The sequence below is a fragment of the Novosphingobium sp. B 225 genome (assembly GCF_002198665.1).
Classification (GTDB): Bacteria; Pseudomonadota; Alphaproteobacteria; order Sphingomonadales; family Sphingomonadaceae; genus Novosphingobium.
The window spans coordinates 1-55826 of record NZ_MWLM01000052.1; the positions used below are offsets into that span (position 1 = coordinate 1).

Sequence of the window (55826 nt, forward strand, 5' to 3'; positions counted from 1 at the left end):
GCGCTGCCACCTCCCCCAGAGGGGGAGGATTTCAATGAATCGCAAAACAGGCTAACCGCCCGCCATGACCCAGACCAAGACTCTCCACGCCGCCTTTGCCGGGCATGTCGCTGCTGCGCTTGATGCGCTGGAGGCGGCGGGCACTCTGCCGTCCGGCCTCAGCCGCGCCGCCGTTGCAGTGGAGCCGCCGCGCGATTCGAGCCACGGCGATCTTTCAACCAATGCCGCGATGGTCCTGGCCAAGCCTGCGGCGATGAACCCGCGCGCGCTGGCCGAAGCTCTGGTGGCAGAGCTGGCCAAAGTTGCACAAGTAACCAGCGCCGAGATTGCCGGACCCGGCTTTATCAACCTGCGACTGGCAGACAGCGCCTGGCTGACCGAACTCGGCGCGATTGCCGCGCTGGGCGATGATTATGGCCGTTCGGCGGTGGGCGGGGGATCGACCGTCAACGTCGAATACGTCTCCGCCAACCCGACCGGGCCGATGCACATGGGCCATTGCCGCGGCGCCGTGGTGGGCGATGCCCTGGCGGCGCTGCTGGAGTTTTCCGGACACACGGTGATCCGCGAATACTACGTCAACGATGCCGGCGGGCAGGTCGATGTGCTCGCGCGTTCGGTCCATCTGCGTTACCGCGAGGCGCTGGGTGAGGACGTGGGCGAGATCCCCGAAGGGCTCTATCCCGGCGATTATCTGGTCCCCACCGGGCACCGGCTGGCGACCCATTACGGCAGCAAATTCGTTTCCGCCCCCGAAAGCGAATGGCTCGCGCTGTTCCGTCAGGAAGCGGTCAGCGACATGCTGGTGATGATCAAGGCGGACCTTGCCCTGCTGGGCATCCACCACGATCTGTTCAGTTCCGAAGCCGAACTGCAGGCCGCGGGCAAGCCCGAAGAGGCCGAGGCGTGGCTGCGCGCGCACGATCTGGTCTATGACGGGCAGCTTGAAGCGCCCAAGGGCAAGACGCTGGACGATTGGGAGCCGGTCGAACTGCCGCTGTTCCGCTCGACCAAATTCGGTGACGATCAGGACCGCCCGATCAGGAAGAGCGACGGCAACTGGACCTATTTCGGCGCCGACCTCGCCTATCACTTCCAGAAGGCCGCCAGCGCCGATGCACTGGTCGACATCTGGGGCGCGGACCATGCCGGGACCGTGAAGCGGATCAAGGCCGCCGTCGCCGCGATGACCGGGGCCGAAGGCAAAGCCACTCCGTTCGAAGTCAAGCTGGTGCAGATGGTGCAGCTGCTGCGCGATGGTGAACCGGTCAAAATGTCCAAGCGTAGCGGCAACTTCGTGACTTTGGCCGATGTGGTGCGCGAAGTGGGCAAGGATGTGGTCCGCTTCACCATGCTCAGCCGCAAGCCCGAAGCGCAGATGGACTTTGACTTCGCCAAAGTGGTTGAAGCGTCAAAGGACAATCCGGTGTTCTATGTGCAGTACGCCCATGCCCGGATCCGTTCGACCCTGCGCAAGGCCGCAGGCGAAGGCTTTCTGCCCGCTGACACCGACCTGAATCTGCTGGGCGAGGAAGAGCTGGCGCTGGTCAAGCTGGCCGCACAGTTCCCCCGTCTGGTCGAAGCCGCCGCCAGCGCGCGCGAACCGCACCGGGTCGCGTTTTTCCTCAACGATCTGGCCGCCGCGTTCCATGGTTACTGGAATCTGGGCAATGACAAGCCGGAAAAGCGGTTCATCGTGGCACAGGATGGTAAACTTACCGGCGCAAGGCTTTATCTTGTCACGCAAATGGGGCAACTTGTCCGCAATGGCCTCGCGCTGCTCGGCGTTGAGGCGGTGGAGGAAATGTGACCATGACGGGCGATGAGAAAGACAGCTGGCAGGACCACGCTGAAGAGCTCGGCGGCGAACCGCTGGAAACGCAGCAGCTTGACCTGTCTGATGAGGAAGAACGGCTGCCCTGGCTGGAAAGCTCGGAAGACGAAGACTGGGGCGAATACGAAGGAACCAACACCGGGCGCCTGCTAGGGCTGGTGGTGATGGGTCTGGTCGCGCTGGCGGCGATTGTTGGCGGAATCTGGTGGGCTACCCATCGCACGCCCGATCCGGCGCTGGTGGCCGATGGCAGCACGATCGAGGCGCCCGGTGCCCCCTACAAGGAAGCACCCAAGGATCCCGGCGGCAAGACTTTTGACGGAACCGGGGATTCAAGCTTCGCCGTGTCCGAAGGGCAGAACCGCCCGGCCCAGCTGGGCGGCGCGCCTGCGGTTCCGGCATCGGCAGCCCCTGCTGCTGCGCCGGCCGGGGCCAAGGCCGGTGCTGCGCCCGCCGCAGCGCCCGCTGCGGGCGGTGTCGGGGTGCAGGTTGGCGCTTTCTCCTCGCAATCGACTGCCGAAGCTGGCTGGAGCAAGCTGGTCGGCCAGGCCGGCGGCGCACTGTCCGGCGTGCCGCACCGCGTGGTGGCGGGCAGCGCCGATATCGGCACAGTCTATCGCCTTCAGGCGGTCGCTCCCGATAGCAGCGCAGCCAATGCACTGTGCAGCCGGCTGAAAAGCGCGGGAATTTCCTGCCAGGTTAAGTAAGCGCGGCCGCTCCGGGGTAATCCACACCCCGGGGCCTGCTTACCCTTGCCGAATCTGCCCGCACCTGCGAGCCTTTGCCGCATGACTCCTGCGATTTTCGGCCTGTCCGGGCTGACCCTGACTGACGATGAACGCGCCTTTTTCCGCGATGCGGATCCGGCGGGCTACATCCTGTTCGGCCGCAACGTGCAGGACCGGGCGCAGCTGCGCGCGCTGACCGATAGCTTGCGGGACATCCATGGCCGCGCACGCCTGCTGATCACCATTGACCAGGAAGGCGGCCGGGTCGCTCGGATGAAGGCGCCTGAATGGACGGCCTATCCCGCTGGTGAAGCGTTTGACCGGCTTTATGACCTTGCCCCCGCCTCAGCGATTGAGGCCGCGCGCGCCAATGCCGAGGCGCTGGGGCATGATCTGGCCGAAGTGGGGATTACCTGCACCCACGCCCCGGTGCTCGATGTGCGCCAGCCCGGCGCGCACGATGTGATCGGCGACCGCGCCTATGGCAGCGAGCCCATGCGGGTCGCCGCGATCGGCCGCGCGGTGCTGGACGGGCTGGAACGCGCCGGGATCTGCGGCACGATCAAGCACATGCCGGGCCATGGCCGATCGCTGGTCGATACTCACAAGGAACTGCCGACCGTAACCGCCAGCGACGCAGAACTGGAACTGGACCTTGCCCCGTTCAAGGCACTGGCCGACGCACCGATGGCGATGACCGGGCATCTGGTATTCACCGCCTGGGACGGGGATCATCCGGCTACCCAGTCGCCCTTTGTGATCGAACGGATCATTCGCCAACGGATCGGGTTCGGCGGACTGCTGCTGACCGATGACCTGGATATGGAGGCGCTGTCCGGCTCTGTGCCGGAACGCGCCGAAGCGTCAGTCGCGGCGGGCTGCGACATTGCGCTCAATTGCTGGGGGCGGATGCCCGACATGGTCGGGATCGCCAGCCGCTTGCCGGTGATGGGGCCGGAAACCGCCGTGCGGCTGGAACGTGCGCTGGCGGTAACGCGGGTCGATGGCGCGGCGGGGCGGCAGGCCGAACTGCTGGCCAAGCGCGATACGCTGCTGGAGCTGGCTGCATGAGCGACCTGGATGACACCCCCGCGCTGACTCTGCCCGAGGATGATTGGCAGGGAGTGGCCAGCGCCGCGCCGGATGATGCGGCGCTCTATCTGGAACTTGATGGCTGGGAAGGGCCGCTGGACCTGCTGCTTGATCTGGCGCGGCGGCAGAAGGTGGACCTGCGGCGGATTTCGATCCTGGAACTGGTCGATCAGTATCTGACCTATATCGAACGCGCCGAAGCGCTGCGGCTGGAACTGGCGGCGGACTATCTGGTGATGGCGGCCTGGCTCGCCTACCTCAAATCGGCACTGCTGCTGCCGCGTGACGAGCAAGTCGATCCCAGTCCCGAAGAACTGGCGATGCGTCTGCAACTGCGGTTGCAGCGGCTGGCGGCGATGCGCGATGCGGCGGGGCGGCTGCTGGGGCGTGACCGGCTGGGCCGCGACACTTTCCGGCGCGGCGCACCCGAAGGACTGCGGGTGGATCGCAAGCACCTGTGGCAGTGCGATTGGTTCGCGCTGGTTCAGGCCTATGGCCAGGTCAAGGCGCGCACCCAGCCGGTGGTCCACATGGTGCGTGACCGCATGGTGATGACGCTGGACAGCGCCCTGTCGCGCGTGTCCGCGATGCTGGGCGTGAATATCGACTGGATGGAGTTGCGCAGCTTTCTGCCGCCGCATGCCGATCCCCGGCTCAAACGGTCCGCCCTGGCCAGCAGCTTTGTCGCCGCGCTGGAACTGGCGCGGCTGGGCAAGGCGGAATTGCAGCAGGAGGACACCTTTGGCCCACTGTTGCTGCGGGGAATCAAGGCATGACCCGGCCCGCCCTTCGACAAGCTCAGGGTGATCGGCCCGACGATCTGGTCCGCGCGGTGGAAGCGACGCTGTTCGCAGCGGAAGAACCGATGAGCGCTGAGGCGATTTCCACCCACCTGGGTGGGGCAGAGGTGAAGGCGGCGCTGGCGGAATTGCAGGCGTTCTATCACGGGCGCGGGATCGAACTGGTTGAGCGTGGCAAGCGCTGGCACTTTCAGAGCGCGGCAGACCTTGCCCATCTGCTCCGGCGTGAGCGTGAGGAAGTGCGCCGCCTGTCCCGCGCGGCCACCGAAGTGCTGGCTATTGTCGCCTATCACGAACCGGTCAGCCGCGCCGAGATTGAAGCGATCCGCGGCGTGCAGACCGCCAAGGGCACACTGGACGTGCTGATGGAGGCCGGCTGGGTGCGGATTGTTGGTCGCCGCGAAGTGCCGGGACGTCCGGTGATCTTTGCCACCACGCCCGATTTTCTGACCCATTTCGGCCTTGAAAGCCGCCGCGACCTGCCGGGAATCGACGAATTGCGCGCCGCCGGGCTGCTCGATCCGGTGGAGGATGCGCTGGCGGCGGCGATGGACGTGCCGGGCCAGGAAGACGCGCCCGATACCGGTCCGGATGAGGTCGAAGCGGAGTCCTAAGCCCGGGCGGTCCGGCGAAGATCAATGTTCGCGATCTGTCGACAGTGACTCGCAAATCACGCATACATGGCTTACATGGGGCCAACCGGACGGGCGATGCGCTGCCTTGGTCCAATCAGGAGTAAATCGATGGGTCTTTCACTTCCGCACCTGGTCATTCTGGCGCTGGTGGTGCTGGTGCTGTTCGGCCGTGGCCGCATTTCCGAAATGATGGGTGATTTCGGCAAAGGTATCAAAAGCTTCAAGGAAGGCATGAACGAAGAGGCCAAGCCGACCCCGCCTTCGGCCCAGATCCCGCCGCCGGCTGCAACCGTCGTCGAACCGGCGACCGACCAGAACCAGACTCCGCAGCAGTAAGCCCGTCCCTTTCGGGCGGAGTGCGCCATGTTTGATATTGGTTGGGATGAAATGCTGCTTACGGCGATCGTGGCGATCGTCGTTATCGGCCCCAAGGACCTGCCCCGCGCGCTGCGCACGGCCGGGCGCTGGATCGGCAAGGTCCGGCGGGTTTCGGGGCATTTCCGGTCCGGCATCGAATCCATGATCCGCGAGGCGGAGCTGGAGGAAATGGAAAAGCAGTGGCGCGAACAGAACGCCGCGATCATGGCGCAAAATCCCGCTGCGGCGGACCCCGATCCGGCGCACCCCAACCCGGCCAGCGCGGAAGCGGCTCTGGTCGGGCAGGATCCGGGCACTGGCACGCCGCCCGCTGCGCCGCAGGATGTGGCAGCTGCTGCCGATCCCGCAGCCGCACCCGCCGCGCCAAAGGTCTGACCCGATGGTATTCCAGGTTCACGACATCGATGAAAGCCAGGCCCCGCTGCTCGACCACCTGATCGAACTGCGCTCGCGGTTGCTGCGCGCGATCCTTGCACTGGCGCTGGCCTTTTGCATCTGCCTTTATTTCGCCAACCAGATCCTGGCCTTTCTGGTCCAGCCGCTGATCAGGGCCGGTCAGAACGAACTGATCTATACCAAGCTTTACGAAGCCTTCTTCGTGGAACTGAAAGTGGCGCTGTTCGGGGCCTTTTGCCTGTCGTTCCCGGTGATCGCCAACCAGATCTGGGCCTTTGTCGCCCCGGGGCTCTATGCCAAGGAAAAGAAGGCGTTCCTGCCGTTCCTGATCATGACTCCGGTGCTGTTCACCATGGGTGCGGCGCTGGCCTATTACGTGGTCATGCCCACCGCGTTCGAATGGATGCTGGGGTTTGAAGGCAACAAGGGCGGGCTTGAATTGAAAGCCATGCCGGCCACCGGCGATTACCTGGGGCTGGTGATGCAGTTCATCCTGGCTTTCGGGATCAGCTTTCTGCTGCCGGTCCTGCTGCTGCTGCTCAACCGCGCCGGGATCGTCAGCCGGGTGCAGCTGGCGGGGATGCGGCGCTATGTGATTGTCGCGATTACCGCCGTCGCGGCGGTGATTACGCCCCCCGACGTGGTGTCGCAGCTGATGCTGCTGGTGCCGATGCTACTGCTGTTCGAAGGATCACTGATCGTGATGTGGCTGGGCGAACGCAAGGAAGCGAAAGCGGTGGAAGGTACTGCGCAGATCGATTCCCCCTCCTCTTCAGAGGAGGGGTAGGGGTGGTGGCGCGGCCTTGGCCGCGCTCGCGCAGCGACATTTGCGTAACGCCCAGCACCACCCCCAACCCCCTCCTCTAAAGAGGAAGGGGCCTTTCGGTGCCTACTTCGCCGTAGCACTATCCCAGGCCAGCCGTCCGTTTACCCAGCTTTGCAGCACCTTGGTTTCGCGCAAGTCGCCGGGTGCGGCCAGCATCGGATCGCGGTCCACCAACAGGAAGTCCGCCCGTTCGCCGCGCACCAGCCGGCCAAACCGGCCTTCGGCAAACCCGGCATAGGCACCGTTCACGGTATAGGCTGCCAGCGCTTCTTCGCGCGTCACGCGTTCTTGCGGCTGCCAGCCGCCGAATGGCTGTCCATCCGGGCCTTGCCGCGTGATCGCCGCCGCCAGCCCGGCAAAGGGATCGGGCAGCTCGACCGGCGCGTCTGATCCAAAAGCCAGTTTTGCGCCGCCTGCCTGAATGCCTTTCCAGGCATAGGCCCCGGCCAGCCGTGCCGGGCCCAGCCGCGCTTCGGCCATAGTGCGGTCGCTGGTCTGGTGGACCGGCTGCATCGATGCGATCACGCCCAGCTTGCCGAACCGGGCAATGTCCGCCGGATCGACCACTTGCGCATGTTCGATCCGCCAGCGCCGGTCACCTTTGTAGGTCAGCGCCAGATCCTCGATCGCGTTCAGCACTGCGGCGTTCGCCTCGTCCCCGATGGCGTGGACCGCGACCTGGAAGTGATCGAGCGCGGCGCGGCTCATCATGTTCTTGAGCGCGGTATCGGCGGTGATCCGCAAGCCTTTGGTGGCGGGTGCATCGGCATAGGGTGCCTTCAGGCTAGCCCCGCGCGATCCCAGCGCGCCATCGCCGTAAAGCTTGACCCCGTTCAGCCGCAGCCGGTCGTCATAAAGCCAGGGTGAGGGGCCCGGCCCGCCGATCAGTTCCATCGCCTCGGTCCCGCCGGCATAGGCCATGATCCGGATCCGCAGCGCGCCATTATCGCCCGCGCGGCGATAGCTTTGCCAGTCCTCGATCGAAGTGCCCATATCGGCAGCGGAGGTTACCCCGCGCGCCAGCAGCAGGTCTTGCGCCTTGGCCAGCGCCAGATCGCGGTCTTCGGGGCGCGGTTCGGGCACTTTGCGATCGATCAGCGCCATGGCGGTATCCACCAGCACGCCCGCCGGTTTTCCGCCCGGAAGCACACGATCGATCTTGCCGCCTGCAGGGTCCTTGGTCAGCGCCGTGATCCCGGCCGCCGCCAGCGCGCGGCTGTTGGCCCAGCCAGCATGGCCATCGACGCGCTCCAGCCAGACCGGCTTGTCCGGGACCAAGGCGTCGAGTTCGGCAGCGGTGGGGAACCGGCCCAGCTGCCACAACTCCTGGTTCCAGCCGCGCCCCAGAATCCATGGGCGGTCCGGGTGCTGTTTGGCATAGGCGGCAATCTTTGCCTGTGCTTCGGCCAAGGACTTCGTTTCCGAAAGATCCAGCGTCAGGGCACCAAACCCGATCCCCATCACATGGAGGTGACTGTCAATCAGCCCGGGCATCAGGTAGCGGCCCTTGCCATCGACCAGATAGTCAACCTTGCCCGGCCGCTTGTCACCGCGGCGCAGCACTTGCACGATCCGGCCATCATCGCCCACCAGCAGGCCGGTGAAATGGTCGATCCCACCGGTCGCGTCGAGGGTTACGCCATCGACATTATCGACCAGCGTATCAGCGAGCACCGGGGCGGGCAGGGCGAGGGCAAGGGCGGCCAAAATCCTCCCCCTGTGGGGAAGGATTTTCATGCGCCTCACTTCTTCACCCGCCGGGGCAGGCGGCGCACCAGCGCGCTGGTATCCTGCCGTCCGCCACCAAGCGCCTGCACTTCGGCATAGAACTGGTCGATCAGCCCGGTGACCGGCAATGATACACCAATCGAGCGGCCTTCTTCCAGCGTCAGGCCCAGATCCTTGCGCATCCAGTCCACCGCAAAGCCGAAATCGAATTCGTCCTTGGCCATGGTGTGCCAGCGGTTGTCCATTTGCCAGCTTTGCGAGGCACCGCCCGAAATCGCTTCGTACACCTTGTCGAGATCGAGGTGCGAGGCTTCGGCAAAGCGCAGGGCTTCGGACAGGGTGGCGATGATCCCGCTGAAGGCGATCTGGTTGACCATCTTGGTCGATTGCCCGGCCCCGGCCTTGCCCACGTGGACAATCCGTTTGGCATAGGCCTGCATGATCGGGGTGGCCGCCGCGATTGCATCGGCGCGGCCGCCGCACATGATCGAAAGCTGGCCGTTCTCTGCGCCCGCTTGTCCGCCGGTGACCGGGGCATCAACGCAGTGCACCTCAAGATCGCGCGCTTCAACCGCGATCTGGCGGGCGATCCGGGCGCTGACGGTGGTGTGGTCGATAAAGGTCGCGCCGCGCTTCAGCGTGGTGAACACGCCGGTCGGGCCAAGCACCACATCGGCAAGGTCATCATCGTTGCCAACACAGGTCAGCACCACGTCCGCACCTTCGGCGGCTTCGGCCGGGCTGCCGGCCAGCCGCACGTCCAACCCGGGGTTAGCCTCGCGCCAGCGTTCAGCCCGCGCCGGGGTGCGGTTGTACAGGGTCAGCCGGTGTCCGGCATTGCCGATGTGCCGGGCAATCGCCCCGCCCATCACGCCAAGACCCAGGAAGGATACGTTTTTGGGTTCACTCATTCGCCAAGCTCTATCGGCTTGGCGGGGCACCCTCAATAGTATTCGAGGTTGACGCTGAATTGCCCGGTGTAGACGCCCGGCGCCTGATTGGGATTGATGTTCAGCCGCGCACCCAGCTTTACCACCGTACTGCCCCCGCTGATCCGCACGACCGTTCCCGATCCGCCGGGAAACTGCGGTTCGGCCAGGATCGGAGCGCCCGGACCGGTCAGCTGGAATGTGGGATCAAAAGTTACCTGCACGTCGGCATCGCTGCCGGTGAGTTCCAGCTGCGATGGCGCAAAGCTGCCCGCGCAGACCAGCGCCGTATCGCAGGACCGGCCGGTCGACGAAGGATCGATCAGTACCACGCCGCCATTGGCGTTGTCGCGCAGCGCGACGTGGCCGAAATTCATGTCGAGCAGCACTGCGAACTGGATCGTATCGAGCACCTGGGCGGTGGCGGTATTGGTCTGGACGGCTTCGGCCTGCGCCGCGCCAGGCAGGGCGGCAACAAGCACGGCTGCGGCGATCGGCGCCGGTCGGATCGGCATTTTCTTCATCCCGCAAGTCCCCCGTGAAGCGCAAGTTCCGCTCCGTTGAACATCTCTTTAGACCGCAACAGGTTCGGGAAAGGCGAAGCGACGTGGTTAAATCGGGGTAACCACACGGCGGGCTGCGCGGGTTTGCATGGGGCGCTGCTTTCCGTTAGGGCGCGCGGGACATGAACACCGCCACGAACCCCGCCGCGCAAGACACGGCCTCGCTGCTGACCCTGGACGACGTGCGTGCGGCGGCGGGCCGGATTGAAGGCGCAGTGGTCCGCACGGCGATGGATTACAGCCGCACCCTGTCGCAAATCACCGGGGCAGACATCTGGCTGAAGTTCGAAAACCTCCAGTTTACGGCAGCTTACAAGGAACGCGGTGCGCTCAACGCGATGCTGCTGTTGGGGGGAGAGCAGGCCAACCGCGGGGTAATCGCGGCATCGGCGGGCAACCATGCCCAGGGCCTGGCCTATCACGGCGCGCGGCTGGGGATCCCGGTAACCATCGTCATGCCGCGCACCACGCCGACCGTGAAAGTGCAGCAGACCGAAGTGCTGGGCGGCAAAGTGGTGCTGTTCGGCGAAACCTTTGACGAAGCATCGGCCCATGCCCGCCAGCTGGAGGATGAGCTGGGGCTGACTTTCGTTCACCCGTTCGACGATCCGCATGTTGCCGCGGGGCAGGGCACCGTGGCGCTGGAAATGCTGGAACAGGTGCCGGAACTCGACATGCTGGTCCTGCCGGTTGGTGGCGGCGGGCTTGCCTCGGGCATGGGCACGGCGGCGCGGGCGATCAAGCCCGACATCGCGCTGATCGGGGTAGAGGCAGAACTGTTCCCTTCGATGTACAACCGGCTGAAGCACAACGATCTGCCCTGCGGCGGCGATACCCTGGCCGAAGGGATCGCGGTGAAAGAACCGGGGGCGTTCACATCACAGGTGCTGCGCCGCCTGCTCGACGATGTGGTGCTGGTCAGCGAATCTGCGCTGGAACGGGCCGTGTCGCTGTTGCTCCAGATCGAAAAGACCGTGGCCGAAGGCGCGGGCGCGGCGGGGCTGGCGGCGGTGCTGGCGCATCCGGCGCGGTTCAAGGGGCGCAAGATCGGCATCCCGATCACCGGCGGCAATATTGACACCCGGCTGCTCGCCAACGTGCTGCTGCGCGATCTCGCCCGCTCTGGCCGCCTCGCCCGCCTCCGCCTCACCCTGCAAGACCGCCCCGGCGCGCTGTTCAAGGTGATGCGCGAATTTGACGCGCATAATGTCAACATCATCGAGATCTACCACCAGCGGATTTTCACCCATCTGCCGGCCAAGGGTCTGATCACCGACATCGAATGCGAAGCCCGCGACCGCGAGCAGCTGGAAGCCCTGATCGAGAGCCTGCGCGAAAAGGGTTACGCGGTCGATTCCGTCGAGCTTAACTAAGCCCGCCCCACCTGTACCGTTTTGCGCACCGCTTTGGCGGGAATACGTGCGCCTGTGCAAATTCACCCTTTGCCAACCATGTTTCGTGGTTAAAGTTCTTTCAACGCGCCCCCCGCATGGGCATAAGGTGCGGGTAGTCCGAAATTAAGGATATGGCGTTTCCGTGACGGCCCCCGTTCGCTTCCCCCGGTTCTTCGTCACGAGCCCCGCGCCGTGCCCGTATCTGCCGGGCAAAAGCGAACGCAAGGTGTTCACGGAGCTCAAAGGTCCGCATTCGGACGAGCTGAACGACGCGCTGGGCCGGATCGGGTTCCGCCGCAGCCAGACCGTCGCCTATCGCCCCAGCTGTGCGGATTGCAACGCCTGCGTTTCGGTGCGGGTCGTGGCGAAGGAGTTCCGTCCCTCTGCCACCCAGCGCAAAAGCCTGCGCCGCCATTCAGACCTGATCGCTACTATGTGTCGTCCCTGGTCCACCGCTGAACAGTTTGAACTGCTGCAACGCTACCTTGGCGTGCGCCATCCCGGCGGCGGCATGGCCAACATGGACGAGGTCGACTTTGCCGACATGGTGGAGCACACCCCGGTTGACAGCTATGTCATCGAATACCGCGAACCGCGCGCCGATGGCACGCCCGGCCGGCTGGTCGGCGCCTGCCTGACTGACCGGCAGGGCGATGGCCTGTCGATGATCTACAGCTTTTACGAACCCGATCAGGAAGGCCGCAGCGGCCTTGGCAACTATATCATCCTTGATCACATCCGCCGCGCGACGGAACTGGGCTTGCCCTACGTTTACCTCGGCTACTGGGTCGATGGTTCGGCGCGGATGCAGTACAAAGTGCGTTACCGCCCGCTTGAACGCCTGACCCGCGAAGGCTGGAGCCGCTTCAGCGACGAGGCGCAGGACGCCCTGATCGCCCGGGCAGCCACGATCCGCCGCGAATTGGCCCCGCCGATCGACGGCAGCACCAAGGACGGCGCCCACGGCGGGCAGGACCAGTACCGCTACGCCTGATCCGCGCCCTTGGTCAGGCCAGCGGTAGACACCCAAGAGGGGGCGAAGTGGTGTGACCTTCCAGTGCGAAGTTTCGGCTAAAACTAATTGAATTTCAGGCAAAATTATCCGGTTAAATGGTGCAGAAAAGCCGCCCGGATCTGTGACCTTCCAGTTTCCCGCCAGCGCGCCGCCCGCCACCAGCACATCACCGCGCAGCCAAACCCTGCGCCCGAATTCCGCATCGACAATGTCAAAGACAACCCCAGGCAGATTCGCCAGAGCCAGTCGCAGAGTGACAGCGCGGCGGCGTGTAGGAAAATGGTTTGTGTGGGGGGAGGGGGCATGAAGGGCAAAGTCGCCGCCGCTATTGTCCGCAATCCCAGTGGCGCAATTATCCAATGCCGGGGTGGCCAGGTTGGCTATCATGCACTGTGCGGAAGATCTGCACAGCTGCGTGAACTGGATTGAGATGATCGGAAAATACGCCTTGCTGTGGCTGGTTGCAGGCACCGCCCTCTTCACCTTGCCGGCCAGTGCGCAAACCGCGCAACAGCGCGCGGAAATGAAAACGAACGAGCTTGCAGCGAAAGGGCGGGACTATTTCGATCGCGGCGAAGCTGCCGAAGCGGATGGTAACAATACCGCTGCCTGTTCGTTGTTCAAAGGAGCAGCGGCGGCTTGGCAAAATGCCAATTGGGCCAACATCGGCATGCTGACTGAAATTGGCCAGAACGGCCAGTATGACAAGGATGTGGTTCTCGCCAATGGACGGGCGCTGGGCAGAAATTCCCAGGTTGCGGATGCACGCGCAAGGGCAGTGTGCGGCAAGCCGGATAAAGTTGGCCAATCCCGGGCCTATTCATCCAGCAGCTCTTCTGCCGCTGGTGTGTCACCCCGTTACGTGCGGCCTGATATGTCCGCGCAAGTGGCGGCATTGCAGACGACGATCAATGCTGGCTATGGCTTCGCGCAAGCGGCGGTGGTTCGCTATGGCGCGCGCGACACGGCGGGAAGCTGTGCCAATGCCAACAATGCGGCGGCCAGGTACAAGCAGGCCCAAAGCGATGCCCGGGCGATCCTCAAGGCAGCGGGCAGCTATGCCGATGTCGCAGAACTTGATCTGCGCGCTATCGATGCCAATGCCGCGAAGGCTGCGGTTGAGGCGCAGAGTTTCTATTGCAAGCCGGCCGTGATCGCACCCGGGTTTGCCGCTGAAATTGCCGCTTTCATGACCATGAAATCAGAACTTCATCTGGAACGCGGGGCACCCACCCCTTTGAGCAGCGCGCGCGCACTTGCCGGGCGCAAGGTCTGCACCACCGACCGGCTGTTCGCGGCAATCGAGGCAGGTTCGGAAATGGCCACTGCGATCAACGACGGCTGCCAAGCCTTTGTATTCATGTACAACATGAACCGCCCCAGCAATGCCTGCAGCGCACTGGCGGACGCGGGGGCTTCGCTTGGCAGGGCCGATCCGGTCTATGCGGTGCAGGCCAAGCCCTTTCGGCAGAGTCTGGACGAGGTGAGCCGTGCCTTCAAATGCCCTGCGCCAAGGGCCGCAACGAGCGCTTCCCCTGCCTTCGAAGGGCCGTCTGATCTGAAAGAGATTGCGCCGGACCTGCCGCCGCAAAAGCTTATCACCAAACCCTATCCAGCACGTCCTGCCTTGCCCGTGCGGTAAGGACAGAATGGGAATCGTCAGTGCAGCGCTGCACTTCAGTCTGGTCGGGAGAAACGCCATGTCCCCGTTTTATCGATCGTGCCGGCGAAAGATGACAATCCCGAAATCCCGCCACCGATGCCTCTGCGCGTTTGGGTCGCGTCATCGCTTATGCGGTCGATTTTCTTGGCGTATTCCGTTGCATTGACGGCACAGATGGTGATTGTTGCCCATGTGCTTGGTTGGGTGTGACAAATGCTGCCCGGACTGTTCAGGCAGAATGGTTCGAAACGCTCGCGTGATCAGGCCCAGTTAGCAAAGGTGAGGTCATGATGGTCGATCGTCCCGCGAAGCAGCCTGCTCTGTTCCAGACCCGCTTGATGGCCCTGTCTGCAGCGCTGCTGCTGTTGGCGGGGGCGGCCCAGGCCAAGCCTGCAAATTCGGCAGCTGCAGAGCCGCGCGCCACTGTGATCGAACATGTATATGTGCTGCCGATGACACCGGACGGCGCGATCATCAGCGATGCCACCGTGGTGATCCAGAATGGCCGGATTGCATCGCTGAATGGACCCGCCCCGGCCAAGGCCGTGCGGATCAATGGCAAGGGGAAATGGCTGATCCCCGGCCTGGCGGACATGCACGTGCACTTGCCTTCGGACGGCATGTCGCGCGCGCCAAAATATCCCACCGAAGCGCCCAACATGCTGTTTGACACCCAGGATGCGATGACACCCTATATCGCCAATGGCGTGACCCAGGTGCTCAATCTGGATGCTGTCCCGGCATCGATCGGACAAAGGAATGAAATCGCGCGGGGCCAGGTGCTGGGGCCGCACATGGCTCTGGCTGCGGTCATCAATGGCGGCGAAGGACGCGGCCGCATTGTCAATACGCCCGCTGACGGCCGTCAGGCTGTCCGCAGCGTCAAGGCGGAAGGCTATGACTTCGTAAAAGTCTATTCGGACCTGAATGTTGAGACTTTTCAGGCGATTGTCGATGAAGCCAACAAGCTGGGCATGAAAGCGGTGGGGCACATTCCGGAAAGCTTTGAAGGCAAGCTGGAAAGCGCCTTTCTGCCCGGTTTTTCGCTGGTGGCGCATGCTGAGGAGTTTTCCAAGCAGTCGCCCAATTTTACCGATGAAGATGCCGTTCGGTTCGCGAAGCTGGCCAGGAAGAATGGCACCTGGGTCACGCCCACTCTGGTCGTCATGCGCTGGATCGCCAGCGAAACGCGCTCTCTGGATGAAATGAAGGCGAATACCGATCTGCAATATGTGCACCCGATCCTGCAAAGCAAATGGCTCACCGCCAATCGCTATCACAGGAATTCAACGCCCAAGCTGACAGCATACTTCGACCGGATGGTTGAATTCCATCGCCGCCTGGTTCGGGCTCTGAAGGCAGAAGGGGTCCCGATGGTCGCGGGGTCGGATGCCCTGACATCAGGCGTGGTCGGCGGGTTTTCGCTCCACGAAGAACTCGAACTGCTGGTGGGGGCCGGTCTGACCAACGCCGAAGCGCTCGCATCGGCCACGCGCTTGCCCGCCGAATGGTTGGGGGTGGATCGTGATCGCGGCACCGTCGAGGTAGGCAAACGGGCTGATCTGGTACTGCTTGATGCCAATCCGCTTGTCGATGTGGCGAACACGCGCAAGATTGCCGGGGTCGTGCTCGATGGCCGGTGGCTGAGCGGGGCCAAACTGGCGGGCATGCTCGCGGATCTGGCAAAGCGGAACACCGCAGACCGGGACAAGTATGATTGGCTCAGCTTGACGCGGCAATAGGACGGGATCGCTGAAAATCCGGCGACAGGCCGCAGTTCCCGCCGCTTGCCAAGTTCAAAAACAAAACCCCTCCCCGCACCGGGCGGGAAGGGGTTCTGCTTAGATCAGCAAACGAAGGATCAGGCTGGCAGGCCCGAAATCGCTTTCATTTCCATGAAGTCCTTAAGGCCGGCCAGACCGCCTTCGCGGCCGTTGCCGCTCTGCTTGTAGCCGCCGAACGGGGCGCCGGGGGTGGGGCCCCAGTTGTTGATCGCAACCATGCCGGCCCGCAGCTTGGTAGCGACAGGAGCGGCCTTGGCCGGATCGCCACTGATCGCGGCGGAAAGGCCGTATTCGGTGTCGTTGGCCATGTCGATCGCCTGATCGAGGCTGTCATAGGCCATCAGGGTCACCACCGGACCGAAGATTTCCTCTTGCGCGATGCGCATGTCGGCGGTCACGTCGGTGAACACGGTCGGCTGGATGTAGAAGCCACGGTTGACGTTGCTGGGCAGATCAGGGCCGCCGGTGACCAGCGTTGCGCCCTCGTCAATCGCCGACTGGATCAGCCCGCGCACCTTGTCGAACTGCGCCTTGTTGACCAGCGGGCCAAGATGCTGGCCTTCGGTCATCGGATCGCCGACCGGGGTGGCCGAATACATTGCCTTGGCGAATTCCGCTGCTTCACCCATGCGCTCGCGCGGGACCAGCACCTTGGTCGGGCTGATGCACGACTGGCCGGTGTTGACCAGCGGGCCCATCAGGGTGGCGGGCAGGTGCGCGGCGAAATCGGCGTCGGGCAGGACCAGGTTGGGGCTCTTGCCGCCCAGTTCCTGATGGACGCGCTTGACCGTCGGCGCGGCGGCGATCGCCACTGCGATGCCCGCGCGGGTCGAGCCGGTGAAGCTGACCATTTCGACGTCAGGGTGGCTGGAAATGGCGTTGCCGGTGGTCGGCCCGTCACCCTGCACCAGGTTGAACACGCCCGGCGGCACGCCCGCAGCGTCCAGGATTTCGGCAAAGATCGCCGCGTTGGTCGGGCATTCTTCCGAAGGCTTGAGCACCATGGTGTTGCCACCAGCAAGGGCAGGCGCAACCTTGAGCGCGATCTGGTTGAGCGGCCAGTTCCACGGGGTGATCATGCCGACCACGCCGATCGGCTCATAAGCCACCTTGTAGCCCGGTCCGTCTTCGAGGAAGTTGAAGTCCTTGAGCGCGGCCATGGTGCCCATGAAGCCGCCGATCCCGGCGCCGACCTGTGCGGTGGCAGCGAACGAGACGGGCGCGCCCATTTCCTCAGCCATGGCCTGGGCCAGGTCAGGGGTGCGCTTCTTGTATTCTTCAACGATCCGGCCCAGCACGGCGAGGCGTTCCTCACGCGTGGTCTGGCTCCAGCTTTTGAAGGCACGGCGGGCGGCGGCAACCGCCTTGTCAACATCGGCCTTGGTGCCGACGGTGATGACCGCGCAGGCTTCTTCCGTGGCGGGGTTGATCACTTCGCGGCGCACGCCGCCTTCGCTGTCCACCCATTTGCCGTCGATATAATGTTGCAGCCGCTCGCGCATCGCGAATCTCCCTTTAATGGTGCGATTAACCCGGCGAATGTCGGGGCTGGCGGGGTCAATTGCAAGATGCAATCGGTCTGTATGCCAGACAGATCCGTTCAGTTTGCGCCGCAGCGGGGCAGGGCGGGGGCGAGCGGCTGCCGGTTTGGGTCAGCCGCTTGAATAGAGCTCCGCTTCCGCCATGCGGCGGCGGACCAGGCCGGGCAGGCGTTTGCCCCCGGCATGGACCCATTTGCCGAATTCGGCCGCCGCGCCGGCGTGATCCCCCGCCTTGTGCCGCTTCGTCAGGGTCGCCTTGGCGATGGCGCCGGTGTTGTAGTGAAAGCTGACCAGCGCATCGAACTGGCTCTGGGTGGTGGGGGCGCTGCCGATGGCGCGGGCCACGTCGCGGGCAAACCGCTCCAGATCGCGCGCCAGCCGATCATCACATTCAGCGCGGGTCCAGACCGTGCCGGGGCCGATCCCCCGCCCGGTCGCGCCCCAGCCGATCGTCCAGGGCGCTCCGCCTGTGCCGGGGTCGGGATAGGCTTCATAGCGCCCGTCGCTGCGGGCCCGGGCGCAGCCTTCGAAACGCTGGATCAGCGCCAGCCCGGCCGGGCTGATCGGTGGCTCGACCGGGGCCGGGTGGGGCGGCGCGGGTGGCGGCGGCAGGGCATCGTCCTGCGCCTTCATCCGGCGCAGCGCGGCAAAGAAATCGAATTCCATGTTCATGGGCAAGCCTCCTCGAATCGAGAGGCCGGAACATTAAGCACGGAGCAGGGATGTAGGAAAATCGTTTCTGCGCGGGCGATGCAGCGGGTGTAAACCGTCTCCACTTTGGCAAATCATCCTTAACCATCTGCAACTAAGGGCGAAAGGATGGGGCAATGGGACCGAACAAGGCGCCGGCTGGTCCGGCTGGCCATGACCGAAGTGGGGGAAGGCAAACTTGCCGTCACCCTGCTGCTGTCGCTGCTTGCCTTTTCCGTGCTGCTGGCGCTGGGCTTCCGATCGTCTACCGCCTTTGTCGACAAGCTTGACCGGACCCACGAGCAACAGCTGGTAGTGAACTTTCTGGATCGCCAGGCCGAGGCCGGGGCGGGGCAGATCAAGGTCCAGGTGACTTGGGACGAAGCCTTTGACAAGATCGGATCGGGTCAGCTCGATCCTGCCTGGGCGGATACCTATATCGGCGATTTCCTGTGGTCGAACTTTGGGTATGACCGGCTCTATGTGGTCAGTCCGCGCGGGGACATGCTGCGGGCCTGGCGCGATGGCCGGGCCGAACCGGCTGCTGCCGGCGGCGCTGACTTTGCCCAGCTGGGTGCGCAAGTGCAGCGCCAGCTGGCAGCGATGGGCAGCAATCGCGCGGTGTTCGGCCAAACCGCCAAGCTGCGACAGCTGCAGGATACCGCCTGGCCGTTTAGCGCACAGGGCAAGCCGCTGACCCGCTGGGGCCATGCACTGATCCAAATCAATGGCCAGCCTGCGATGCTGAGCGTGGTGCCGGTGCTGCCCGACGCCCGGTTTGACCGGCTGCGCGCCAGCCCCAATCACCTGGTTGCTGTGCAATTCTTCGACCCTGCCTTTCTGGGCGGCATGGGGCGGCAATTGCTGCTCAAGGACATGCAGCAGGCCCGCGCTGCGCCAGTGAACGACGAACTCAATTCACTGCCGCTGATCAGCCAGGACGGGGTGCAGGTTGGCCAGCTGACCTGGCACGCGGAACTGCGCAGCGCGATGGTGCGGGGCAAGACACGGCCGTTCTTTGCTGCCTACCTGCTATTCCTGGTTGCGATCATGCTGGGCGGACTGAGCGTGATCAAGATGTTGCGCAATGCCATGGCCCGATTGCGCCAGCGCGAGGCACAGGCTACCCACGCCGCTCGGCATGACGAGATGACCGGCCTGCCCAACCGGATGCATTTCATCGAACGGCTCGAAGCGCAGCTGTCAGTCCTGTCGGTCAAACAGGATCGGGGCCTGGCGGTAGCCTTCCTCGATCTCGACCATTTCAAATACATCAACGACACGCTTGGCCACCCGGCCGGCGATGCGCTGGTCCGGCAAGTGGCCGCGCGCGCGCGCAAGTGTCTGCCCGCCAGTGATCTGATCGCACGGCTGGGCGGGGACGAATTCGTGGTGATGCGCACTGCTCCGCGCGACCACGGCGGGATCCGGCAGCTGGGGGCAGACCTGATGGCGCTGTTCGCCGCGCCGTTCAATATCGATGGGCGGGTGATCGATGTCACTGCCTCATGCGGGATCAGCTGGGCTCCGGATCAGGGGCTGACCGGCGAAGATTTGCTGCGCAATGCCGATATTGCGCTGTTCCGCGCCAAGCAGCGCGGCCGTGCCCGGTGGCGGGCATTCGACCGCGAAATGGAAGGCACGGTGCGCCGCCGCCTGCTGCTGGAACTGGAACTGCGCAAGGCCTTGCAGGGCAATGGCCTGTCGCTGGCCTATCAGCCGATTGTCGATGCAGAGACCGGCGCGGTGGCCGGGGCCGAGGCATTGCTGCGCTGGAACCATCAGGAACTGGGGGCGCTCAGTCCGGCGCTGTTCGTGCCGGTGGCTGAGCAGGCGGGCATGATGCCGCTGCTGGGCTGGTGGGTAGTCGGGCGGGTGTTTGAACAGTGCCGCGAATGGCCCGGGGTCAACATTTCGATCAACCTTTCCCCCTTGCAACTGACCGCGCGCGGGTTCCTGGAGGATCTGGCGGTTCTGACACAGGAATTCGCGGTCGATCCGGCGCGGATCACTTTCGAAGTGACCGAAGGCGTGCTGATGGAACGCGGCACCGGGGCCTTTGCCGTGCTGGAAGGGCTGAAACAGCTGGGCTTTGCCGTGGCGCTGGACGATTTCGGAACCGGCTATTCCAGCCTCAGCTATCTGCGCGGGTTTGATTTTGACCGGATCAAGATTGATCGCAGCTTCGTCCATGACATCGAAAGCGATTGCAACGCGCATTCGATCCTGAAAGCGATCGTGGCATTGGGCCACAGCCTGAACACCCGCACCGTGGCCGAAGGGGTGGAAACCCCGCTGCAGCGCGATCTGGTGCGCGCTGCCGGGTGCGAACTGATTCAGGGCTACCTGTTCCACCGCCCGATGCCGGCCGAAGACTTTTCGTTGCTGCTTAAAGGACGCCGTCAGAGCGATACCGTGCTGCGCCACCGGAGCGCTGCGGCCTGATAACTGCAGCAAAAAGGGCGCCCGGATTGCTCCGGACGCCCCATTGCACAGTCCTGACCGGGTCTTGATCAGGCGCTGTAATACATGTCGAATTCGACCGCCGACGGCGTGGTTTCCCAACGCAGAACTTCGGGCCACTTCAGTTCGATGTAGCTTTCGATCTGGTCCTTGGTGAACACGCCGCCCTTGAGCAGGAATTCATGGTCGGCTTCGAGGCATTCCAGCGCTTCACGCAGCGAACCGCAGACGGTCGGCACTTCGGCCAGTTCGGCCGGGGGCAGATCGTACAGGTTCTTGTCCATCGCTTCGCCCGGGTGGATCTTGTTCTGGATCCCGTCGAGCCCGGCCATGAACAGCGCGGCATAGCACAGATAGGGGTTGGCCATCGCATCGGGGAAACGGAATTCCACGCGCTTTGCCTTGTCACCCGCGCCATAGGGGATGCGGCACGAAGCCGAACGGTTGCGGGCCGAATAGGCCAGCAGCACCGGGGCTTCGTAACCCGGGACCAGCCGCTTGTAGCTGTTGGTGGTCGGGTTGGTGAAGGCGTTCAGCGCCTTGGCATGCTTGATCACACCGCCGATGAAGTACAGGCACATGTCCGACAGACCGGCATAACCGTTACCGGCGAACAGCGGCTTGCCTTCCTTCCAGATCGAGATGTGGGTGTGCATCCCCGATCCGTTGTCCTTCATGATCGGCTTGGGCATGAACGTAGCGGTCTTGCCATAGGCCTGGGCGACCTGATGGACGACGTACTTGTAGACCTGCATGCGGTCAGCGGTTTCCACCAGCGTACCGAAAGTCAGGCCCAGTTCGTGCTGTGCCGATGCCACTTCGTGGTGGTGCTTATCGCAGGGCAGGCCCATTTCAAGCATGGTGGTGACCATTTCACCGCGCACGTCGACCATCGAGTCAACCGGAGCGACCGGGAAATAGCCGCCCTTGGCGCGCGGACGGTGGGCCAGATTGCCGGCTTCGTACTTGGTGTTCGAATTGGTCGGCAGTTCGATGTCATCGATCTTGAAGCCATTGCCATCGTAACCGTCATAGAAGCGTACATCGTCGAACACGAAGAATTCGGCTTCGGGGCCGACATAGACGGTGTCACCGATGCCGGTGCTTTTCAGGTAGGCTTCGGCGCGCTTGGCACACGAGCGCGGATCGCGGCCATAGAGGTCACCTGTCGACGGTTCGACGATGTCGCAGTTGATGATCATCATCGGGGTGGCGCTGAACGGATCGATATAGACCGAATCCAGATCCGGCTTGAGGATCATGTCGGATTCGTTGATCGCCTTCCAGCCTTCGATCGACGAACCGTCGAACATCAGGCCGTCTTCCAGCTCGTCTTCGCCCATCACGCCCGAAACCATGGTCAGGTGCTGCCACTTGCCCTTGGGATCGGTGAAGCGCAGGTCAACCCACTCGATTTCCTCGTCCTTGATGCGCTTGATGATGTCCTTGGCCTTGCTCATTTTTCGTCCTTCTGTGCTGCCCCGGCCGCGCAGCGGAAGGGGTTCTTCAGTTCCCCTCCCGCCCCGCAAGAGGGGCTAGAGGAGGGCATGTTCAGGTGGGATCGGGCGTTTGGCCCTTTCCCGGCCCCTCCCGCAGACAGGAGGGGGGGATCAAAGAACTTCGCGGGTTCTAGATCGCGTCGTCGTCACGTTCTCCGGTGCGGATGCGCAGCGCGCTTTCTACGGGCATGACAAAGATCTTGCCGTCGCCGATCCGCCCGGTCTGCGCCGCGCCGGCAATCGCTTCGACGGTGCGTTCGGCCAGAGCATCGGGAACCACGACTTCCAGCTTCACCTTGGGCAGGAAATCGACGACATATTCAGCGCCGCGATAGAGCTCGGTATGGCCCTTCTGACGGCCGAAACCCTTGGCTTCGGTTACGGTGATGCCGGACACGCCAACTTCGTGCAGCGCTTCTTTCACTTCGTCGAGCTTGAACGGCTTGATGATCGCTTCGATCTTTTTCACGTGCCTTGTATCCCCTGCGCATTGAACCGGAACCGCGACGGACGCGGCCCGGTGATCCAGATGCCACGTTTAGACTCTATCAAGAATCGTGCCAGTGGCCTGGATCCAGCCCTAGGCGATTGCACGCAGGCCGAAAAGGGCGGAATCGCAACATTCGGTGCGGATTACGCGCGCTGATACTAAGAATTGTTCGCGCCGTGCAGGGCAGGCTTGCCTGATTTTTCAGCAACAGGTGCCCAAAAATTAGGCAGCTAGCTACGTGCAGGGTGCCTTACAGCGACAGTCCCGCCGTTTCCGGCAGTCCCGCCATCAGGTTCAGGCTTTGCACCGCCGCCCCGCTCGCGCCCTTGCCCAGGTTGTCGAGCCGCGCCACGAGCCGCGCCTGGGTGCCATCGCGGGCGCCATAGACGAACAGTTCCAACCGGTCGCTGGGTGCCATCGAAGCGCGCAGCAGCAGTTCATCCGGCAGTTCCTGATTGACCGAGACCACCGCGCTGCCGGCATAGAAATCACCCAGGCAATCACGCAGGCCATCGACCGGCGCGGCGCGTTCCATCAGGCTGAGGTGCAGCGGCACTTCCACCACCATGCCGCGGTGCGCCGCGATCACCGCTGGGGCGAACAGCGGTTGGTGGGCCAGCCCGGCATATTCGCGCATTTCGGGGACGTGCTTGTGGCCAAGGGTCATGGCATAATCGCGATAGGCGATGTCCTGATCTTCCTCGAACCGCGCGATCAGCGCCTTGCCACCGCCCGAATAACCCGAGACCGCGTGGCAGGTATAGGGCCAGTCAGCAGGCAGCAGCCCGTTGCGGATCAGCGGGGCAAGCAGGGCGATGAAACCGGTGGGATAGCAGCCGGGGTTCGAAACCCGCGTCGCCGCAGCCACCTTGTCCCGCCCGACAACTTCGGGAAAGCCATAGGTCCAGCCCGGCGCGACGCGATGCGCGCTGCTGGCATCGATGATCCGCACCTTGCTGCCTTCAGCCAGGGCGACCGCTTCGATCGCGGCGTCATCGGGCAGGCACAGCACGGCGAAATCGGCGGCTTGATAAGCATCGCGGCGTGCATCGGCGCTTTTGCGCTGGGCTTCGTCCAGCACGATCAGTTCGAATTCGGCGCGCGGGGCCAGCCGATCGAGGATTTCAAGTCCGGTGGTTCCGGCGGCGCCATCGATGAATACGGTGTGGGTCATTTGACGAGGTCCGTTCGTGTCGAGCCCTTCGGCTTGCAGCCTAGCAGCCGCTGCTCAGGAAAAACCTCATCCTGCGGATGAAGTCGAGCCACCTGCGCGCCTGTGTCTCGACTTCGCTCGACACGAACGGAGGTGGGGGATTTGGTAGCGGCTTAGCTTCGTCGTTCTTCCAGCGCCTCGACCGGCAGGTAGCCGACGAAACCGTCGTCGCCAACCTGGCCCCAGGCCCAGCCGCCGGTCAGATCGAGCACGTTGAACAAAGTGCCCCCGGCCAGAGCCTCACGTAGTTCGGCATCCGGCTTGTTCGCTGCCAACAGGTTCGCGCCACCGGCCACCACCGCGCGTTCCATCGGTACGGCATAATGCGGCACGAACACCTTGCCTGCCAAACGAACATGCGCCAGGTCCCCGCGCACCGGCCAGTGCGCGGCATCCAGCTTGACGCTGGGCCCCGACAGGGAAAGCTGCCCGGTGGGAATGGCGCTGGCGGTCAAGTCTGCGTGCCCCTCGAATGCGAAGATCGGGCGATTAGCGCCGCTTGGCCCGGCTATCAAGCCATCCATGCGTGCTGTCCCCTGACGGCACGGTGATAGAGCAGCGCGGACAGGCCCCACAGGCCGCCGATGCCCAGGGTCAGCATGGCAGCCCCAGGCAGCCCGGCACCAGCCAGACCCGCCGCGAGCAGCACCTGATATGTCGCCGCCACGGTCATCACTTTGGCCATTCCGCGCGGCTGGAACCTGGCCCAAATGGCGCCACCAGCGCCCAGCAGCAGGACCGGGAAGAATACCAGATTGGCGCGGTTGTCCTCGGCCCCGATGATCCCGACGGCCAGGTTGATCCACACCACCAGAAATGCGCCGAGCAGCCCCAGACCGGCAGCAAAGCGCGGCGCATGGCCGATGAGACTGCGCGTGGCGAGTTCGAAGCCCAGACAGACCATGCCAAGGATCGCTGCCGCAGCGGCGAAATCGAACCCGGTCCAGTTGAATCCTGCAACCGTCCGGCTGGCAGCCGCTGCGGCAAGCAGGATCGCCCCCGCAGTGCCCCACACGGCAATGCGCCAGACTTTCGCCGCATCAACCATACCGGCCCTTCAGCAGCCCCCAGGCCGCGCGCAGGCCCAGCGCGTCTCCGCCCTTGGGGCGGCCCGGCTTGGCGGCGGGGCGCCAGGCGAACGTATCGAAATGGGCCCAGTCCGTGCCCTCGGGCACAAACCGGTCAAGGAACAGCGCGGCGACCGAGGCTCCGGCGAAACCGTTGGAGCTGTTGTTGGAAATGTCCGCCACGTCGCTTTTCAGGTATTCGCGGTAGCCATCGAACAAGGGCAGGCGCCAGCACTTGTCATCGTTCGCCGCGCCGCTTTTCAGCATTTCGTCCGCCGTCTCGTCCCGCCGGGTGAACAGCGCGGGCAGGTCCGGACCGACAGCGACGCGGGCCGCGCCGGTCAGGGTGGCGAAATCGATCACCAGTTCGGGCCCTTCCTCACCCGCGCGGGTCAGCGCATCGCCCAGCACCAGCCGTCCTTCAGCATCGGTATTGCCGATCTCCACCGTAAGCCCTTTGCGGCTGCGCAGCACGTCGCCAGGGCGAAAAGCATTGCCGGAAATCGCGTTTTCGACGGCCGGGATCAGCAGATGCAGCCGCACTTTCAGCTGCGCCTGCATCACCAACTGAGCCAGAGCGAGGGCATGGGCCGCGCCGCCCATGTCCTTTTTCATCAGCAGCATGCCCGAACTGGGCTTGATATCGAGCCCGCCCGAATCAAAGCATACGCCTTTGCCGACCAGCGCGATTCTGGGGTGCTTTGGGTCTCCCCAGTGCAGTTCGATCATCCGCGGTGCATGGCTGCGCGCCGCCGCGCGGCCGACACCGTGGACCATCGGAAAGCCGCGTTCCAGCGCGTCGCCATGGGTCACCTTGAATTCCGCGCCGTGCGCCTTGGCGATCAGCTGGGCTTCGTGTTCCAGCTGGGCGGGGCCCATGTCTTCGGCCGGGGTATTGACCAGATCGCGGACCAGCGCGGTGGCGGCGGCTTCGGCCAACGCGGTGTCGATCGCCTTGACCTCCTTGGTCAGCAGAATGCGCGGGCCGTCCTCGCCCGGATCGGAGCGGTAGCGGTCGAATTTGTACTGCCCGGTAACCCAGCCATACAGCGCCACGCCCGGTTCCCCGCCCGCGCGGCGATAGGTGCCCGGCGGCAGCACTTCGGCCAGCTTGGCCATGCACCAGCTGGACAGGCTGTTCACATTGGCCACGCCAGATACCACGAACCAGTGATCGCCATCGGGCACGATGGCATAGGAATAACCCTCTGCCTCAAACTTCTGCGCGGCCAGCGCGGCGCGCTGGGGGGTGGACAGACTTTTGATAAAGTCCGGCAGACCCGCCTTGTCGATCAGATGGATCGCGGTGGCCGTTTGGCCCTTGTTGGGCAGGATCAGGGCGTGCTTGTCAGTCATCGCGCTGCCTTAGACCCGGCGCGCGCTGCGCTGCAAGGCTCGCATTCTTGCGAAGCATTCGCTATATGTCCGCCATGACCACTTACCAGACAGTCGAAGACGGCGATGTGCTGCTGCGTGACGGCACGATCAAGTTGCATGGCCCCGCGGCCTTTGAAGGGATGCGCAAGGCCGGGCGGTTGGCAGCGGAAACGCTCGACGCGCTGGTGCCATTCGTCCAGCCGGGGGTGACCACCGGGCAGATCGACGATCTGGTCCGGCAGATGACGCTGGATGGCGGCGCGGTGCCCGCGACGATGGGCTATCGCGGCTATGAACACAGCTGCTGCACCTCGATCAATCAGGTAATCTGCCACGGCATTCCGGGGGACCGGGTGCTGAAGGACGGGGATATCATCAATGTCGATGTCACCCCGCTGCTCGATGGGTGGCACGGCGATTCCAGCCGGATGTATCTGGTCGGCGATGTGCCGATCAAGGCGCGGCGGCTGGTCGATGTCACCTATGAATGCCTGATGATCGGGATCGAAAAAGCCAAGCCCGGCGCGCGACTGGGCGATATCGGCGCCGCGATTCAGCAGCACGCCGAACGCCACCGTTACGGCGTGGTCCGCGAATTCTGCGGGCACGGTCTGGGCCGCCTGTTCCACGACGCCCCCGAAGTGGTCCATGCCGCGCGTGCGGGCACCGGGCCGGAACTGAAGCCGGGGATGTTCTTCACCATCGAACCGATGATCAACCTCGGCAAGCCGGGGATGAAAATGCTGGACGATGGCTGGACCGCGGTAACGCGCGACCGCTCGCTGTCGGCGCAGTTTGAACACTCGATCGGGATCACCGAGACCGGGTGCGAGATTTTCACGGCGAGCCCGCTGGGGCTGCATCGGCCGCCTTATTGAGGCTGGCTGGGCGGTTCATGGCGGGAATTGCATGGTTCACGCAGAGGCCGCAGAGAAGAAAGTGGAGGCGCAGAGATGCCGTGTTCGCGGCGAAGCCGCCTTCTGTTTCATCGGTCCGTTTAACCGCAGCGCCTGAGCGATGAAGGAGCCTGCGGCTCTGCGAGACACCTCCGCGCCTCTTCTTCTTCTCTGCGGCCTCTGCGTGAACCCCTTTAACCCCTTCCAGCCCGGATCGCCGCGCCCGCTGCAAACGGGGCCATTGCCAGCAGCACCAGACTGACCGCGCCGGTCAGCGCAATCCCCGCTTCGCCGCCGGTCGCCAGACTGCCCGCGCCGAACACCAGCAGCGGAACCGCGAACGGGATCACCAGCAGCCCGCCCAGCGCCGCGCCGCCGCGCAGGCCTGCGGTGAGGGCAGCGACCATCACGCCCAGCGCGGCGAGGCCCGGGGTTCCGGCCAGAAGACCCAGCTCCACCGTGCGTAGCGTCGCGCCGTCGATCCCGACCAAGGCGCTGGCAGGCAGGGCGGCGAGCATCAGCGGCGGGCCGAAGCTGAGCCAATGGGCCAGCACCCGCACGCTCACCACCAGTTCCTCGCTGATCCCGCGCAGTGCCCACTGGTCAAACATGCCCAGTTCCAGATCGGGTTCGATCAGCCGGTCGAGCGGCAGCACCGCGGCGAGCAGGGCCGCGACCCAGATTACCCCGCCGCCGGTCCGCGCCAGCACCGGGCCGTCGGGCCCGACCGCGAACGGAAACAGCATCGCCACCGCCAGAAAGAACAGCACCGGCAACAAGGCCCCACCGCGCCGCCCGCCCGCCAGCAATTGCCCCAGATCGCGGCGCAGCAGGGGGAAGAACGCGCTGCTCATGCCGCAAAATCCCGCAGTTCCAGCATCTGCATGCCGGGCAAGGCAAAGGTTTGGTGCGATGCGATTACGCAGATCCCTCCGGCGCGGCAATGCTCTGCAGCAAGTTCCTCGACCAGTGCCACCCCGCGCTTATCCAGCCCGTTGAGAGGTTCGTCGAGCAGCCAGACCGGCGCTTCCTGCCCCAGCAGCCGTGCCAGCGCGGCGCGCTTTTTCTGCCCGGTCGAAAGGTAGCGTACCGGCACGTCAATCAGCCCGGCAATCCCCAGCCGTGCCAGTGCGGCGTCGGCCGGGCCGTCCAGTCGCTGCCAGAATTCGAGAGCTTCGCCCAGCGGCTGGTGCGGATCGAGCGCTGGGCGCTCGTCCACCATGCCAACCGCGCCCTGAAATTCAACCGTGCCGGCATAGGCCGGGGCGAGGCCCGCCAGGATCCGCATCAGGCTGCTCTTGCCGATCCCGTTGGCGCCGGTCAGCTGCAAGGCCTCGCCCCCGGCAAGCACGAAGGACAGCCCCGCGAACAGCAGCCGATCCCCCTTGCGGCAGGCGAGATCGCTGGCAGACAGGCGGCACTCTTGCATGGAGCCGCGCGATAGGGGAAAGCTGCGCGCCTGCCAAGGAGAGCCAGCGTGCCGATTGCCAAACTTGCCGATGTCGAAGTTTCAGCCCTGCTGGCCGAATTCCCGGACTGGACCTTGCGCGCGGATGGCAAGGCGCTGGAACGCAAGTTCAAGTTCAAGGATTTCAACGCGGCCTTCGGCTTCATGACCCGCGTCGCGCTCTATGCCGACAAGCACGATCATCACCCCGAATGGTTCAATGTGTACAACCGGGTGGAGATCACGCTGACCACCCACGATGCCGATGGCCTGTCGGCGCGCGATGCGGCGATGGTCCGCGCGATTGGGGAGATGCTGTGATGCGCCGATTGTTTGCTCTGCTCGCTGCGCTGGTGCTGGTACCCTCAGCTGCCCAGGCCGCCGAAGCGCCGTTGCTGGACGGGGTGTGGAAGGGTACAATCGGTACCCTGCCGGTGCGGGTCTGTCTGATGGATGTCAACGCATCCTCTCCGCGCGGGTCCTATTACTACCTTTCGCAAATGAAGCCGATTGCGCTGGAAAAGCCGGATGGTAACAAGGGCTGGCTGGAGCAGACCGGGGCCAAAGCGCGGTGGTCGATCACGCTGGCGGGCGCGAACAAGGTGACCGGCTCATGGACCACCGGTGATCGCACACTGCCGGTCAGCCTGACCCGCGTGGCGATGGGCGATGATGGCGAACTGGACGGTGCCTGCTGGTCCGATGCCTTCATGGCCCCCCGCATCATCCCGACCCGGCTGGTGGCAAGCCCCGTCAAGGCCGGAAAACTGGCTTATTCCAAACTCAAGCTGGAAGTCGGCAAGTGGTTCGAGGAAGTCGATATTGCGACTTTCCAGATCCCGGTCCAGCGCCCCGGTGACAAGGCGATCAACCTGGCCTTGCGCGCGTTGATCGATCCAAAGCAGGGTCGGGCTGATTATGCTTCCTGCCTGCAGGGCAATCTGGGGCTCAGCGGCACCGATGGCGAAATGTCATTAGCGGCCGAACCCAGCTTTGTTTCGGCTGAGTGGATTGACGTGCAGATCGACGAAGGCAATTACTGCGGCGGCGCGCACCCCAATTACAGTTCTTCCCACATGGTCTATGATCGCGCCAGCGGCAAGGAAGTGCAGTTGGCGCAGTGGCTCGCGCCCAAGGGGATGAGCGCGAAATGGGATGCGGGGGCCAAGTATTGGGACACCAGGCTGCTTGAACCACTGCGCAAGCTGGTGCTGGCGGCCATGCCGCCGATCGAGGAAGCCGATTGCCAGAGTGCGGTGGCCGAGGCGGAATCCTGGGATCTTGCGCTGACTCCCAAGGGGATCACTTTCACGCCTTTCCTGCCGCACGCCATGCTGGCCTGCGCGGACGATGCCGAACTGACTTTCGCCCAGCTCGCCCCCTATCTTAGCCCAGCTGGCAAAGCCGGGGTGGCGCGGATGAAGGCGCCGGTGTTGTTGCCGTGACCCGCTGGGTCGCCTTGCTGCGCGCGGTCAACGTCGGCGGCACCGGCAAGGTGGCGATGGCCGAGCTTAAGGCGCTGTGCGAAGGGCTCGGCTTTGGCGGCGTGCGGACCTATATCGCCAGCGGCAATGTGCTGCTGAGCAGCGATCTGGACGAAGCCGGAGTGCGCGGTGCTTTGGAAGCGGCGCTGTTGGAGCGTTACGGCAAACCGATCGGTGTGCTGGTGCGCAGCGCTGCTGACATGGCGGAGTTGCTCGCCGCAAACCCATGGCCGGATCGCCCCGGGAACCGGGTGGTCGCGCTGCTAACCGATGCAGAACCCAGCCTGGATGGCGTGCGCAATCAAAACGGTGAGCGGCTGGCCCCTGGCCCGCGGGCGCTGTTCATCGACTATGGTGAGGGGATGGCCGACAGCAAGCTGATCGTGCCTGCCAGCAAGACCGGCACCGCGCGCAACCTGAACACCGTGGCCAAGCTGGCGGAGCTGGCCGCCTCGGCCTAATGCCCGCCCAGCGGCTTCAGGCTGGTCCGCGTCATCTTGCGCAGCCGCCCCGGCATCCAGCGCGCGGCAAAGGCGATGCGGTGGGCGGTCTTGCCGACGCGGTGGTGCAGCGCATCGCCGTGGACGGCCTTCCAGGCTGCTTCGGCCACTTCACTGACCGGGGTGATTTCCAGTCCGGCTTCCAGCACCCGTCCGCGAATGTGCTCGTTGCTCTGCTGGTTGGGGTTCATGTCGATCAGCGGCGTATCGATAAAGCCGGGCATCAGATCGCAGACCTTGATCTCGTCAGGCGCCCATTCGGCATCGAGGCATTCGGTGATCGCGCGCACCCCGAATTTGGTTGCGGAATAGACCGCCGCCCCTGGCGTGCCATAGATTCCCGCCGCGCTTGCGGTGTTCAGCAGGCACGATCCCGGCGCGCTGGCTTTCAGCCAGGGATGCGCGGCCTGCGCGCCGAACAGTACGCCCTTCAGGTTGATGTCGAGACAGCGTTCGATTTCCGCCGCGTTGTTTTCAATCAGGTTGCCGCCCAGTGGGATCCCGGCGTTGTTGAACACCACATCGATCCGCCCGCCGCTCGCCTCGGCGCAGCCTTCCAGCGCCGCATCCCAGGCCGCGCGGTCGCGCACATCCAGCTTGTGGATCGAGCTTTTGCCGGTAGGCAGCAGGGCCGCCGTTTCCTTCATCCCGCTTTCGTTGACATCCGCCAGCCCGACAAACCAGCCCTGACTGCCGAATTTGATCGCCACCGCCCGGCCAATGCCGGAAGCGCCGCCGGTGATGAAAATTGTCTTGTGGCTGGCCATTGTCTGCACCCCTCCAAATCCCACTCACCCATAGCCGTTCGTGTCGAGCGAAGTCGAGACACCCCAGCGCCAGCGTGTCTCGACTTCGCTCGACACGAACGGAGCTTGGGGTTTTGGGCGTTACAGCGCCGGGTTGTTATAGCAATGCCAGGTAAAGATCGCGGTCGCGCCGCGATGCGGGCGCCACGCTTCGGCCAGTTCGCGGGTGGCCTTTTCGCTCGGGCGTTCGGGCAGGTTCAGCAGTTTGGCCAGCCCCGCTTGCACCGCCAGATCCCCGGCAGGCCAGATGTCAGGGCGGCCTTCGGCGAACAGCAGATAGATTTCAGCTGACCAGCGCCCGATCCCCTTGATCTGGGTCAGCCGGGCGATGGCTTCCTCGTCATCCTGCGGCAGGCCATCGAAATCGAGCGTGCCGCCCGCGACGAGTTCGCACAAGCTGCGCATATAGCCCTGTTTCTGGCGTGACAGGCCGCAGGCGCGCAGGGTGTCAAAATCGGCACCGAGCACGTGATCTGGGGCGAAATGCGGCCCGGCGAACGCCTCGAACTTGTTCCACATCGATGCCGCTGCCGCCACGCTGACCTGTTGGCCGACGATGGTGCGCATCATGGTCACATGGCCCCGGTCGCGGATCCGTGGTTCGGGATAACCCGCCAACTCCAGCGCGCGGGCAATCCCCGGCTCACGCGCTGCGACTGCATCCAGACCTTGCTTGATTGCCGCTGCGCTAAGACCCATCACACACCTGTTGCCAAATCCGGACCAAGCCATTAGCAGCCCCGGCAAAGCGCGGATAGGGCGCGCGTTGGAGGATTTTGCACATGCCGAAGCTGGTAGTCGTCAATCGCGCAGGTGATGAAAAGACCATCGAAGCCGCCGCCGGAATGTCGGTGATGGAAGCCGTGCGCGATGCGGGCTTTGATGAAATGCTGGCGCTGTGCGGCGGTTGCTGCAGCTGCGCCACCTGCCACGTGGTGGTTGACGGTGCCTGGGCTGACAAGCTGGTGCCGATGAGCGAGGACGAAAACGACCTGCTCGACAGCTCCGACCACCGCGAAGCCACTTCGCGCCTGTCGTGCCAGATCCATCTCAGCGATGCGCTGGATGGCCTGAAGGTCCGGATCGCGGCTGAAGACTGAGGTTTTACGGGGGTGGGTGCTGTGGCGCTTCACCCCTCCGTCATTCGCTGCGCGAATGCCACCTCCCCATTTGTGCTGCGCAAAAATGGGAAGGACCTTTGCCGCTCCCGATCCTTCCCATTTTTCCCGCAGGGACAAATGGGGAGGGGGACCGCTCGCGAAGCGAGTGGTGGAGGGGTAAGACCCTCTCCACACAACCCGGCGTTTACCCCACCCAAGCGCAAATCCATTGCGCTTGGCCTGCGGGGCACCTAATTCCGGCGCCATGACCGGACTTGTGCAAACCAACACGCTCGACCTGATCGGCAACACTCCGCTCGTTCTGCTCGAAGGACCGAGCGAGGCTGCGGGGTGTGAGATCTGGGGAAAGTGCGAATTCGCCAACCCCGGCGCTTCGGTAAAGGACCGCGCAGCGCTGTGGATCGTGCGTGATGCCGAAGCGCGCGGGGCGCTGAAGCCGGGCGGCACGATTGTCGAAGGGACCGCGGGCAATACCGGGATCGGGCTGGCGCTGGTCGCCAATGCGCTGGGCTATCAGACGGTGATCGTCATGCCCGAAACCCAGAGCCGCGAGAAAATGGACACGCTGCGCGCGCTCGGCGCGGAACTGGTGCTGGTCCCCGCCGCGCCGTTTTCCAATCCCGGCCACTTCGTCCACACCTCGCGCCGCCTGGCCGAGGAAACCGAAGGCGCGATCTGGGCCAACCAGTTTGACAATATCGCCAACCGCAAGGCCCACATCGAAAGCACCGCGCCGGAAATCTGGGAACAACTGGGCGGGCGGATCGATGGCTTTACCTGCGCAGCGGGCACTGGCGGGACCATCGCCGGGGTCGGCTTGGGCCTGAAGGCGTTTGATGAAAGCATCCGCATTGCGCTGACCGATCCGCACGGTGCGGCGCTCTACAACTATTACGCCAACGGCGAATTGAAGGCAGAGGGCAGCTCGGTCGCCGAAGGGATCGGGCAGGGGCGAATCACCGCCAACCTCGAAGGCGCGCCGATCGACACCCAGTTCCGGATTTCTGACGAACAGGGGCTGGAATGGGTCGCCCGTCTGCTGCGTGAAGAAGGGCTGTGTCTGGGGCTATCTTCAGGGATCAATGTTGCGGGCGCAGTGGAGCTCGGGCGGCAACTGGTGGCAGAAGGGCGCGAAGATGCGCGGGTTGCGACGATCCTGTGCGATACCGGGTTTCGCTATCTGTCGAGCCTCTACAACGCCGAATGGCTCGCATCAAAAGGCCTGCCGGTCTTCCCCTGGTTGAAATAATCCCTATACTTGGTCCCAAGATGGCAAGCCAACCGCCACGCAGGGTCCTTGAACCGCTTTCCGCGCCGCAACACTTTGCGCCGCCCTCCGCGCGTGAGCTGCGGGCGCAGGCGGTGCAGCGATTACAGACCGGTCTGTTCGGACTGGCCGCGATCCTGCTGATCGTGGGGCTGGCAGACATCATCAACGAACGCGCGCGGCTAACCGAAGCGGCCAGCACTGCGCCGCAGGCCAGCGCGTCGCCTTCGCCAACCGGCAACGTCGATCCGCTGGCCGATGCGGGCGTGGTGCCCTCGGCCTCGGCCAGCGCCACGGCCAAGCCTTCGCCCGCCCCGGGAACTCCGCAAAATTAGCCGCAAGCGGCTCTGGCTGGGGGTGACGCTGCTGGTCCTGCTGGTGGCGGGACTGGCTCTGGCCGGGCGACCGCGGACACCGGCGCAGGCACCGACCGGGCTGTTCACCACGCTGCCGGTGCTGTGGAATGAAAGCGCCGATGTCGCCGGCCTGCTACGGCAGGATCAGCCGCCGCACTGGGCCAAGGCGGAACTGGCCCGGCGCGGACCGATTGTCGCGCTGGACGTGCTGGCAGAGGCTCCGCTGGCAAAGCTTGACCGGCTGGTGATCGCCCAGCCGCGCCCACTGGGCCCGGCAGAGAACGTCGCGCTGGACAACTGGCTGCGCGGCGGGGGGCACCTGCTGTTGCTGGCAGACCCGGCGCTGACCGAGGAAAGCCGCTTTGCGATCGGCGATCCGCGCCGCCCGCAGGCGGTGGTCCTGCTCAGCCCGATCCTGACACGCTGGGGGCTGGACCTGCGGTTTGATGACGAACAGCCGTTTGGCGAAACGCCGTTCGATGTGATGGGTACCCCGGTCCCGGCCAACCTGGCCGGGCGTTGGGCACTGCAAGGGCAGCCGAACTGCCGGACCTGGGGCGAGGGCATCGCGGTGACCTGCGCGATCGGCAAGGGCCGGCTGGTCGCGCTGGCCGATGCGGAAGTGCTGAACGCCGAACCTGGCGATGGCGCGCGGGGCAAGGGCTTTGCCGCGCTGCTCGACATGGCGTTTGCCGCCAACTGACTTTGTCAACATGCGGGAAAATGCGGGACGGCACCGGCCGCCTGTCCCGAGTCGCACGTTAAATCGTTGAATTTTCGTGATCGGAATCGCCCGCCACAGCGGTGGCGCGGGCCATGCTTTGGAGCGCCGATCTATTATAAATCAATTATTTACCAAGTTATCCCGTGTTTTCCCGTGAAAACCCCTTTCTTCCCGTCCTGCACAGGGTTAAGAAATCATTCCATCGACAGGGATGTTCACCGTCGCGCTCCGATTCCGGGGGCACCGGCCACAAGGGCAAGCGGCTGGAGCGGTGGAGGTTCTTTTTTGGGGTCCGGGGTTTTCCCGGCATTTGGCGGGGCGAGTTGTGGAGGCGGCAAGGCCGATCAACTATAACGGACATGGCTTTTCGCTGTTGGGCGAAAAGGGCCGGTTCGTGCTGCCGCCAGACTTCCGCAAGAACGTGCGCGATTCCGGCGCGGGTGAGCGGGTGCTGTGCCTGACCAAGCATCCCCGCTGGAAATGCCTGACCGGCTTCGGGCTGGGCCGGGCTGACCTGTTCGAAAGCGAACTCGACAAGCTGGAAGCCACCGCGATCGCCCGTGGCCAGGATTTCGACCGCGAACTGCGCGCCAACCAGATGTACGGTTTCACCCGCGTTACCTTTGATGACAGCGGTCGGTTCATCATGCCGGACCGCTATTTCAAGCTGGGCGGGATTGGCGAACGTGCGTTCTTCCTGGGCGGCGGGTTGCAGTTCACGATCTGGAGCCCGGACGAGCTTAACCGGATGGGCGAAGGTTGGGAGGATGCCCGCGAAGCCTGCGCCGATCTGGAAGAACAGGCGCTCGCCGGAAAGGGGCGCAAGTGATGTCCGCCCCCGCGCCGCATATCCCGGTTCTGCTGGATGAAGTAATCGCCGCGCTTGCGCCGCGCCCCGGTGCTGTAATCGTCGATGCCACGTTTGGTGCGGGTGGATACACGCGCCGCCTGCTCGATGCCGGGGCCATGGTCCACGCTTTTGACCGCGATCCCGATGCGATCGCCGCCGGGTCCAAATGGCCCGAAGTGCAGGAGCAGCCGCCCCGCCTGGTGCTGCACCCGCGCCGCTTTTCGGAAATGGTCGCTGCCCTGGCCGATGCGGGCGTGGCCGCAGTGGACGGCGTGGTGATGGACATCGGCGTGTCCTCGATGCAGCTCGACCAGCCGCAGCGCGGGTTCGCCTTTGCCAGCGACGGCCCGCTCGACATGCGCATGGCGCAGGACGGACCGAGTGCCGCCGATTTCCTCAACACCGCCGCCGAAGCAGAGATTGCCGACGTGCTGTTCCAGTATGGCGAAGAGCGCCAGTCGCGCCGGGTTGCACGGGCGATCGTGGCGGCGCGGCCGCTGTCCACCACCGGGCAGCTGGCCGGCGTGGTGCGCAAGGCGCTGGGCCACCGCCCCGGCGCGCCCAAGGACCCTGCAACCCGCAGCTTTCAGGCGATCCGGATCCATGTGAACGCTGAACTGGATGAACTGGACGCGGCGCTGAATGCGGCTGAAAGCCTGCTTAAGGCAGGTGGCAAGCTGGCCGTGGTCAGCTTTCACAGCCTGGAAGACCGCATCGTCAAACAGTTCCTGCGCGACGCCAGCGGCGCTCTGGCCAGTGCATCGCGGCACATGCCCGTGATGGCCGCGCCCGAAGCGCCGGTTTTTGCCCAGCTGTCCAAGGCGATCCGCCCGTCCGATGCGGAACTGGTCCGCAATCCCCGGGCGCGCTCGGCCACGCTGCGCGCCGCCACCCGCACCGAAGTAGCCCCACGGACAAGGAGGGCAGCATGAACCTGACCCGTGACCGTTTGCGTTCGATCGGCTGGGCCGCCCTGCTGGTGGTCTGCTTTACTCTGCTGGTTGCGCTGACATTTCGCGTCAACGCGGTGAAAAGCCAGGTTCGGCTGACCGAGCGCCAGATCGCTTCGCTGCAGCAGGACAAGCTGCTGCTGGAAACCGAATTCGAGACCCGCGCCAACCAGCAGCAGCTGAAGTCGCTCAACGATGTTGAATTCGGCTATCAGGCCCCCACTGCCGGGCAATACCTTGAAGGGGAGCGTCAACTGGCCGCGCTGGGCAAGCCGCGCGCGGCCGATGCGCCCAGCCCGATCCGCGTTGCCAGCGCCGGGGGCGTGGTTGAAGGCAGTGTACTGCCCGCAATGGTTTCCCCGCTGACCGGCAAGGCGATGGCCGCCGAAGCGCCCAAGGATGCCGCGCGCAAGCCGGTGACAGCCGCCACCCTGCGTGACCGACTGAGCCAGGTGGGCGAAGGGAGCGGCCGCGAATGAACAGCCTGGCCATCTCGACCGCGATCAGCTCGGGCCGGGGTGAACTGGTCAATGTCCGCCAGCACTCACTTCTGATGGCCAAATGGCGAGTGGTCTGGGTGGCGCTGGGTTTCGGCTTTGTCGCGATGGTGGCCCTGCTGCGGATCCTGTTCCTGGGAGCGTTTGAAGGCCAGCCCAGCCGCACCGATGCCCTGGCCGGGATGATGCCGCCGCGGGCCGATATTGTCGATCGCAACGGCGTGCCACTGGCGCGCGCCTTTCCGGCCTATTCGCTGTGGTACAACCCCGCCGCGCTGGGCGATGATGGCGCGCCGCTGGTGCGCTCGGCCAAGGAAGTAGCGGCCGCGCTCGTCCGGATTTTTCCCGACATGAACGAAGCGGAACTGGCCGCGCGGCTGGCCGAGGGTCGTCCGGGCTATCTGCGCCGCCGGATCCTGCCCGAAGACGCCAACAAGATCCACGCGCTGGGCGAACCGGCGCTGGAATTCCCGCGCGAAATGGAGCGGTTCTATCCGCAAGGATCGATGGGCGCGCACGTGCTGGGCTTTGTCGGGGCCGACGGCAAAGGCCACGTCGGCATGGAAGAAGTGTTCGACAAGCGGCTGACCGACGAGGCCGGCCGCGGCACCCCGGCGATGCTTTCGATCGATACCCGCGTGCAGGGCGCGCTGGAAGACGAATTGGCCAAAGGCATGGCAGACAGCGCCGCCAAGGGCGCCGCCGGGATCGTGCTGGATGTCGATACCGGGGAAGTGCTGGCGCTCGCTTCGCTGCCGTCATTCAATCCCAACCTGATCGACCGCGCGGGTGAAGCCAACATCTTCAACCGGGTGACCAACCAGGTCTATGAACTGGGATCTACTTTCAAGCCGATCAGCGTGGCCGCGGCGATCGATGCGGGCACGGTCACCGACCTGTCGCGGCGCTACCAGTCCAACCGCCCCTTGCAGATCGGCGGGTTCGAAATTCGTGACAGCCATGCCTTTGGCGGTTCGCTTAACATTCCCGAAGCCCTGGTCCATTCGTCCAACATCGTCACCGCGCAAGTTGCCGATGAATTGGGCGGAGCACGGCTGAACGCGACGATGCAGGCGCTTGGCTTTAACGAACGCCCGCAGATCGAACTGCCGGCGCGCGGCTTCCCGCTGTGGCCCAAGGGCAACTGGAGCCGGATTACCACCATGACCGTGTCTTACGGCCACGGCATCGCGGTTACCCCGTTGCACCTTGCCAGTGCTTATGCGGCGCTGGTCAATGGCGGCATCTGGCGTCCTGCGACGCTGCAGCGGATCCAGCCGGGCAGTGAAGTGGCCGGACGCCGGGTTTTCAAGGCCAGCACCAGCGCGCGGATGCGTCAGCTGCTGCGGATGATTGTGGATGTGGGCACCGGGCGCAATGCCAATGCCGTGGGTTACCGCGTTGGCGGCAAGACCGGATCGGCAGAAAAGCCCGGAGTTGGCGGCTATCAGCGTTCCAGCCTGGTGGCGACGTTCGCGGCGGCCTTTCCGATGGATCATCCGCGCTATGTCGTGATTGCCATGCTGGACGAACCGCAGGGCACCACGGCCACGCTGGGCCAGCGCACCGCCGCTTTCAATACGGCACCCGTTGTCGGCCGGGTCATCCCGCGGATCGGGCCGCTGCTGGGGATCATGCCCGATGCGACCCGCGATGTGGACATCACCGACATTGCCCCGCTGTTGGGCAGCGGAGAGGGCGAATGAAGCTGGGAGTGCTGGCCGAACGAGCCGGAATTGCCCTGCCTGGCGGACAAGACGCGCTGGTGACGGGCTTTGCGATTGATAACCGCAAGGTGGCGCAAGGCTGTGTGTTCGGCGCATTTCAGGGCGCCAGCGTGAACGGGGAAGATTTCATCCCTGCCGCTGTCGCTGCCGGGGCCGTGGCCGTGATTGCCCGGAGCGAGGCGCGCGTGGATGGCGCAGTCCATATTGCTTCGGACAATCCCCGCCAGACTTTTGCCCGGCTGGCCGCCCAATTCTTTACCCCCGTTCCCGAAACCGTGGTCGCGGTTACGGGGACCAACGGCAAGACTTCCACCGTCGAAATGACCCGCCAGCTGTGGCGCATGGCCGGGCAGCGCGCCGCTTCGATCGGGACCTTGGGTGTGACAACTTCGGATGAAAGCGTTTCGACCGGGTTGACCACGCCAGATATTGTCACATTCCTGGCCAACATGTCCGGCCTTGCCCGCGAAGGGGTGAGCCATGTCGCCTATGAAGCGAGCAGTCATGGCCTGTCGCAATACCGCAACGAAGGGCTGCGGGTAGTGGCGGGAGCCTTCACCAACCTCAGCCGTGACCACCTCGACTACCACCCCGACATGGATCACTATTTCGCGGCCAAGATGCGGCTGTTTGACGAAGTGGTCGATGGGCAGGGCACGGCGGTGATCTGGGCGGATGATGAATGGTCGGGACGGGCGCTTGATCATGCCGCGCAGCGCGGACTGAACGTCCTGATGGCTGGTGAGACGGCGGATGGCCAGGGCATGCGGCTGCTTTCGCGAAGTCCAACCCAGCTGGGCCAGACGCTGGAAATCGAATGGCAGGGCCAGATCCGCAAGGTAAACCTGCCGCTGATCGGGGCCTATCAAGCCGCCAATGCGCTGGTTTCCGCCGGTCTGGTGATCGCCAGCGGGGGTGATCCGGCGCAGACGTTCGATGCGCTGGGTCGGTTGCAGCCGGTGCGCGGGCGGCTGGAACGCGCCGCGATCAGCCGTGCGGGCGCGCCGGTCTATGTCGATTATGCCCATACCCCCGATGCGCTCGAAGCCGCGATCGCCGCGCTGCGGCCGCATTGCACGGGCCGCCTGATCGTGGTGTTCGGCGCAGGCGGTGATCGTGATAGCGGCAAGCGCGCGCCGATGGGCCAGGTGGTGGCTGAGCAAGCCGATCTTGGCATCGTCACCGATGACAACCCGCGCGGGGAAGACCCCGCCACGATCCGCGCCGCTGTACTGGCAGGTGGCGCGGGCATGCTGCGCGAAGTGGGTGACCGCCGCGCCGCGATTGCCGCCGGGATTGCCGAAGCGGGCAAGGCCGACATCGTGCTGATCGCGGGCAAGGGGCACGAACAGGGACAGATCGTGGGATCGGGCGAAAGCTGCCGGATCCTGCCGTTCGATGACGTTAGCGTAGCCAGGGAGAGTGCTGCATGAACATGGCCGTCCGGATCCTTGAATGGCCAACCGAGGTTGCCGATGCCTTCCCGCTGGCCCTGTGGGATGCGGGCAGCATCGCGCGGGCGACGGGCGGCACGGCCAGCACCTTTTTCCAGACCGCAGGCGCGGACATTGACAGCCGCGATGTGATGGAAGGGGACCTGTTCTTCGCGCTGCAGGGCGAAGCCATGGACGGGCACCGGTTTGTGCCCATGGCCTTTGACAAGGGCGCTGCGGCCGTGGTGGTCGATCGTCCGGTCGATGGGCCGCACGTGCTGGTGGAAGATACCACCGCCGCCCTGATCGCGTTGGCCAAGGCGGCGCGGGCGCGGGTGGACGCGAAGATCATCGGGGTAACCGGATCGGTCGGCAAGACCGGGGTGAAAGAGGCAATCTTTGCTGCGCTTGACCGCGCGAGCCGGGGCAAGGCGCACCGCAGCGTCAAGAGCTACAACAACCACATCGGCGTTCCGCTCAGCCTAGCGCGGATGCCCGCGCGCAGTGCCTATGGCATTTTCGAAATGGGGATGAACCACGCCGGCGAAATCGCGGATCTGACCGCCCTGGTCCGCCCGCACGTTGCCGTGATCACCACCATCGCGCCCGCGCATATCGAAATGCTGGGCAGCGAAGAAGCTATTGCGGACGCCAAGGCAGAGATCTTCGGCGGGCTTGAGCCCGGCGGCGTTGCGGTTATCCCGTCGGACAGCCCGCACTATCTCCGTCTGCTGGCCGCCGCGCGCGCGGCAGGGGCGCAAGTGGTTTCGTTTGGCAAGGCAGTGGGTTCGACCATCCGCCTGCTCGATGCCGTCCCCGCGCCGGGCGGCGGATCGCTGGTCACGGCGGATCTGGGCGACCGGCGGCTGTGCTATACCGTGGCCGCGCCGGGCGATCACTGGGTTACCAATTCGCTGGCCGTAATGGCTGCAGTCCGCGCCGTGGGCGGGGATCTGGGCGCTGCCGGGCTGGCGCTGGCGGAACTCGAAGGGCTCAAGGGCCGGGGTGAGCGCCATCGGCTCAAGACGCCAGACGGGCAGGGCGCGCTGCTGATCGATGAAAGCTACAATGCCAACCCCGCCTCGATGCGCGCCACCCTGGCGCAATTGGGTGCAACCAGCGCCACGCGGCGGATTGCAGTACTGGGTGCAATGAAGGAACTGGGCGATCACGGCCCGGCCTTTCATGCCGCGCTGGTCGAACCGATTGCCGCCGCCGGGATCGATCATCTGATCCTGGTAGGCGACGAGATGCGCGCACTGGCAGACGAACTGGGGAAAGGCGCAGCCGGACCGCTTGGCAAGGCCCTGCCCTTCGCCCATTGCCCAAATGCAACCATGGCGCTGCAGGCGTTGCGGGAGCTTGGCGTGGCAGGCGGTGACGCCATCCTCGTCAAGGGGTCGAACTCGGTCGGACTGGGAGCGGTGGTCGCCGCGCTCGCCGCGCAAAACAAGGAATAGCGGCAGGCATGCTGTACCTGATCGCGCAGTATTTGCATTTCGAAGGGCTGGCGAACCTGATCCGCTACCAGACCTTCCGTGCGGGCGCCGCGCTGATGACCGCGCTGGTGATCGGCCTGATCATCGGCCCGCGCTTTATCAACATGCTGCGCGTGCGCCAGGGCAAGGGCCAGCCGATCCGCGAGGATGGGCCGCAAAGCCATCTGGCCAAGCGCGGCACGCCCACCATGGGCGGCCTGATGATCCTGATCGCGCTGTCGGTATCGGTGCTGCTGTGGATGGATCTTGGCAGCCCGCTGGTCTGGGCCTGCCTGGCGGTGACGATCGGCTTTGGCCTGATCGGTTTCATGGACGATTACGACAAGGTCAAGAAACGCAGTGCTGCGGGGCTGTCAAGCCGGGTGCGGCTGGCGGCGGAATTCCTGATCGCCGGGATCGCAGCCTGGGTGATGGTGCAGCAGGTGGGAAGCACCAACCTGTATGTGCCGTTCCTGTCGGGCCGTTATATTCCGCTGGGACCGCTGTATTTCGTCTTTGCGGCGGTGATCATGGTCGGTTTCGGCAATGCGGTGAACCTGACCGACGGTCTTGACGGCTTGGCCGCCATGCCAGTGGCGATTGCTGCGGCGACCATGGCGATCATTGCCTATCTGGCCGGCCGCGCGGACTTTGCGCATTACCTGGGCATTCCCCACGTGCCCCGCGCGGGTGAACTGGCGATCCTGTGCACTGGCATCATGGGCGCGTGTCTGGCCTTTTTGTGGTTCAACGCACCGCCCGCGGCGGTGTTTATGGGCGATACCGGCAGTCTGGCGCTGGGCGGAGCGCTGGGCGCGATTGCGGTGGCTGCGCATCATGAAATCGTGCTGCTGATCGTCGGTGGGTTGTTCGTGGTGGAAACCGCATCGGTGATCATCCAGGTCGCGGTCTATAAACGCACCGGCAAACGGGTGTTCAAGATGGCCCCGATCCATCACCATTTCGAACAGCTTGGCTGGAAGGAATCGACCGTGGTGATCCGGTTCTGGATCGTGTCGATCGTGCTGGCCCTGATCGGTCTTTCCACGCTGAAGCTGAGATGATCACAACCCCCGCCTTTGCCGGTCAGCGCTATGCCGTCCTTGGCCTTGCCCGTTCGGGCATGGCTGCGGTGGAAAGCCTGCTGGCGGGCGGGGCGAGCGTGATGGCCTGGGACAGCCGCGAGGAACCGCGCCGCAAGCTGGAAGGCCGGGTGGAACTGGCCGATCCGGCCACGGCGGATCTGACTGGCTACAACGGCGTGGTCGTCTCCCCCGGGGTGCCGCTCAACACCCATCCGATCGCCGAAGCCGCCGCGCGCCAGAACGTGCCGGTGATCGGCGATATCGAACTGTTCGCGCTGGCCCGCCCGCATCTGCCTGCGCACCGCGTGGTCGGGATCACCGGGACCAACGGAAAATCGACCACCACCGCGCTGGTCCACCACATCGTCCAGTCGGCTGCACTGCCGGTGCGGATGGGCGGCAATATCGGCTTGCCGGTGCTGTCGCAGAACCCGCTGTCGGCGGGCGGGGTCTATGTGCTCGAACTGTCGAGTTATCAGCTGGACCTGACCTTCAGCCTCGAATGCGAAGTCGCGGCGCTGCTGAATGTGACGCCCGATCATCTTGATCGCTACGATGGCTTTGCCGGCTATGCCGCATCAAAGGCGCGGCTGTTCGAAATGCAGCGCGCCGATCAGTTTGCAGTGTTCGGCATGGGCGATCCCGAAACCCAGGCTGTGGCCGCGCGTGAAACAGCGCGGCGGGAACAGTGGCGGGTTCGCTCGGTCGATGGTCTGGACCTGACCCAGCTGCAGCACGATTGGCCCAGCTTGCAGGGCCCGCACAACCTGCAGAACGCCGCCGTCGCCGTCGCCATTGCCGAGGCGCTGGGACTGACCCCGATGCAGTGGCGCCCCGCGCTCGCCAGCTTTCGCGGGCTGCCGCACCGGATGGAGCGGGTCGCGGATGTGAACGGCGTGATGTTCATCAATGACAGCAAGGCCACCAATCCGGCCAGCACTGCCCCGGCGCTCGCCGCGTTCAAGCCGGTCCCGCGCGCGCGTATCCACTGGATCGTCGGCGGCTTGCCCAAAGGTGACCGGCTGGACGAATGCGAACCCTGGTTCAGCCATATCGCCGCCGCCTATACCATCGGCGATGCCGGGCCGCGCTTTGCCGAACTGCTGGCCCCGCATATGCCGGTGCGGCGCAGCGAAATGATGTGCGAGGCGATCCGCCAGGCGATGGAAGCCGCCTTGCCGGGCGATGTCGTCCTGCTCAGCCCGGCCTGCGCGAGCTTTGACCAATTCCGCGACTATGAAGCGCGCGGTGACGCCTTTCGCCAGATTGTCGATGCGCTGGCTCATCCCGATGCGGACCCGGTTCGCCCTGCAGGAGCGCTCAGCTGATGGCCACGCACCCGCCCTATGTGCCCCGGGCTGGCCGGATCCCCGCCGATGCCGCGCTGCATCAACGCCGCGCGCGCAACCGCCGCAGCGAATTCGCGATCTGGTGGCGCGAGATTGACCGGGTTCTGCTGACTCTTGTGCTGATGCTGATGGCAATCGGCGCTGCGGCTGTCGCGGCGTCCAGCCCGGCCAGCGCGCGGCGGCTGTCCACTGCGGCAGTCAAGCTTAATGATCTGCATTTCTTCTATCTCCACATCCGGTTTCAGGTAGTGGGGCTGATCGCGATGTTCGCGGCCAGCGCCCTGCCGCGCGAAATGGCCCGGCGGCTTGGCATTTTGCTGGGCTTTGCAATGCTGATCGGGCTGATGCTGGTTCCGGTGATCGGCAGCAACATCAACGGGGCAAAGCGGTGGCTGAACCTGGGCATGTCGCTCCAGCCCAGCGAATTTCTCAAGCCCGCCTATGCGATCGGGCTGGCGTGGATCCTGTCCTGGCGGGTGCGCGATCCGAACCTGCCGGTGGTGCCGATAACGACCGGACTGATGGTGCTGATCTGCGCCTTGCTGATGCTGCAACCGGACTTTGGTTCGGCCGTGCTGTTCGCGGGCGTGTGGTTCGTGCTGGTGCTGATGAGCGGGATCGACGTGAAGCGCATCCTGGGCATGGGCGCGGGCGGGGTGGCGGCGGTGGTCGCAACTTATGTATTCTATGACAATGCCCGTCACCGGATCGACGCCTTCATTGGCGGCGGATCACAGTTTGATCAGGTGGATCTGGCACAGCGCACTCTGTTGGCAGGCGGCTGGACCGGCAGCGGGCTGTGGCTGGGCACCCGCAAGCTTGGCCTGCCCGAAGCGCATACTGACTATATCTTTTCGGTGATCGGCGAGGAATTCGGCCTGCTGGTCTGTGCCGTGATCGTGGTGCTGTATCTTGCGATCGTGCTGCGCGTGCTGCTGCGCTTGCTGGACGAGGAAGACCTGTTCACCACGCTCGCGGCTGCCGGGCTGATCGCGCAACTGGGCGGGCAGGCGTTCATCAACGTGCTGGTCAACCTGCAACTGTTCCCCAGCAAGGGCATGACCCTGCCGCTGATTTCTTATGGCGGGTCCTCCACCATCGCACTGTGCCTGGGGGTCGGCTTTCTGCTGGCGATCACCCGGCGCAATCCGTTTATCGAGCGTGAGCGGTTCAAGCTGCGCGCTCTTGGCAAAACTCAAGCAAGGACGCGCAAATGAGTGTCGCGCGGCATTATGTTCTGGCTGCCGGTGGGACCGGCGGGCACCTGATCCCGGCATTCGCCCTGGCGGTAGAGCTGGAGGCGCGTGGGCATCACGTAGCGCTGATCACCGATCAGCGCGGCTCCAGGCTGCCCGGCAAACCGCAAAGCCTGGTGACCCACGTGCTACCAGCCGGGCGGATCGGCAAGAACCCGCTGGAATGGCCCAAGGGAATCGAAGCGATTCTGGAGGGGCGGCGCATGGCGCTGCGGCTGTTTGACAGCTTCCAGCCCAGCTGTGTGATCGGGTTCGGCGGCTATCCGGCGTTTCCGGCACTGTGGGCGGCGACCGGGGCCAAAATTCCCAGCGTGATCCACGAACAGAACGCCGTGCTGGGCCGGGTCAACCGCTTCCTTGCCGGCCGGGTCAATGCCATCGCCACCGCCTATAGCGAGGTTGACCGGCTCAACCCCAAGCATCAGCACAAAGTCCACATGATCGGCAATCCGGTCCGTGCAGAAGTGCTCGCGCTGCGCGAACAGCCGTTCCCGGCCTTTTCCGCTGACGGGCTGCTGCGCGTGCTGGTAACCGGCGGCAGCCAGGGCGCAAGCGTGCTGTCCGAAGTGGTTCCCGATGGCCTCGCCATGCTCCCGCCCGCGCTGCGCAGCCGCTTGCAAGTGACCCAGCAGTGCCGCCCGGAAGATATTGAGGCCGTGCGCACGCGCTATTCCGGGCATGACATTCCAGCCGAACTGGGCACCTATTTCGAAAACATGGCCGAACGGCTGGCCGATGCGCACCTGTTCATCGGCCGCGCCGGGGCATCGACCATTGCCGAATTGACCGCGGTGGGCCGCCCGGCGATCCTGGTGCCGCTGCCGATCGCGACCGACGATCATCAGGCTGCCAACACTCGCGACATGGCCCATGCCGGGGGCGCGCGGATGATCCGGCAGGATCGTTTCACCGCTGCCGAACTGGCCAAACAGATTCAGGCCATCGCGATGAATCCGGACACCCTTGCGACTGCGGCACACGCGGCCTGGAACTGCGGCTTGCCCCATGCGGTGCGCGATCTCGCCGATCTGGTCGAAAGCTTTGGCGGTACACCGCTGATGGACGTGATCCGCGTGGCCAAGGGCGCCGAGGCCAGCGGTCAGGAGGCGGTGGCATGAAGGGCGTTGGCACCGATATCGGGACGATCCATTTCGTTGGCATCGGCGGGATCGGCATGTCCGGCATTGCCGAGGTGATGAACAACCTGGGCTATAGTGTGCAGGGCAGCGACATCGCCGAAGGCTATGTGGTCGAAGGGCTGCGCAAACGCGGCATCAAGGTTTCGATCGGTCACGCCGCAGAGAACCTGGGTGATGCGGCAGTGGTGGTCACCTCCACTGCAGTAAAGCGCGACAATCCCGAAGTAGTCGCCGCGCTGGAAAACCGCGTGCCTGTCGTCCGCCGTGCGGAAATGCTGGCCGAACTGATGCGGTTGAAGCGCACGGTGGCGGTGGCGGGCACCCATGGCAAGACCACCACCACTTCGCTGGTCGCGGCCTTGCTCGATGCGGGCGGAGTCGATCCCACCGTTATCAATGGCGGGATTATCAACAGCTACGGTTCCAACGCGCGCCTTGGTGAAAGCGAATGGATGGTGGTTGAGGCGGACGAGTCTGACGGCTCGTTCCTGCGGCTCGACGGGACGATCGCGATTGTCACCAACATCGATCCCGAACACCTGGAACACTACGGCGATTTCGACGCGATCAAGCGTGCCTTTGTCGAATTCATCGAGAACGTGCCGTTCTATGGCTGCGCCGTGCTCTGCATCGATCACCCGGAAGTGCAGGCGGTGATCCCCAAGGTGCGCGACCGCCGCGTGGTGACCTATGGCTTTTCCGCCCAGGCCGACGTGCGCGGAGAGAATGTTACCCCGTTCCCGGGCGGCAACCGGTTTGACGCGGTGATCCGTGAACGCGATGGCTCGCACCGCCGGATCGAGGGGATCGAACTGCCGATGCCCGGCCGCCACAATGTCCAGAATGCACTCGCCGCAGTGGGCGTGGCGGTGGAAATGGGCGTGCCGGATAGCGTTATCCGCACCGGCTTTGCGAAGTTCGGCGGGGTCAAGCGTCGCTTTACCAAGGTGGGTGAAGTTGCCGGCGCTACGGTGATCGACGATTACGGCCACCACCCGGTTGAAATCCGCGCCGTGCTGGCTGCCGCGCGTGAAGGTGTAGGCACCGGGCGCGTGATCGCAGTGGTCCAGCCGCACCGCTTCACCCGGTTGCGCGATCATCTGGATGATTTCTCTGCCGCTTTCAACGATGCCGACATCGTCTATGCCGCCCCGGTCTATGCCGCGGGCGAGCAGCCGATCGAAGGTGTCGACAGCGAAGCCATGGTCGCCGGCATGAAGGCGCGCGGGCACCGCAATGCGCAAGTGATCGCCAATGCCGATGCGCTGGCCGATGCGCTCGCCGCCACGGTGCAGGCGGGTGACATGGTGGTGTGTCTGGGCGCTGGGGACATCACCAAATGGGCGGCCGGGCTGGCCGATGCGATTCAGGCGCGGAGGGGCAATTGACCAATCCACCCGCTTCCGTTCGTGTCGAGCGAAGTCGAGACACCGATGCGCTGCGCCAGCGTGTCTCGACTTCGCTCGACATGAACGGGGTGAGGGGAAAACTGACGCAAGATGCCCCGCTGGCCCCACTGGTGTGGTTCAAGAGCGGCGGCGCGGCGGAATGGCTGTTCGAGCCAAAGGATCTGGCCGACTTGCAGCAATTCCTGCGCGAACTTGATCCCGCAGTGCCGGTGATGGCGTTGGGGCTGGGCAGCAACCTGATCGTGCGCGATGGCGGCGTGCCCGGTGTGGTGGTGCGGCTGGGCAAGGCCTTTGCGAAAGTCAGTCTCAGCGCCGACCTGACGCTCGATTGCGGGGCGGGAGCCAGCGGCATCCTGGTCTCCTCGACCGCGCGCGACAATGGCATCGCGGGGCTGGAATTCCTGCGTTCGATCCCCGGCACGGTCGGCGGCTTCGTGCGGATGAACGGCGGTGCCTATGGCGGCGAAGTGAAAGACATTCTGATCGATTGCGACGTGGTGCTGCGCGATGGTTCGCTGCAGACACTCGCAGCCGCGGATCTGCACTATACCTATCGCCACTCACAGCTGCCCGAAGGTGCGATCGTGGTTGGCGCGCGGTTCCGGGGCCGGGCGGGAGAGCCTGACGCGATCCAGGCCGAAATGGACCGCATTTCGGCCAGCCGCGAAGCCAGCCAGCCGCTGCGCAGCAAGACCGGCGGCAGCACTTTCAAGAACCCGGACGGGCACAAGGCCTGGCAACTCGTTGACGAGGCCGGATGTCGCGGCCTGACCCTGGGCGGGGCACAGGTCAGCGAAAAGCACACCAATTTCCTGCTCAACACCGGCAATGCCACCAGCGCCGAAATCGAAGCGCTGGGCGAGGAAGTCCGGCGGCGGGTCAGGGACAAGTCGGGCGTGATGCTCGAATGGGAAATTCAGAGGGTTGGAAACAAGTGACGCTCCCCAAACTCCATGTCGCGGTCCTGATGGGCGGTTGGTCGAACGAACGGCCGGTCTCGCTGATGAGCGGGGGCGAGATCGCCACGGCGTTGGAAGAGCGCGGGCACAAGGTTACCCGGATCGACATGGACCGTGAGGTTGCCCAGCGACTGGCCGAGGCTGCCCCCGACGTGGTGTTCAATGCGCTCCACGGATCGCCGGGCGAAGATGGCTCGGTTCAGGGCATGATGGACCTGATGGGGCTGACCTATACCCATTCGGGCATGGTCACTTCGGTGATCGCGATCGACAAGGAACTGACCAAGCAGGCGCTGGTCCCGCACGGCATTCCCATGCCCGGCGGGCGGATTGTGCCGGTGGCCGAGATTTTCGAGCGGGATCCGCTGGAACGGCCCTATGTGCTGAAACCCGTCAACGAGGGTTCCTCGGTCGGGGTCGCGATTGTCACCAATGAAGGCAATTACGGCAACCCGATCAGCCCGCAGGCCAAGGGCCCGTGGCAGGAATTCAAGGAACTGCTGGCCGAACCCTATATCCGCGGGCGCGAACTGACCACGGCGGTGCTGGGGGACCGCGCGCTGATGGTCACTGAACTGCGGCCCAAATCGGGCTTCTACGATTTCGATGCCAAATACACCGAAGGCATGACTGAACACGTCTGCCCGGCGGAGATCCCGGACGAGATCACGCAGGCCTGCCTCGACATTGCACTGCGCTGCCACCAGCTTTTGGGCTGCAAAGGCTGCAGCCGCACCGATTTCCGCTGGGATGACAGCCAGGGGCTCGCCGGACTGTTCGTGCTGGAAACCAACACCCAGCCGGGGATGACCCCGCTTAGTCTGGTGCCCGAACAGGCGAAGCATCTGGGCATTTCGTTCGGCGATCTGGTTGAGATGATCATTGCCGATGCGCTGAGTGAAAAGGAGGCGAAATGAGCGGCCAGACGATCCGGCGTGGCGGCAAGTCGATGCGCAAGGCCGCGGCCGCGCAGGGCAAGGCGCGGCAGGTGCGCGCCGCGCGGGCCCACACCGGCTCTGCCTTTGACGCGGTGATGAGCTGGCTGCCGTTCAGCGAGGAAACGCTGCACCGGATGTTCCTGGCCATGATCCTGGGCGGGGCCGTGGTGCTGGCCTGGATCGCGGCGAGTTTTGCCGGGGTGCCGGCCATGGCCCAGCAGCAACTGGCCGCGATTGCCGCCGATGCCGGGTTCGAAGTGCACCGCGTTGAAGTGCGCGGGGTCAAGCATCTCAACGAACTCAAGGTCTATGAACGCGCGCTGGCGCAGCGCAACCAGGCCATGCCGATGGTCGATGTCGATGCGCTGCGCGACCAGCTGATGCAGCTGTCATGGGTGCAGGATGCGCGGGTATCGCGCCAATTGCCCGATACGTTGGTGATCGACATTGTCGAACGCAAGGCCGTGGCCGTGCTGCGCAAGGCCGATCGGCTGGTGCTGATCGACGCGACCGGGCACGAGCTTGAGCCGGTCGGCGAAGCGCGTGCACGTGGCAAGCTGGTTATTTCGGGTCCCGGCGCGGGCCGTCAGGTCGATGCGCTGGGGGCACTGCTCGCCGCAGCGCCCGCGCTCAAACCGCAAGTGGCCGAAGCGGAATGGGTCGGCAACCGGCGCTGGAACCTCTCGTTCAAGACCGGCCAGGTGCTCGCACTGCCCGAAGGCGGCCGGCAAGCTGCTGCAGCCTTGATGACTTTCGCGCGGCTTGATGGGGTCAACCGGCTGCTTGGCGGCAAAGTCGCCGCGTTTGACATGCGTTCGCCCGACCGGATCTATCTGCGCGTGCCGGGCCGCGCCGACGCGGTGGAGCAGGCTGCCGTCAGCGCGACGCAAAGCAAGCCCAAAGTGGCTGAAGCGCCCAAGGACGAAACTGCCAAGTCCGCCGAAAAGCCCGCCGCCAAGAAGGACAAGAACTGATGGCCCAACCCCGCATCGCCAAGACCTTTGCCGCGGTGAACATCGGTTCGTTCCGCGTTTCCGCGATGATCGGCGGGCTGTCTGAAACCGGCGAAATGGTGGTGCTGGGATCGTTCCACCGCGCCGCCCAGGGGATCAAACGCGGCTATGTCACCGACATGCAGGCCGCGACCTATGCCGTGCGCGATGCGGTAGAGCGGGCGGAACGGATCGCCAATGTCGCGGTCAGCAAGGTCTGGATCGGTGCAACCGGGGCGGGGCTGGCCAGCCAGGTCGCGCAAGTCGAGGTCGATATTGGCGGGCGCCGGATCGAGCAGGACGATATCGATCATCTGCTGGTGTCCGCGCGCGATGTGATCCAGCCCGACGGGCGCATGGTGCTCCACGCCCAGCCCGCGCATTACACGCTTGACGGGGCCGATGGGGTTGCCGACCCCAAGGGGCTTCATGCCGAACAGCTGGGCGTCGATATCCACGTGATGCTGGCCGATGGCGCGCCGATCCGCAACATCACCGAAGCGGTCCAGAACGCGCACCTGGATGTGGAAGCCGTGGTCGCTTCCCCGATCGCGGCCGGGCATTCGTGCCTGTCCGCCGAAGAGCGCGAACTGGGCGTTGCGCTGGTCGAATTCGGCGCGGAAGTGACCAATGTCTCGGTCTATGCGGCGGGTATGCTGCTGGGGCTGGTGACGATCCCGATGGGGTCGGCGGATATCACCGATGCGGTTGCCAGCGCCTTTGGCATTCGCCGGTTCCAGGCCGAGCGCCTGAAATGCGTCCACGGGTCGGCCATTGCCAGCCCGGCTGACCACCGCGAAATGGTGCCGGTCAACGCGCCGGGCGATGAAACGACCGGCCCCGCCGCGCGCCACGCCGATGACAAGAACCGCATCCCGCGCGCCGAACTGGTCACGGTGATCACCGGCCAGTTGGGGCGGCTGATGGAAGAAGTGAACAAGGCGCTCAAGGCCCTGGGCTTTACCGGCCAGCGCGGCCAGCTGGTGGTGGTCACCGGCGGCGGGGCGGAACTCGCAGGTCTGGCGGACTATGCTCAGGCGGCCCTGGGTAAGCCGGTGCGGATCGGCAAACCCGCGCATATCCGCGGTCTGCCCGAAGCCCACGCAACCCCCGGTTTTTCGACCCTGGCGGGGCTGGTGCTCTATGCCGCGGCCGATCCGGTGGACATCCGCTCGATCGGAACGCGGTATCAACCGACCATCCGTTATGCCGGAATGGGGCTGGTAAACCGCGTTTACCGGGCCTTGAAAGAGTATTTCTGATATGGTCCGGCTGTGGACAACGCGCGTCAGCGGCTTGGCTTCGATGAATCTTGCAGTGCAAGACAGTTAATTACTGGGATTATTGCATCCGCGCGACGGATAGGAGAGCGCCATGAGCATCAATATCGGACCGCCAGCCGTTGAAGAGCTGCGTCCCCGGATCACTGTGATCGGGGTGGGTGGTGCCGGCGGCAATGCGATCGCCAACATGATTGCGGCCGGGATCGAAGGTGTCGATTTCGTCGTCTCCAATACCGATGCGCAGGCTCTGAACAATTCGGTTGCCGAACACCGGATCCAGCTGGGGCCTGACATTACCCAGGGCCTGGGCGCAGGTTCGCGGCCCGAAGTCGGGCGTGCGGCAGCGGAAGAGACGCTGGCCGAGATCGACCGCGCGCTGGAAGGCGTGCACATGTGCTTCATCGCCGCCGGTATGGGCGGGGGCACCGGCACCGGCGCCGCGCCGGTGATCGCCAAGGCCGCGCGCGAAAAGGGCGTGCTGACCGTGGGCGTGGTGACCAAGCCGTTCCTGTTCGAAGGCACCCGCCGCATGCGCTCCGCCGAAGCGGGGATCGAGGAACTGCAAAAGCACGTCGATACGCTGATCGTCATTCCCAACCAGAACCTGTTCCTGGTGGCCAAGGCGGAAACGACTTTCAAGGAAGCGTTCCAGCTGGCTGACGAAGTGCTGCAGCAGGGCGTGCGTTCGATCACCGATCTGATGGTCATGCCGGGCCTGATCAACCTCGACTTTGCTGACGTTCGTTCGGTCATGGCCGAAATGGGCAAGGCAATGATGGGCACGGGCGAAGGCCAGGGCGAAAACCGCGCGCTGGAAGCTGCGGAAAAGGCGATTGCCAATCCGCTGCTCGATGGCGTGTCGATGCAGGGCGCGAAAGGCGTGATCATCTCGATCATCGGCGGCGACGACATGAAGCTGCTCGAAGTGGACGAGGCCGCGAACCACATCCGCGAACTGGTCGATCCCAATGCCAACATCATCTGGGGTAGCGCGTTCAATCCGGACCTGCAGGGCAAGATCCGCGTTTCGGTGGTCGCCACCGGGATCGAACAGACCGCGCAGCAGGCCGAAGACGCCTCGCGCCCGTTCAACATGAGCACGTCGCGCGGGCCAGCCCGCCCGGCGATGAGCGCGCCTGCCGCCGAACCGCTGTTCGAACGGGTCCAGCCCGCCGCTGCGCCAGAGCCTGAGCCTGAACCCGAACCGGCCGCAGTGGCCGCGCCTGAGCCCGCGCCTGAGCCTGAACCCGTGGCCGCCGCACCAGCCGAAGACGATTGGGATATCGGGACCGGCCAGGCCGATGAGCCGCTGGAACTGGCGGAAGAGGCCAGTGACGAAAGTGATCAGGGCGGCGACGGCGATGAATTGCTGCTCGATGCCTCGCGGCTGGCGGAACAGGATGAGCCGGTCAATCCAGGCGCAATGCCTGGGCGGCGGCGCGGTCTGGTATCTTCATCGACCGGGGAATCGTCAGGCGGATCGCTTGGCGGCGGCGATGATGGCGCAGAGGCGCCCGCGGGCGGCACTGTTGCGGCCAAGGGCGCGGCCACTGGTGGCGGTTCTGCGCCGCGACTGTCCGGTGCAACGCTGTTCGAACGCATGGCCAGCCTGTCGCGCGGCGCGCAAACCGATGATGACGAGGATGATGACGATGGCGGCGATGGCCCGTCGATCAGCATCCCGCGCTTCCTTGGCCGACAGAACAACCAGTAAGCTGCAATCCGGCGCATACAAACGCGCCGCGTTCGGCATGGGTTAAGGAGTGGGCGTCCAATCGGGCGTCCAGTTCCTGTTGCAACAGGTTTTCCGGATGAATCTTGGACGCCAAGCTGCCGTGCGCCTCACCCGCCTGATCGGGCTGGGGGCAATTGTCTGTGCCGGTATGGCGGGGCAGGGTGCGCTGGCCCAGCAGGATGATGTGGACGAGGTTAGCCAGCCGGTGGTCCAGGCCATCCCCGGCGGCAAGGGGATGAAGCTGAACGACGCGCTGGGGCGGTTGGCGCGCAATCCGCAAGATGTCGATGCGCTGATCGGCGCGGGCCGGGCATCGATGGAAATCGGTGATCTGGATGCGGCTGTGGGCTTTTTCCAGCGCGCGGACCGGCTTGCACCGGGCAATGCGCGGGTCAAGGCAGGGCTGGCCGGGGCTTTTGCGCTGAGCGAGGATCCCTTCACTGCGATCCCGCTGTTCGTGGAAGCGGAAAAGGCGGGCATGATCGATCCCGCGTTACAGGCCGATCGCGGGCTGGCCTATGACCTGGTCGGCGACAATGCGACCGCGCAGAAATACTACCGCGCCTCGCTGGCGGCGGGGCCGAGTGATGAAGCGCTGCGTCGTCTGGCGCTGAGTCAGGCCATTGCCGGTGATCGCCGGGGCATGGAAGTCACGCTGTCGCCGCTGTTGCAGCGGCAGGACATGGCCGCCTGGCGCACCCGCGCCTTTGGTCTGGCGATCCTGGGGCAAAAGGACGAGGCGGAATCGATCGCCCGGGCCAACCTGCCGGGGACGATGGCGGATTCGATCAGCAACTATCTGGCCTATATGCCGCGCCTTACCGCGTCGCAAAAAGCTGCGGCGGCCAATCTGGGGCATTTTCCGCGGGCTTCGCAAATCGGGATCGATGATCCGCGCGTTGCGGTGTTCCGGCCCAAGCCGCCGGTCCTTGCCGCCGCCAGTGTGCCTGCCGTTCCCGCTGCCAGCACGGCCCGCAAGGGCAAGGCTGGCCGTGACAAGGCGGCGCGGACCGATCCTGCACCTGCTGCCGTCAAACCGCCCGTTCTGGCCAGCGCCGCGCCCAGCCCGCCGCCGGTCTCACGCGAAGTGACCAAGGCGCCCGTGACTCTGGCGGTAAACACCCCGCCGCCGCCGTCACCCGTTCCGTCGCCGGTTCTGCAAAGCGCTCCAGCCGTGGTGGCGCCGCCGCCCGCCGCTGCGCCGCGCGTGTTGGCCGAAGCCGCCGCCCCGGTGGCTGTTGCGGTGCCGCCACCGGCCCAGCCGGGCCCGGGTTTTGCCGCGCTGGACAGCGCGGCTGCGCAAGTTGCGCCGGGTTTTGACCTTAAGCCATCCACACCGCCGCCCGCGCCTGTCGCCGCGCCGCCGCCGCCACCTCCTGCGCCAGCTACGCCGGCCCCGGCCAAGCCGCGCAATCTGGCCGATCTGTTCGCCGATCTGACCCCGCCCAGCCGCGAGGCTGAACCCAAGGCAGGTGCGGTCGACATTCGCCGGATTGGCCCGGTGCGACCGGCTGCAGACAAGGCCGCCAAGGACGCCAAGCTCGCCCTGGCTGATGATTGCACGCCCGATCCGAAAGGCGCGAAACCCGCCAAGGGAGCCAAAGCCGCGCCCGTCAGCCGCACTGCCAAGGGTGCGGCTGCGGCCAAGGCCTGTCCGGTCGAGGCCAAGGATGCCAAGGGCAAGAGTCCGGCCGCAAGCCAGCCGAGCCGGATCTGGATCCAGCTGGCAACCGGGCGCGACAAGTCTGCGCTGGGGTTTGACTGGCGCCGGATGGTCAAAGAAGAACCTGAAATTCTGGGCAAATACAAGGCCGCAACCAGCGCCTGGGGGGCGAGCAATCGCCTGCTGGCCGGACCCTTTGCCAGCGAAAGCGCGGCCAGTGCCGTGGTTGCGCGGCTGAAAAAGGCCGGGATCGGCGGAGCATTCGTCTGGACCAGCCCGGCAGGGCAGGTGGTCGATCCGCTTGGCGGGGCCAAGTAGGGGCTTGTCCCCGCCTTTTCCACACCTTGTAAACAGGCTTGTCCGGTTATGCGCAACCG

General features: G+C 64.8%; 53 protein-coding genes. 38 read left to right on the forward strand and 15 right to left on the reverse strand.

All coding sequences use genetic code 11. The annotated features are described in order from the left end of the window. Positions 1–64 precede the first annotated feature (64 nt). From argS to tatC, 8 genes are all read left to right on the forward strand, one after another. Entirely contained in the window at positions 65–1810 is a 1746-nt protein-coding gene (argS, locus tag MNBBLIKP_RS08480) for an arginine--tRNA ligase (RefSeq protein ID WP_088309426.1), read from the forward strand. Between the two features lie 2 nt (positions 1811–1812). Continuing rightward, on the forward strand, positions 1813–2541 hold the full coding sequence (locus MNBBLIKP_RS08485; RefSeq protein WP_088309428.1) for an SPOR domain-containing protein: 729 nt from the start codon (positions 1813–1815) through the stop codon (positions 2539–2541). A gap of 81 nt (positions 2542–2622) precedes the next feature. Continuing rightward, positions 2623–3633 (forward strand): beta-N-acetylhexosaminidase, encoded by a 1011-nt coding sequence (gene nagZ, locus MNBBLIKP_RS08490; protein ID WP_088309429.1) that lies wholly within the window; start codon positions 2623–2625, stop codon positions 3631–3633. Continuing rightward, on the forward strand, positions 3630–4430 hold the full coding sequence (locus MNBBLIKP_RS08495; protein WP_088309431.1) for a segregation and condensation protein A: 801 nt from the start codon (positions 3630–3632) through the stop codon (positions 4428–4430). Before nagZ ends, MNBBLIKP_RS08495 begins: the two co-directional genes overlap by 4 nt. Then, on the forward strand, positions 4427–5068 hold the full coding sequence (scpB, locus tag MNBBLIKP_RS08500; RefSeq protein WP_088309433.1) for an SMC-Scp complex subunit ScpB: 642 nt from the start codon (positions 4427–4429) through the stop codon (positions 5066–5068). Before MNBBLIKP_RS08495 ends, scpB begins: the two co-directional genes overlap by 4 nt. A 129-nt stretch (positions 5069–5197) precedes the next feature. Further along, a complete protein-coding gene (gene tatA / locus MNBBLIKP_RS08505) occupies positions 5198–5425 on the forward strand; it encodes a twin-arginine translocase TatA/TatE family subunit (RefSeq protein ID WP_088309435.1) in 228 nt (75 codons plus the stop codon). A gap of 27 nt (positions 5426–5452) precedes the next feature. Then, entirely contained in the window at positions 5453–5842 is a 390-nt protein-coding gene (tatB, locus tag MNBBLIKP_RS08510; protein ID WP_088309438.1) for a Sec-independent protein translocase protein TatB, read from the forward strand. A 4-nt stretch (positions 5843–5846) separates the two neighbouring features. Then, the gene (tatC, locus tag MNBBLIKP_RS08515) at positions 5847–6650 is read left to right on the forward strand and encodes a twin-arginine translocase subunit TatC (protein ID WP_088309440.1); all 804 of its coding nucleotides are present in this window, start codon (positions 5847–5849) and stop codon (positions 6648–6650) included. A gap of 102 nt (positions 6651–6752) precedes the next feature. Here the strand turns inward: tatC and MNBBLIKP_RS08520 are convergent, their stop codons facing one another. From MNBBLIKP_RS08520 to MNBBLIKP_RS08530, 3 genes are read right to left on the reverse strand one after another with little or no spacing between them, the layout of a single operon-like run. Further along, positions 6753–8426 (reverse strand): amidohydrolase, encoded by a 1674-nt coding sequence (locus MNBBLIKP_RS08520; protein WP_088309442.1) that lies wholly within the window; start codon positions 8424–8426, stop codon positions 6753–6755. A gap of 5 nt (positions 8427–8431) precedes the next feature. Continuing rightward, complete coding sequence (locus tag MNBBLIKP_RS08525; RefSeq protein ID WP_088309444.1) at positions 8432–9328, reverse strand: NAD(P)-dependent oxidoreductase; 897 nt, start codon at positions 9326–9328, stop codon at positions 8432–8434. Between the two features lie 32 nt (positions 9329–9360). Then, positions 9361–9861 (reverse strand): DUF4402 domain-containing protein, encoded by a 501-nt coding sequence (locus tag MNBBLIKP_RS08530; protein ID WP_176399718.1) that lies wholly within the window; start codon positions 9859–9861, stop codon positions 9361–9363. Between the two features lie 170 nt (positions 9862–10031). Between MNBBLIKP_RS08530 and MNBBLIKP_RS08535 the strand changes: the two genes are divergently transcribed. The 4 genes from MNBBLIKP_RS08535 (at position 10032) to MNBBLIKP_RS08550 (ending at position 15723) form a co-directional block, all read left to right on the forward strand. Further along, on the forward strand, positions 10032–11282 hold the full coding sequence (locus tag MNBBLIKP_RS08535; RefSeq protein WP_088309450.1) for a threonine ammonia-lyase: 1251 nt from the start codon (positions 10032–10034) through the stop codon (positions 11280–11282). A 163-nt stretch (positions 11283–11445) separates the two neighbouring features. Further along, entirely contained in the window at positions 11446–12297 is an 852-nt protein-coding gene (locus tag MNBBLIKP_RS08540; protein WP_088309452.1) for an arginyltransferase, read from the forward strand. 436 nt (positions 12298–12733) lie between these two features. Further along, positions 12734–13960 carry a hypothetical protein gene (locus tag MNBBLIKP_RS08545; protein ID WP_140420560.1) on the forward strand — a complete coding sequence of 409 codons (1227 nt, stop codon included), beginning with the start codon at positions 12734–12736 and terminating at the stop codon, positions 13958–13960. Positions 13961–14268: 308 nt separating this feature from the next. Continuing rightward, positions 14269–15723 (forward strand): amidohydrolase family protein, encoded by a 1455-nt coding sequence (locus MNBBLIKP_RS08550; RefSeq protein WP_217896668.1) that lies wholly within the window; start codon positions 14269–14271, stop codon positions 15721–15723. A gap of 119 nt (positions 15724–15842) precedes the next feature. On the opposite strand, the gene MNBBLIKP_RS08555 is transcribed toward MNBBLIKP_RS08550, so the two are convergent. Both MNBBLIKP_RS08555 and MNBBLIKP_RS08560 read right to left on the reverse strand, forming a co-directional pair. Continuing rightward, the gene (locus MNBBLIKP_RS08555) at positions 15843–17267 is read right to left on the reverse strand and encodes an aldehyde dehydrogenase family protein (protein WP_088309457.1); all 1425 of its coding nucleotides are present in this window, start codon (positions 17265–17267) and stop codon (positions 15843–15845) included. A gap of 150 nt (positions 17268–17417) precedes the next feature. Continuing rightward, positions 17418–17978 carry a lysozyme gene (locus MNBBLIKP_RS08560; RefSeq protein ID WP_088309460.1) on the reverse strand — a complete coding sequence of 187 codons (561 nt, stop codon included), beginning with the start codon at positions 17976–17978 and terminating at the stop codon, positions 17418–17420. A gap of 192 nt (positions 17979–18170) precedes the next feature. Between MNBBLIKP_RS08560 and MNBBLIKP_RS08565 the strand changes: the two genes are divergently transcribed. Further along, positions 18171–20441 (forward strand): putative bifunctional diguanylate cyclase/phosphodiesterase, encoded by a 2271-nt coding sequence (locus tag MNBBLIKP_RS08565; RefSeq protein ID WP_217896669.1) that lies wholly within the window; start codon positions 18171–18173, stop codon positions 20439–20441. A 68-nt stretch (positions 20442–20509) separates the two neighbouring features. Here the strand turns inward: MNBBLIKP_RS08565 and glnA are convergent, their stop codons facing one another. The 6 genes from glnA to MNBBLIKP_RS08595 form a co-directional block, all read right to left on the reverse strand. Further along, positions 20510–21919: a type I glutamate--ammonia ligase gene (gene glnA / locus MNBBLIKP_RS08570; RefSeq protein WP_088309464.1), complete on the reverse strand. Its 1410-nt coding sequence runs from the start codon at positions 21917–21919 to the stop codon at positions 20510–20512. 169 nt (positions 21920–22088) lie between these two features. Next, on the reverse strand, positions 22089–22427 hold the full coding sequence (locus tag MNBBLIKP_RS08575) for a P-II family nitrogen regulator (RefSeq protein ID WP_088309466.1): 339 nt from the start codon (positions 22425–22427) through the stop codon (positions 22089–22091). Between the two features lie 271 nt (positions 22428–22698). Then, complete coding sequence (gene argC, locus MNBBLIKP_RS08580; protein WP_088309468.1) at positions 22699–23622, reverse strand: N-acetyl-gamma-glutamyl-phosphate reductase; 924 nt, start codon at positions 23620–23622, stop codon at positions 22699–22701. Positions 23623–23774: 152 nt separating this feature from the next. Beyond that, the gene (locus MNBBLIKP_RS08585; RefSeq protein WP_088309471.1) at positions 23775–24116 is read right to left on the reverse strand and encodes a hypothetical protein; all 342 of its coding nucleotides are present in this window, start codon (positions 24114–24116) and stop codon (positions 23775–23777) included. A gap of 56 nt (positions 24117–24172) precedes the next feature. Beyond that, the gene (locus MNBBLIKP_RS08590) at positions 24173–24709 is read right to left on the reverse strand and encodes a hypothetical protein (protein ID WP_088309473.1); all 537 of its coding nucleotides are present in this window, start codon (positions 24707–24709) and stop codon (positions 24173–24175) included. Then, positions 24702–26084, reverse strand: coding sequence for a leucyl aminopeptidase family protein (locus MNBBLIKP_RS08595; protein WP_088309474.1), 1383 nt, complete (start codon positions 26082–26084; stop codon positions 24702–24704). The genes MNBBLIKP_RS08590 and MNBBLIKP_RS08595 overlap by 8 nt, the downstream gene beginning before the upstream one ends. A gap of 74 nt (positions 26085–26158) precedes the next feature. On the opposite strand from MNBBLIKP_RS08595, the gene map reads away from it, so the two are divergent. Further along, positions 26159–26983 carry a type I methionyl aminopeptidase gene (map, locus tag MNBBLIKP_RS08600; RefSeq protein ID WP_088309477.1) on the forward strand — a complete coding sequence of 275 codons (825 nt, stop codon included), beginning with the start codon at positions 26159–26161 and terminating at the stop codon, positions 26981–26983. A gap of 212 nt (positions 26984–27195) precedes the next feature. Here the strand turns inward: map and MNBBLIKP_RS08605 are convergent, their stop codons facing one another. Together MNBBLIKP_RS08605 and ccmA are read right to left on the reverse strand one after the other, a co-directional pair. Then, on the reverse strand, positions 27196–27855 hold the full coding sequence (locus MNBBLIKP_RS08605; RefSeq protein WP_088309479.1) for a heme exporter protein CcmB: 660 nt from the start codon (positions 27853–27855) through the stop codon (positions 27196–27198). Further along, positions 27852–28430: a heme ABC exporter ATP-binding protein CcmA gene (gene ccmA, locus MNBBLIKP_RS08610; RefSeq protein WP_088309481.1), complete on the reverse strand. Its 579-nt coding sequence runs from the start codon at positions 28428–28430 to the stop codon at positions 27852–27854. The genes MNBBLIKP_RS08605 and ccmA overlap by 4 nt, the downstream gene beginning before the upstream one ends. A 48-nt stretch (positions 28431–28478) precedes the next feature. Here ccmA and MNBBLIKP_RS08615 point away from each other — a divergent pair, with 48 nt between their 5' ends. The 3 genes from MNBBLIKP_RS08615 to MNBBLIKP_RS08625 are packed head-to-tail and all read left to right on the forward strand — an operon-like array spanning position 28479 to position 30393. Then, a complete protein-coding gene (locus MNBBLIKP_RS08615) occupies positions 28479–28769 on the forward strand; it encodes a 4a-hydroxytetrahydrobiopterin dehydratase (RefSeq protein WP_088309483.1) in 291 nt (96 codons plus the stop codon). Further along, a complete protein-coding gene (locus MNBBLIKP_RS08620) occupies positions 28769–29893 on the forward strand; it encodes a hypothetical protein (protein WP_088309485.1) in 1125 nt (374 codons plus the stop codon). The genes MNBBLIKP_RS08615 and MNBBLIKP_RS08620 overlap by 1 nt, the downstream gene beginning before the upstream one ends. Beyond that, on the forward strand, positions 29890–30393 hold the full coding sequence (locus MNBBLIKP_RS08625; protein WP_088309487.1) for a DUF1697 domain-containing protein: 504 nt from the start codon (positions 29890–29892) through the stop codon (positions 30391–30393). The genes MNBBLIKP_RS08620 and MNBBLIKP_RS08625 overlap by 4 nt, the downstream gene beginning before the upstream one ends. Here MNBBLIKP_RS08625 and MNBBLIKP_RS08630 read toward each other — a convergent pair. Both MNBBLIKP_RS08630 and MNBBLIKP_RS08635 read right to left on the reverse strand, forming a co-directional pair. Beyond that, positions 30390–31199, reverse strand: coding sequence for an SDR family oxidoreductase (locus tag MNBBLIKP_RS08630; RefSeq protein WP_088309489.1), 810 nt, complete (start codon positions 31197–31199; stop codon positions 30390–30392). The genes MNBBLIKP_RS08625 and MNBBLIKP_RS08630 overlap by 4 nt on opposite strands. A gap of 120 nt (positions 31200–31319) precedes the next feature. Then, complete coding sequence (locus MNBBLIKP_RS08635) at positions 31320–31937, reverse strand: DNA-3-methyladenine glycosylase family protein (RefSeq protein ID WP_088309492.1); 618 nt, start codon at positions 31935–31937, stop codon at positions 31320–31322. 83 nt (positions 31938–32020) lie between these two features. Between MNBBLIKP_RS08635 and MNBBLIKP_RS08640 the strand changes: the two genes are divergently transcribed. From MNBBLIKP_RS08640 to MNBBLIKP_RS08740, 21 genes are all read left to right on the forward strand, one after another. Next, positions 32021–32338, forward strand: a complete 318-nt coding sequence (locus MNBBLIKP_RS08640) for a 2Fe-2S iron-sulfur cluster-binding protein (protein ID WP_088309495.1) — start codon at positions 32021–32023, stop codon at positions 32336–32338. Between the two features lie 265 nt (positions 32339–32603). After that, on the forward strand, positions 32604–33608 hold the full coding sequence (locus MNBBLIKP_RS08645; protein WP_088309497.1) for a cysteine synthase A: 1005 nt from the start codon (positions 32604–32606) through the stop codon (positions 33606–33608). 113 nt (positions 33609–33721) lie between these two features. After that, positions 33722–33961: a hypothetical protein gene (locus tag MNBBLIKP_RS08650; protein ID WP_254912972.1), complete on the forward strand. Its 240-nt coding sequence runs from the start codon at positions 33722–33724 to the stop codon at positions 33959–33961. Between the two features lie 22 nt (positions 33962–33983). After that, positions 33984–34685, forward strand: coding sequence for an ABC transporter (locus MNBBLIKP_RS08655; protein ID WP_088309503.1), 702 nt, complete (start codon positions 33984–33986; stop codon positions 34683–34685). Positions 34686–35016: 331 nt separating this feature from the next. Beyond that, complete coding sequence (locus tag MNBBLIKP_RS08660; RefSeq protein WP_254912973.1) at positions 35017–35535, forward strand: division/cell wall cluster transcriptional repressor MraZ; 519 nt, start codon at positions 35017–35019, stop codon at positions 35533–35535. Next, complete coding sequence (rsmH, locus tag MNBBLIKP_RS08665) at positions 35535–36488, forward strand: 16S rRNA (cytosine(1402)-N(4))-methyltransferase RsmH (RefSeq protein ID WP_088309505.1); 954 nt, start codon at positions 35535–35537, stop codon at positions 36486–36488. Before MNBBLIKP_RS08660 ends, rsmH begins: the two co-directional genes overlap by 1 nt. Beyond that, positions 36485–36985 carry a hypothetical protein gene (locus tag MNBBLIKP_RS08670; protein ID WP_088309507.1) on the forward strand — a complete coding sequence of 167 codons (501 nt, stop codon included), beginning with the start codon at positions 36485–36487 and terminating at the stop codon, positions 36983–36985. The genes rsmH and MNBBLIKP_RS08670 overlap by 4 nt, the downstream gene beginning before the upstream one ends. After that, entirely contained in the window at positions 36982–38709 is a 1728-nt protein-coding gene (locus MNBBLIKP_RS08675; RefSeq protein ID WP_088309510.1) for a peptidoglycan D,D-transpeptidase FtsI family protein, read from the forward strand. Before MNBBLIKP_RS08670 ends, MNBBLIKP_RS08675 begins: the two co-directional genes overlap by 4 nt. Beyond that, positions 38706–40163: a UDP-N-acetylmuramoyl-L-alanyl-D-glutamate--2,6-diaminopimelate ligase gene (locus tag MNBBLIKP_RS08680; RefSeq protein ID WP_088309512.1), complete on the forward strand. Its 1458-nt coding sequence runs from the start codon at positions 38706–38708 to the stop codon at positions 40161–40163. The genes MNBBLIKP_RS08675 and MNBBLIKP_RS08680 overlap by 4 nt, the downstream gene beginning before the upstream one ends. Continuing rightward, the gene (locus tag MNBBLIKP_RS08685; protein WP_088309515.1) at positions 40160–41623 is read left to right on the forward strand and encodes a UDP-N-acetylmuramoyl-tripeptide--D-alanyl-D-alanine ligase; all 1464 of its coding nucleotides are present in this window, start codon (positions 40160–40162) and stop codon (positions 41621–41623) included. Before MNBBLIKP_RS08680 ends, MNBBLIKP_RS08685 begins: the two co-directional genes overlap by 4 nt. 8 nt (positions 41624–41631) lie before the next feature. After that, a complete protein-coding gene (gene mraY / locus MNBBLIKP_RS08690; RefSeq protein WP_088309518.1) occupies positions 41632–42705 on the forward strand; it encodes a phospho-N-acetylmuramoyl-pentapeptide-transferase in 1074 nt (357 codons plus the stop codon). After that, complete coding sequence (gene murD, locus MNBBLIKP_RS08695) at positions 42702–44054, forward strand: UDP-N-acetylmuramoyl-L-alanine--D-glutamate ligase (RefSeq protein ID WP_088309520.1); 1353 nt, start codon at positions 42702–42704, stop codon at positions 44052–44054. Before mraY ends, murD begins: the two co-directional genes overlap by 4 nt. After that, a complete protein-coding gene (locus tag MNBBLIKP_RS08700) occupies positions 44054–45292 on the forward strand; it encodes an FtsW/RodA/SpoVE family cell cycle protein (protein WP_088309523.1) in 1239 nt (412 codons plus the stop codon). Before murD ends, MNBBLIKP_RS08700 begins: the two co-directional genes overlap by 1 nt. Continuing rightward, positions 45289–46449, forward strand: coding sequence for an undecaprenyldiphospho-muramoylpentapeptide beta-N-acetylglucosaminyltransferase (murG, locus tag MNBBLIKP_RS08705; RefSeq protein WP_088309525.1), 1161 nt, complete (start codon positions 45289–45291; stop codon positions 46447–46449). Before MNBBLIKP_RS08700 ends, murG begins: the two co-directional genes overlap by 4 nt. Next, positions 46446–47858, forward strand: coding sequence for a UDP-N-acetylmuramate--L-alanine ligase (gene murC, locus MNBBLIKP_RS08710; protein WP_088309527.1), 1413 nt, complete (start codon positions 46446–46448; stop codon positions 47856–47858). Before murG ends, murC begins: the two co-directional genes overlap by 4 nt. 80 nt (positions 47859–47938) lie before the next feature. After that, a complete protein-coding gene (gene murB, locus MNBBLIKP_RS08715; RefSeq protein ID WP_088309529.1) occupies positions 47939–48817 on the forward strand; it encodes a UDP-N-acetylmuramate dehydrogenase in 879 nt (292 codons plus the stop codon). After that, entirely contained in the window at positions 48814–49755 is a 942-nt protein-coding gene (locus MNBBLIKP_RS08720; protein ID WP_088309532.1) for a D-alanine--D-alanine ligase, read from the forward strand. Before murB ends, MNBBLIKP_RS08720 begins: the two co-directional genes overlap by 4 nt. Then, on the forward strand, positions 49752–50750 hold the full coding sequence (locus MNBBLIKP_RS08725; RefSeq protein WP_088309534.1) for a cell division protein FtsQ/DivIB: 999 nt from the start codon (positions 49752–49754) through the stop codon (positions 50748–50750). The genes MNBBLIKP_RS08720 and MNBBLIKP_RS08725 overlap by 4 nt, the downstream gene beginning before the upstream one ends. Beyond that, entirely contained in the window at positions 50750–52030 is a 1281-nt protein-coding gene (ftsA, locus tag MNBBLIKP_RS08730; protein ID WP_088309537.1) for a cell division protein FtsA, read from the forward strand. Before MNBBLIKP_RS08725 ends, ftsA begins: the two co-directional genes overlap by 1 nt. A 112-nt stretch (positions 52031–52142) precedes the next feature. Beyond that, positions 52143–53765: a cell division protein FtsZ gene (ftsZ, locus tag MNBBLIKP_RS08735; protein WP_088309540.1), complete on the forward strand. Its 1623-nt coding sequence runs from the start codon at positions 52143–52145 to the stop codon at positions 53763–53765. A gap of 97 nt (positions 53766–53862) precedes the next feature. Then, the gene (locus tag MNBBLIKP_RS08740; RefSeq protein WP_140420561.1) at positions 53863–55767 is read left to right on the forward strand and encodes an SPOR domain-containing protein; all 1905 of its coding nucleotides are present in this window, start codon (positions 53863–53865) and stop codon (positions 55765–55767) included. Positions 55768–55826 lie beyond the last annotated feature (59 nt).

Excerpts from the sequence above, each read along its gene's own strand:
- argS (WP_088309426.1), top strand. The coding sequence starts at position 65 with ATGACCCAGACCAAGACTCTCCACGCCGCCTTTGCCGGGCATGTCGCT.
- MNBBLIKP_RS08485 (WP_088309428.1), top strand. The coding sequence starts at position 1,813 with ATGACGGGCGATGAGAAAGACAGCTGGCAGGACCACGCTGAAGAGCTC.
- nagZ (WP_088309429.1), top strand. The coding sequence starts at position 2,623 with ATGACTCCTGCGATTTTCGGCCTGTCCGGGCTGACCCTGACTGACGAT.
- MNBBLIKP_RS08495 (WP_088309431.1), top strand. The coding sequence starts at position 3,630 with ATGAGCGACCTGGATGACACCCCCGCGCTGACTCTGCCCGAGGATGAT.
- scpB (WP_088309433.1), top strand. The coding sequence starts at position 4,427 with ATGACCCGGCCCGCCCTTCGACAAGCTCAGGGTGATCGGCCCGACGAT.
- tatA (WP_088309435.1), top strand. The coding sequence starts at position 5,198 with ATGGGTCTTTCACTTCCGCACCTGGTCATTCTGGCGCTGGTGGTGCTG.
- tatB (WP_088309438.1), top strand. The coding sequence starts at position 5,453 with ATGTTTGATATTGGTTGGGATGAAATGCTGCTTACGGCGATCGTGGCG.
- tatC (WP_088309440.1), top strand. The coding sequence starts at position 5,847 with ATGGTATTCCAGGTTCACGACATCGATGAAAGCCAGGCCCCGCTGCTC.
- MNBBLIKP_RS08520 (WP_088309442.1), bottom strand. The coding sequence starts at position 8,426 with ATGAAAATCCTTCCCCACAGGGGGAGGATTTTGGCCGCCCTTGCCCTC.
- MNBBLIKP_RS08525 (WP_088309444.1), bottom strand. The coding sequence starts at position 9,328 with ATGAGTGAACCCAAAAACGTATCCTTCCTGGGTCTTGGCGTGATGGGC.
- MNBBLIKP_RS08530 (WP_176399718.1), bottom strand. The coding sequence starts at position 9,861 with ATGCCGATCCGACCGGCGCCGATCGCCGCAGCCGTGCTTGTTGCCGCC.
- MNBBLIKP_RS08535 (WP_088309450.1), top strand. The coding sequence starts at position 10,032 with ATGAACACCGCCACGAACCCCGCCGCGCAAGACACGGCCTCGCTGCTG.
- MNBBLIKP_RS08550 (WP_217896668.1), top strand. The coding sequence starts at position 14,269 with ATGATGGTCGATCGTCCCGCGAAGCAGCCTGCTCTGTTCCAGACCCGC.
- MNBBLIKP_RS08555 (WP_088309457.1), bottom strand. The coding sequence starts at position 17,267 with ATGCGCGAGCGGCTGCAACATTATATCGACGGCAAATGGGTGGACAGC.
- MNBBLIKP_RS08560 (WP_088309460.1), bottom strand. The coding sequence starts at position 17,978 with ATGAACATGGAATTCGATTTCTTTGCCGCGCTGCGCCGGATGAAGGCG.
- MNBBLIKP_RS08565 (WP_217896669.1), top strand. The coding sequence starts at position 18,171 with ATGACCGAAGTGGGGGAAGGCAAACTTGCCGTCACCCTGCTGCTGTCG.
- glnA (WP_088309464.1), bottom strand. The coding sequence starts at position 21,919 with ATGAGCAAGGCCAAGGACATCATCAAGCGCATCAAGGACGAGGAAATC.
- argC (WP_088309468.1), bottom strand. The coding sequence starts at position 23,622 with ATGACCCACACCGTATTCATCGATGGCGCCGCCGGAACCACCGGACTT.
- MNBBLIKP_RS08590 (WP_088309473.1), bottom strand. The coding sequence starts at position 24,709 with ATGGTTGATGCGGCGAAAGTCTGGCGCATTGCCGTGTGGGGCACTGCG.
- MNBBLIKP_RS08595 (WP_088309474.1), bottom strand. The coding sequence starts at position 26,084 with ATGACTGACAAGCACGCCCTGATCCTGCCCAACAAGGGCCAAACGGCC.
- map (WP_088309477.1), top strand. The coding sequence starts at position 26,159 with ATGACCACTTACCAGACAGTCGAAGACGGCGATGTGCTGCTGCGTGAC.
- MNBBLIKP_RS08605 (WP_088309479.1), bottom strand. The coding sequence starts at position 27,855 with ATGAGCAGCGCGTTCTTCCCCCTGCTGCGCCGCGATCTGGGGCAATTG.
- ccmA (WP_088309481.1), bottom strand. The coding sequence starts at position 28,430 with ATGCAAGAGTGCCGCCTGTCTGCCAGCGATCTCGCCTGCCGCAAGGGG.
- MNBBLIKP_RS08620 (WP_088309485.1), top strand. The coding sequence starts at position 28,769 with ATGCGCCGATTGTTTGCTCTGCTCGCTGCGCTGGTGCTGGTACCCTCA.
- MNBBLIKP_RS08630 (WP_088309489.1), bottom strand. The coding sequence starts at position 31,199 with ATGGCCAGCCACAAGACAATTTTCATCACCGGCGGCGCTTCCGGCATT.
- MNBBLIKP_RS08635 (WP_088309492.1), bottom strand. The coding sequence starts at position 31,937 with ATGGGTCTTAGCGCAGCGGCAATCAAGCAAGGTCTGGATGCAGTCGCA.
- MNBBLIKP_RS08640 (WP_088309495.1), top strand. The coding sequence starts at position 32,021 with ATGCCGAAGCTGGTAGTCGTCAATCGCGCAGGTGATGAAAAGACCATC.
- MNBBLIKP_RS08645 (WP_088309497.1), top strand. The coding sequence starts at position 32,604 with ATGACCGGACTTGTGCAAACCAACACGCTCGACCTGATCGGCAACACT.
- rsmH (WP_088309505.1), top strand. The coding sequence starts at position 35,535 with ATGTCCGCCCCCGCGCCGCATATCCCGGTTCTGCTGGATGAAGTAATC.
- MNBBLIKP_RS08670 (WP_088309507.1), top strand. The coding sequence starts at position 36,485 with ATGAACCTGACCCGTGACCGTTTGCGTTCGATCGGCTGGGCCGCCCTG.
- MNBBLIKP_RS08675 (WP_088309510.1), top strand. The coding sequence starts at position 36,982 with ATGAACAGCCTGGCCATCTCGACCGCGATCAGCTCGGGCCGGGGTGAA.
- MNBBLIKP_RS08680 (WP_088309512.1), top strand. The coding sequence starts at position 38,706 with ATGAAGCTGGGAGTGCTGGCCGAACGAGCCGGAATTGCCCTGCCTGGC.
- MNBBLIKP_RS08685 (WP_088309515.1), top strand. The coding sequence starts at position 40,160 with ATGAACATGGCCGTCCGGATCCTTGAATGGCCAACCGAGGTTGCCGAT.
- mraY (WP_088309518.1), top strand. The coding sequence starts at position 41,632 with ATGCTGTACCTGATCGCGCAGTATTTGCATTTCGAAGGGCTGGCGAAC.
- murD (WP_088309520.1), top strand. The coding sequence starts at position 42,702 with ATGATCACAACCCCCGCCTTTGCCGGTCAGCGCTATGCCGTCCTTGGC.
- MNBBLIKP_RS08700 (WP_088309523.1), top strand. The coding sequence starts at position 44,054 with ATGGCCACGCACCCGCCCTATGTGCCCCGGGCTGGCCGGATCCCCGCC.
- murG (WP_088309525.1), top strand. The coding sequence starts at position 45,289 with ATGAGTGTCGCGCGGCATTATGTTCTGGCTGCCGGTGGGACCGGCGGG.
- murC (WP_088309527.1), top strand. The coding sequence starts at position 46,446 with ATGAAGGGCGTTGGCACCGATATCGGGACGATCCATTTCGTTGGCATC.
- murB (WP_088309529.1), top strand. The coding sequence starts at position 47,939 with ATGAACGGGGTGAGGGGAAAACTGACGCAAGATGCCCCGCTGGCCCCA.
- MNBBLIKP_RS08725 (WP_088309534.1), top strand. The coding sequence starts at position 49,752 with ATGAGCGGCCAGACGATCCGGCGTGGCGGCAAGTCGATGCGCAAGGCC.
- ftsA (WP_088309537.1), top strand. The coding sequence starts at position 50,750 with ATGGCCCAACCCCGCATCGCCAAGACCTTTGCCGCGGTGAACATCGGT.
- ftsZ (WP_088309540.1), top strand. The coding sequence starts at position 52,143 with ATGAGCATCAATATCGGACCGCCAGCCGTTGAAGAGCTGCGTCCCCGG.
- MNBBLIKP_RS08740 (WP_140420561.1), top strand. The coding sequence starts at position 53,863 with ATGAATCTTGGACGCCAAGCTGCCGTGCGCCTCACCCGCCTGATCGGG.